The following is a 57,671-nucleotide window of genomic DNA, read 5'->3' as shown; positions in this document are numbered from 1 at the left end:
TCTTTATGTAGAGATTGTATTGTATCGCGTCCAAGGGATCGTCCTCGGGCATTTTCTCTCCAAACAACTTAGAAACCAAAGCATCCAACCAACGAATAAAGAAAAAGTGATGTTTCCCCTTTGCCTCCGGTTTTTGGAAACCCGTATCCAGAGTGTGCTTCAGCAACTCGAGCGTCATCGAAGGCGTCAAGTGGAACATTTTGCAACAGGTAGTCACCTTGCCGTCGTACCCGTAATCGGGTAGTTTGCCCTCGACCAGAGGTTCTCCGTGATCAATACAGCAGGCGTTCGACGTATCGGGGTCCACTGGGTTCTTGGCAAGGAGCGCCTTGTACCACAATTCCCGGGACTTGTCGGTCAGGTCACCGCGAAAAGCCATAGTCTGGTCGCATGGGAAAAACGTGGAATAGCACTTGGGGCATATCCGTAAATCCAGGTGGTGGATTTTTATCTCGGCAACTTCGGACTTGCAAAAAGGACATATACTCATGATGGGGAATATAGTAATTTCGCTAGCAACTACCAACTGCACCAAAGGTGTGTGCAACTATTAACTAAATTTAACGCATGGCTAAAGTTGTACAGATCACCTCCGAAAATTTCCAATCCGAAGTCATTGAGGCTTCCGAGTCCCGCGCCGTCGCAGTTCTTTTCTCCTCTGCCGAATACCCGGACTGCGCCGGCTACTCCCAACTGTTGGGCAGCCTCTCTACCAGTTTAGACTTCACCTTGGGAGTCGTGAGCTGCGACGAGCGCGAGAACATGCGGCTTATCCAGGCTTTCCGCGTACAGAGCGTCCCCGAAGTTCACGTGGTAAGCAAAGGCGAAATCGCCGACGTCATCCAGGGGGTGCTCCCCGAAGCCGACCTCAAAAAACGCCTGGAAAAGTTCTATGTGAGTGACGAGGCCCGCCAGGCGAACGCCCTCGAAGAGGCCATCGCGAACAAGGACTTCGAAAGCGCCCTCCCCATGCTGGACGAGGCACTGAAAATGGCTCCCGACGACAAAAAACTGTTGCTCCTTTGGGCGAAGGCGAACATCGGCATGGGCGACACCGCCAAGGCAAAAGAAATCCTCCAAAAGTTCACCGAGGCCGACGACCAGTACCGCGAAGCAAAATCGCTTTTGGAGCTTTTGGACTTCCACGCCGAGGCCGCCAAAAAGGACGTGCAGGGCAAGGAGGCCATCGTATACCACGAGGCGTGCAAACTCGCCTGCGCCGAAGATTTCGAAGCCGCCCTCCAGGCATTCCTTAACTTGTTCGTAGAGGCTCCCGAATGGAACGACGGCGCCGCCAAAAAGGCGATGCTCACGCTGTTCGGCGTCCTCGGCTCCAAGCACGAACTCACGTGGAAGTACCGCGCCAAGCTCAACACGATGATGTTCATTTAGGGGCTTTGTGGCGCTGCTGTTCTTTATCCTCTTTTTTTCGTGGTTCGTGAGCGCCGTCATTCGCGGCAATTTTTCGTACAGCAACGCCGACTATAGTTTCAAGGAGCACCCCGTCCAGTACGTCATCGTGTGCGTTTTCCTTTTAGCGGTCTCGGCGTTCTGCATGTGGCGCTGGCTTATTGACATGGAATTCATTTGATGAGCAAAAAGGCAGTTTGACGTTGAAAAACGTCTTTTTGCATCTTTCATAGCCCTCCAACTGCCACCTTCCGTCTTCCGTCTTCCACCTAAAATCCTATATTTACGCCCGTATTTTATTGTACAGTAAAACAAGGGATTTATCCCACAAGGAAACACTATGAAAAAGATCAAGTTCCAGGATACCTCGTTCCGCGATGGTTTCCAGTCTATTTTCGGTGCCCGTGTCTTCGCGAAGGACTTCATGCCCGCCGTCGAAGCTGCCTGCAAGGCCGGCATCACCCACTTTGAAGCTGGTGGTGGCGCCCGTTTCCAGGCCCTTTACCAGAACTGCGGCGAAGACGCCTTCGACATGATGGACGAATTCCGTCGCGTCGTGGGCCCGAACGTCCGCCTGCAGACCCTCGCCCGCGGTATCAACGTGGTGGCCCTCGCCCCGCAGCCGCGCGACATGATCAAGCTCCATGCCGACATGTTCAAGAAGCACGGCATGACCCGCATCCGTAACTTTGACGCCCTCAACGACGTGAACAACCTGATCTACTCCGGCAAGTGCATCACCGACGCCGGTCTGGAACACGAAGTCGTCGTGACCATGATGGAACTGCCTCCGGGATGCGACCTCAACGCCGCCCACAACCCGGAATTCTACGAACGCATCCTCCGCAACATTTTGGACGCCGGTGTTCCGTTCGCTTCCGTGTGCTTCAAGGACGCTTCCGGTACGACGAACCCGACCAAGGTGTACGAGACCTTCAAGCGCGCTCGTAAGCTCCTCGGCGACAAGGTGGAACTCCGCATCCACAGCCATGACACCTGCGGTACCGGTGTGGCCCAGTACAAGGCCGCTATCGAAGGTGGCGCCGATGGTGTTGACCTCGGCCGCAAGCCGCTCTCCGGCGGTACAGCTCAGCCCGACCTGTTCTCCATGTTCCACGCCCTCAAGGGTACGGAATACAAACTCGCCCTCGGTGAAGACAGCATCGTCGACGATCACATTCCGGAACTCATGGAAGCGAACAACGTCGCCGTTGAATGCCTCAAGGACTATAACTTCCCGCCTGAAGCCCGTCAGATTACGACCGACGTGATCTTCAGCCCCATGCCGGGTGGCGCTCTTACCGCCAACACCCTCATGATGCGCGAAACCAAGACCTTCCACCTGTTCCCGAAGGTTATCGAGAACATGAGTGAATGCGTGCGCCGCGGTGGCTTTGCCTCTTCTGTGACGCCGGTTTCCCAGTTCTACTTCCAGCAGGCCTACATGAACACCCTGAACCAGGCCGCAGGCCGCGGTACGTGGTTCAAGATGACGGAAGGCTACGGCAAGATGCTCCTCGGTTACCAGGGCAAGACCCCGTGCGAACCGGATCCGGAGCTCGTGAAGATTGCCGCCGACCAGTTCAACATGAAGCCGTTCAAGGAAGCCTATCCGGGCATCCAGTGCGCCGAAGAAATCCTCGAACCGGGCATCCCGGCTGCGAAGAAGCTCCTCGAAGAAAATGGCCTGCCGGTTACCGACGAGACCATCTTCATCACGGGCTGCCTCCAGACGAAGGCCGGCAACAAGGGTATCGAATTCCTCAAGGGCAACCGCCACATTGGCGTGCCGAAGAAGGACCCGAACGCCGCTCCGGCCGTGGACACCAAGAACATGAAGGCCGGCGCCGCAAGCACCTACCGCATTGCCCTTGGCAACCAGAGCTGGGACGTGCAGGTCAGCACGCTCAGCAAGTAAGTTTACCGCGCCCGCAAGGGTGTCGGCAATAGCGAACTTAAAAAGCCTCGGACATCCGTCCGGGGCCTTTTTGTACAAATTAAAATAAGAGAACGTGAGACATGGACGAGGCCAACCTTGGGGGTATACAAAAAAAACTCGCTTTTCAGCGAGAGCTTTTTGTACCTGTTTGGGTTGGGCCTCGCCGCTTCGCGCCAAGGCCAACCTAAAAAAAGAGGTTCAACCGAATGGTTGATTTTTTATACTTTGGGGGTTTGGCCTCGCCGCTTCGCGCCAAGGCCATCCACAAAATAAAAGAACCATTCTTTCGAATGGTTCTTTTATACCCCCAAGCGGGTTTGAACCGCTGTTGCGGGAATGAAAATCCCGAGTCCTAGGCCACTAGACGATAGGGGCGTCTTATGTAGGGCCAAATATAGTTAATAGGGCAATTTTGTAAAGGGGGCCCGACGTTTTTTTTTAAATTTTCCCTGTGAATCTCAAAAAATGGTTGAAAAAATCCCTTTTGCACGGGATTTTGCGCTATTTGCCCTTGGCTCTTGTGGCAAGCCTCGCCGATGCCGCCGTGCTGTGGGGAATTCGTGCCTTCATGCAGTTGCTCTCGGGCGATTGCCCGTTTGAACTATGGGAATGGATCCTTTTCATGGTCCTCCTCACCCTGTTGAGATTCCTCTGCCTGTTTTGGAAAACGAAGTCTTCCGAATCATTCTTGTACAATACGAGCGCCCAGATTACAATCTGGTTTATGCGCACGCTCCGCAATCTCTCTCCTCGCCTGTTCCACAACAGCGAGGGAGACGCCCTGGTTGAGACCGCCTACGAATCGACTCAGGTGTTGCAGAACAACGGGAGCGTATTCTTCTTCGCCTTGCAGGCGACCCTCCAGCTCGCCATATTCTTCCCGGTGCTGCTATACATTTCGTGGCCGCTCACCTTGTTCCTGTTCGTCATCGTCGTCCCGTTGGTCGCCTTCATGCAACGCAGGCTCCATGCCCTAGGTCCCGAAGAGGAGTCTCTCCTGTACACGCGTTCCAAGTTCCGCACAGACCTGAATTTGGCGCGCAGGCTCTACCGCAAGTGGAGTTGCAACTTCGAGAGGAACATGGTTACTGAACAGTTGCAAAGAAACCTGGGGGAGCTCACCAACCGGGCCCGTAAATCGAGCATCAAAAAGAACGCCCTCTCGCTTGCGACCGAGACGATTTCCGTTCTCGCGATGATCCTGGTCCTCGCCTTCTGCGCCATCTTGATTTCCAAGGGCCTCATGGACAACGAAGGGCTGGTCCTGTTCTGCTCGGCGGTCCTTTTGAGCTACAAGCCCATCAAAGAGGGAACACGGGTCATGCCGCAGCTCCGATCCGCCATGAGCGCGTTCCGCATTCTGCTCAAGTTCGGGGAACTCCCCAAAAAGGAAGCCGCACAGGCGACCACCGCCCTCGCCGCGGGGGGCTCGGACCTCAAAATCAAGGCTGGGACCTTCGGTTACTCCGGCGCCGAGACCAAGGTTTACTCCGACCTCAGCATTTGTTTCAACGAAGGCAAGCCCGTTCTTTTGCGGGGGCGCAACGGCACCGGGAAATCGACACTTCTCCGCCTTATCGCCGGGCTCGAGGAATGGGAATCCGGATCCATGGAGCTCCTCGCCAAGTCCCGCAAGGCAGGCATATTCTTTGTGGCGCAGGACCTGGAACTGCCCCCACGCGAGCTGCTCCTCGCCCAGTTGGAGCGCAACCGCAACGAGCAAGTCGAAAAATTCATTGAAACTGCAAAGGCGCAACGCCTGCTCGGCAAGGAAGGGCTCTCGGGAGGCGAGCGAGCCAAAGTCGCCCTCACCTGGGCGCTAGCCAGCAAGTCTTCAGTCCTTTTGCTGGACGAGCCGTTCGCCGCGGTCGCCCTCGCCGAACGCGAACCGCTATTGAACACCTTCCTCGACTGCGCCCAGGCTCTCGACAAGTGGGTTATGATCGCAAGCCATGACGTGATGAGCGATTCCCTCATCGAAAGGTTCAACGTGATGGAGATGGAACGTGTCTAAGGTCGACGGCATTTCGAAGGCGCTCTACCGTTTTCGCGGCTACATCCTTGGCCTGTTGGCCCTAACACTCCTGCTCTTGCCGCCCACCCCGCCCTCTCTGCCTGCTTGCATTGCGGCACTCCTTTTTGTGTCGGCAGGAGCCCTACTGCGGATTCGAACCCGACAATATATAGGGAACCACACACGGGGCTCCAGGCACGAGGCGCAAACCCTTGTCACCAGTGGCCCGTACGCCTACACCAGGCACCCTCTATACCTTTCCAACACAATTGTCGCCCTAGGTTTCATCTTGTTCCATGCGGGCTTGACCCCATGCACCATGGCATACGCCTGCGCCGTGGTCGCTTTCGAAATTACGCTCGCCCGTATTGAAGACCGATTTTTGGAAGACAAGTTTGGGGACCAATGGAGAAGCTGGGCCAAGGGAAACAAGCCCAAATCGGTCCAAAAACCGGAGCGTTCCTTTTTAAAAGCCTTTTGCGCCGACGCCTCTACTTGGATGTGGCTCATATTTTATAATTTGATATTGGTACTAGTGAAATTTTATTGACCGAAGGAATCGCCATGCTTAACGTTTTTGACATCGCCCGACTCGCCATTGGCACCGCCGCCAAGGTCGCCGCCAAGGTTCCAGCCGTAGACAACCGCTTCCACATCAACGACCGTTTTGACGGTCCGTGGCCCGAGGGACCGTTCCTCTGGCTGCACGGAGCAAGCCTCGGCGAATGCAAGATGCTCCTGAACCTCTCCAAGTTCCTGCAAGAGGACTTGGAGAACTGCCCCAAGATTCTCATCACCACCCAAAAGGTGGAAGTGCTCAAGTTCCTCAAGGAATCGGATGCCGGTATTGAAGCGGCAATCGCCCCGGCCGATTCCCCGATAGCCCTCAAAAAATTCATCTCGCAGGTGAAGCCCCTGGGTCTCATCCTCGGCGAAAACGAACTGTGGCCTGGCTACCTTTCCTCGATGCGCAGGATTTCGGCCAAGCCCTCCATCGCCATTGTCTCCGGGCGCTACCGCGCCTCCCTCCCGGGCATAGACTTCTCGGGAGTCGGCTTTGCCAGTATGCAAACAGGAGGAGACCTCTCCCGCTTCTTGAACGTCGCCGCCAAATCGAACATCGGCAAAATGATGATCGGCGGCGACTGGAAGCTGCTTCCGTGGGTCCGCAAGGGCGAGGACGTCAAGGCGCCCGAGAACCCGACCGTCGACACGGTTTTCGTTTCGATGCACATGACCGAATGGGCAAGCCTCTGCCGCATGGTCGTCTCCTCAATCAAGCGCCAGGAATCCGTGGTCCTCATCCCAAGACGCCTCACCGAGGTCAACGCCTTCCGCAAGGCGCTCAGCGACCAGGAACTCACCGTGGTGGAATGGCCGCTCGTGCAAAAGGGGGCGGTTTCCCTCGTGAGCAAGTACGGACAGACCAAGGAAGTGCTCGCCACCGCCAAAACGGCAGTCGTCGGCGGGTCATTTAGCCGTGGCATCGGCGTCCACGACTTTTGGGAACCTTTGCAGGCCGGTGTCGCCACCTGCGTCGGCCCCTTCGCCACCGGTCAAAAAGAAGCCGTGGCCAGCCTTGTCAACGCAGGCGTCATCGCCCAGTTGCAGTCCACCGCAGGCTTTGCCAAGAGGAACATCCCCGACGCCCGCGTGGTAAGTACCTACCTCACCAACGAACGTACCAAGATCCAGGACTCGTACGAACAGCTCGTCGAGTTCCTCGGCGATTTATACAAGTAAGGTTCAAAAACAGCCATGAAGAAACTCGTTCTTGCCACCCCCCGCGGATTCTGCGCCGGTGTGGACCGCGCCATCCACGTGGTGGAGAAGGCCATCGAAAAATTCGGGACCCCCATTTACGTGCGCCACGAGATTGTGCACAACAAGTTCGTGGTCGAGACCCTCAAGGCGAAGGGCGTCATCTTTGTAGACGAAGTAAGCGAAATCCCCGAAGGGTCCGTCGTCATATTCTCGGCCCATGGTGTTGCCGAGCAAATCTACTCTGACGCCGAGGCTCGCCACCTGCGGGTGCTCGACGCCAGTTGCCCGCTGGTGCTCAAGGTTCACTTTAGTGCCAAACGCCACTACGACGCCGGTCGCCACATCATCCTGATTGGCCATGCCGGTCACGCCGAGGTCGTCGGCACCCTGGGCCAGCTGCCCGAAGGCGCCATCTCCCTCATCGGGAACGAAGCCGACGTCGACACCGTCCAAGTCCCCGAGAGCAAGGAACTCGCCTACATTACGCAGACCACCCTATCGGTGGCCGAAACCCGCAAAATCATCGAAGCCCTCAAAAAACGCTTCCCAAACATCATCGGTCCCGACGCCGGGGACCTCTGCTACGCGACGGGCAACCGCCAGGCCGCCGTCCTGGAGCTCTGCCAACACGTGGAGATGCTTTTGGTCGTGGGCGCCAAGAACTCCTCCAACTCCTCCCGACTCATGGAACTCGGGCTCGAGCAGGGCATCCCGAGCCACCTCATCGCCGACGTGCACGACCTGGACCCGACCTGGTTCGAGGGAGTCAATACCGTCGGACTCTCGAGCGGGGCTAGCGCACCCGAGGTCCTGGTCCAGGGCGTCGTAGAGTTCCTGAAGGAAAAAAATAAAGGGCTAGAAGTCGAAAATCTTGTAAAATTGGTCGAAAACACGAAATTTAAGCTGCCAGGATCCCTACAAGACTAAACTTTAGCCTTGACAAGCGGGCATTTTTTAGTTAAAATTGGTGTCCGTAAAAAACAACGGAGTTTATTATGAGCCGCATTTGTGAAGTTACCGGCAAGGCCGGCCTCGTGGGCAACATGGTTTCCCACTCTAACCGTAAGAAGTTGATGAAGCAGCTTCCGAACCTCCAGAAGAAGCGTTTCTACATCCCCGAAGAAGATCGCTGGGTCACCCTCCGCGTTAGTGCTGCTGGTCTGCGCACCATCAACAAGCTCGGCATCCAAGCCGTCGCTCAGGAACTCGGCATCTAATTCTCCTCTAAGGAATTAACGCAAAACCGCTAGGCTTCCGCCCCGGCGGTATTTTGTGTTTTATGAGAATCCCCTTTTTGGGGGCTCAATCAAAAAAAAAGCCCGCAGCCAAAAGCTACGGGTTGTTTTTAAATGTGCAGGTCGGGGACGTTCGCTACTTGTTGATGAACTGCGGGACACCCTTGTACTTCGCCATGGCGGCCATGATGTTCCCCATCTCCCAGTCCTTCTCCTTGAGCCTACGGCGGAGGAGCGCCACGAACACTTCCATGAGCATTTCGCAGTCGTAGACGGCGCGGTGCATTTTTTCGGGATCGATCTTCATGGCGAACTCGCGGCGCCTCATGAACTGTTCCGCCATGTAACCGAGCTTGTGGTTGGGAAGCTCAGGCAAAATCGCCTTGCTGATGGCGAGGCTGTCGACCACCGGGTTCCCGGGCACGAGCTGCGGGTTCTTGGCGTAGGCCACCCTCAAAAAGCTCGCGTCGAAATTCGCGTTGTGGGCAAGCAGGATGGTCCCCTGGCCGCAGAACGCCGTGAATTTCCTTAGGCAATCGGCAATGGGAGGCGCGTTCTCGACCATGTCGTTGGTAATGTGGTTCACATTGCTGGCCTCGGCCGGAATCAGCATGTTCGGCTTCACCAGGGTGTTGAACTCGCCCAGGTTCTTGGGCACCACGCGTCCCTTTTCGTCTGTAACTACGGTGAACTTCACCGCACCTATTTCAATGATCTCGTCCTTTTGATTAATAAGACCAGTCGTTTCCAAGTCGAATGCGACAAATTTTGGAGGTAATGCTATCACGGCTGTATTTCCCTATCTTGTGGTTTGTTCGTTGGCTCCTAAATAATACTTAATTTCAACTTCAATTGTTGTCAGAGGCAGCGGAACAATAAAATTATCCCATCCCCCAAGCCTAAAATGCCTGCCGTACCGCACGTGCACAAGCCACAGGGGACAACCGGCGGATTCGGCAAGCCAGAGCGATCCCGGCTTGACTTCGTGTGCCGGACCGCGGGGGCCGTCGAGCGCCATTCCCACAAAGCCGTTCTCCCTCAATGTTTTAAGCAAATACCGCACATTCAGCGCCCCGTGCGTATCGGAACCGCGGGTCACACGGTACCCCAAGCGCTCCGTAACGCGGGCAAAAAGTTCGCCGTCGTTTGACTCCGAAACAAAGGCGTGCACGTTTTTGTCCTTAAAGGCGGCGGCGCAGGCCAGCAGATCCTGATGCCAGACCCCGATAACGCCCGACCTGTAGTCCTTGGGGGCGGTTGTTCGCACCCGGAGGCTTCTAATCCAAAGGGTGCCCAGAAAAGCGGCCAATTTCAACTTAAATGAGCCAAACATGCCCCAAATTTAGCTTTTTTGCCACCTTGCCCTTGGCAAAACGACCATCATTACCTATATTGTGCTCCACAAATGGCGACGTACCCAAGTTGGTAAGGGGCGGCTCTGCAAAAGCCTTATTCATCAGTTCGAGTCTGATCGTTGCCTCTAAAAGACCTCCCCAAGGGGAGGTCTTTTTGATTTTCACGCCGATTTTATAAAAAAAAACGCTTGTCAAGTCTTTTTTTGCACTTTTTTTGCAAAAAAATCGCCCCCACTAGAAATTTTTTTTAAAAAAGTGCTTGTCAAGACCTAGAAATTATTTGTGTTCTGGACTATTTTTGTTCACATAATGTTAAGGTTTACTCAAGAAATTCTGCTCGCACTCCGCGCAATTTCCAATGAAGAAGAATCACACGAGATGTCCAAGAAGGCTCGTGAGCAGTTTGACTTCCTGGGAATAAGGCTCGTGCCGCGTCGCGAAGTTACCTACCCCATCTTTGACAAGTACCCGCCCAAGGACGATGCCGAGTTAGTCGCCCGCGTAGAGGACATGTGGTCGCAACCTTACCGCGAAATACAGTACGCCGCCTGCGATTACCTGTTCCGCCACAAAGATATGCTCGGTGGGCAGCACCTCAATTTCTTAAAAAAGCTCATCAAGACCCGCGCCTGGCGCGATACCGTCGACACGCTCGCCGCCTGCATCCTGGGCGACCTCGCCTGGAGACTCCCCGCCCTGCGCAGCAAGATTGCCGCTTGGATCCGCGACCCCAACATCTGGGTGCGCCGCAGCGCCATCATTTTCCAGATTCAATACAAGGACCGCACTGACTGGCCGCTGCTCCGCCAGTTCTGCCTGACCTGCGCCAAGGACGACGACTACTACATCCGTAACGGCATCGGCCGCGCGCTCTCCGAGTACGCCCGCATCAACCCGACGGAAGTCCGCCGCTTTGTGCAAGACAACACCTTCGCCGAGCAGACCACGCAAGAAATCCTGCGTCTCATTTAACGGCGACAGCGGTACTATTATAACAAAAAGGGAGGCTCACGCCTCCTTTTTTTATTTTGCCTTCTTTTTGGCGGGGGGATAGTCTTCCTTCAGAGGGAATGAAAAACGCCCCTCCAAGACGCAGCCCTTGGCGCCGGGGTTGCACTCCTGTTTACGTTTATTGCAATACGTCTCTTGTAAAAAACGGCATTCCCAACTCATAAAAAGCAATATATATTATTTTAGGGTGTGAGGTGTGAGAGATTCATGTGTAGTGCGAAATTACCCATCATTCATTATTAATTGTTCATTTATTATATTTAAGCCATGCGTTACGGTGATATTTCAACATTCCAAAGCGGCGTAGCCGTCCCCCTCTTTAGTCTGCACAGCAAAACGAGCATCGGCATCGGCGAATTCCTCGACCTCATCCCCTTTGCCCGCTGGTGCGAGCTCTGCAACTTCAATATTATCCAGCTTTTGCCAGTCAACGACACCGGTTCCGAATCCAGCCCCTACAGCGCAAGGAGCGCCTTCGCCCTGAACCCGGTGTTCATCAACATCCAGGCCGTGGTCGGTTCCAGCGAATTCGAAGACGAAATTGAAAACGCCAAAGAAAAATTCGACGCGCTCGAAAAAATCGACTATTACAAGATTTCGACTTGGAAGCGCTTCATTCTCCGCAAGATCTTTGACAACCGCTACGACCAGCTCAAAAAAGACAAGACCCTGGCCGCCTGGATTGACAAGAACACCTGGGCAAAGCCCTATTGCGTCTACTGCACCTTAAAAGAGCAAAACAACGAAGCCAGCTGGAAGGACTGGAAGCACTACCAGAACCCGACCGAAAAAGACATCGAGAAACTTTGGAACAAGTACCTCAAGGACTGCCTGTTCCAAGCCTGGATCCAGGGCGTCGCCGAGATGCAGTTCACGACGGCCGTCGCCGAAGTCTCCAAGATGAACGTCCGCATCAAGGGCGACATCCCCATCCTCATCAACGAAGACAGTGCCGACGCCTGGGCCAACCGCAACTACTTCTCCATGGAAGACCGCGCCGGCGCCCCTCCCGACATGTTCAGCTACAGCGGGCAGAACTGGGGATTCCCCACCTACCGCTGGGACAACCTGGAACGCGACGGCTTTAGCTGGTGGAAAGAACGCCTGCACCAGGCGAGCAAGTTCTACCATGCCTACCGCATTGACCACGTGCTCGGATTCTTCCGCATCTGGAGCATCCCGCAAACCGAAGTCACCGGCATTCTCGGGCGTTTTAACCCGTGCATTCCCTTGACCTGGAGTGTATTGAACAACGGTGGTTTTTGCCGTGAGACGCTCGAATACCTGCGCCGCCCCAACTACTCTGTAGACCAGCTCCGCGAATTCCTCGGCGAAGAAACCGACAGGCTGATTTCCCTCTACTTCGAGAATTTGCCGAACGAGCAGAGCCGTTTTGTGTTCAAGCCCGAATTCTACAGCGAAAAGTCTATCACGACCCTCGACGAGCCGCAGAACGTCAAGGACGTACTGCTCAAGGTCTACTGGAACCGCGTTTTCATCCCCGCCGGGGACGAGAACACCTTCTACCCGTTCTGGTATTGGTACAACCAGCCGGTGCTCTTTACGCTCCCCGAGAATGAACAGCAAAAACTGCGCGAGCTCATCAACCAGAACGAGAAATCCCAGGAACTCCTGTGGGAACAGAATGCCACCAAGCTGCTCTCCGTACTCGCCAAGGAGACCGACATGCTGGTCTGTGCCGAAGACCTCGGCGCCGTGCCGCGTTGCGTGCCCAAGGTCCTCAAGAGTCTCAACATCCTTTCGCTGCGCATTGAACGCTGGGCAAGAAACTGGGACGCCCCGTATTCCCCGTACTACGACATGGCCGAATACCCGCGTCTCTCGGTTTGCACCACCAGCTGCCATGACACTTCGACCCTCCGCGGTCTGTGGCAGGAACCGGACTTTGACAAGAACTTGTACTGGAGTCACGCGCACCTGTCGGGCCAAGCCCCCGAGGAGCTCACCCCGCCTACCGTACGCAATATTTTGGCGCATGTCTTTAGCAGCAACAGCCTTTTCTGCATCTTGCCCGTCCAAGACTACTTCGCGCTGTCGTCGACTTTGTCCGAAGTCCCCGCCGACAAGGAACGCGTGAACATCCCGGGCACCGTCGGGGGCGCCAACTGGAGTTACCGCATGCCCTGCTCCGTCGAGGAACTCCTTGACAACGCGAGCCTCGCCTCTGAGATTCGCAAGCTGGTCGACGTGCGCAAACGCCGCCCTATGTGGAAGATTTAGTTCAATGTGAAATGTAGGATGTGAAATGAGTAATGAACATTTTTTCACCTCACACTACACATCACATATGAACGCCCCCGACTGGGTTAAAGACGCCATCTTCTACCAGATATTCCCCGACCGGTTCTGCCGTTCGGAGCGTTACCATGCCGTGGGCAAGTTCGTGCCGTGGGAAACCAAGCCCACCCGCGAGAACATGTTCGGCGGGAATCTCGCGGGCATTACAGATAAATTAAAATATATCAAGAACCTCGGGGCAAATGCCCTTTACCTATGCCCGATTTTCAAGAGCAATTCGAACCACCGCTACCACACGGTGGATTACTTCGAAATCGACCCCGTGTTGGGGACGCTCGAGGATTTTGACAAACTGGTCCAAAAGGCCCACGAACTGGGGCTCCGCATTATATTGGACGGCGTGTTCAACCACTGCTCCCGCGGGTTCTTCCAGTTCAACAGCCTCATGGAACTGGGCGAGAATTCTCCCTACGTGGACTGGTTTCACGTTCACAGCTGGCCCATCCACGCCTACTCGGGCAAACCCAATTACGAATGCTGGTGGGGGTTCCCCGCCCTCCCCAAGTTCAACACAAGTAACCCCGACGTGAGGGCGTTCCTCTTTAGCGTGGCAGAGTACTGGATGCGCCGCGGTATCGACGGTTGGCGACTCGACGTCCCCAACGAAATCAACGACGACAGCTTTTGGCAAGAGTTCCGCCGCCGCGTCAAAAAAATCAACAAGGACGCCTACATCGTGGGCGAAATCTGGGACGAGCCCGGCCGCTGGCTGCAGGGAGACCAGTTCGACGGGGTCATGAACTACCCGTTCCGCAAGGCCGTGACCGCCTACCTCTTTGACGAGCACCCCATCTCCATCGGAGAGTTTGCGGAGCGGCTCCAAAAGGCGTTCCCGGCGGATCAATTCGGCGTGCCCATGAACCTGCTGGGGAGCCATGACGTCACCCGCCTTGCAAGCCTTCCCAAGAGCAGCGTGAGCCGGGTCAAGCTAGCCCTCGCCCTCCTCTTCTTCCTCCCGGGGGCAGTCAGCCTCTATTACGGGGACGAAATCTTCATGAAAGGGGGCAAAGACCCCGACAACCGCCGCACCTTCCCGTGGGACGCCCTCCCCGAAGCCAAGAAACACCCCATTTTTGCCCATTTAAGGGCTCTTGTAGGGCTCCGGAACAAGGAACCCGCCCTCAGGAGGGGCTCCCTCCAAATCAGCCTCGAGGGTCGTCAATTGTCCATAATCCGCTCATTCAAGGGCAGTTCGCTCAAGCTTTCCATTTTTGACGGAAATGCCGACCAGCAAACAGGTTACACCATTACAAAGGGCTAGAATTTTTCTAGATTTGCGCGCGCAAGTGTATTTTACAAAAATGCGCTTTACTTAGCGTTTAATGCCTTTTAAGGGATTACAAATGAACAAAAACAAATTCGGCATGCGAGAATTCATCATTCTCCTCGTCATTGCTCTCTCGGCCTACACTGTATGGCCCTCTATCCAGGTTCACACCAAAAAGGGTGAAGAAAAGCAAGCCTTCCTCAAGGAAAATCCGAAGGTGGCCAACAAGTCCATCAACTTCGGCTTGGACCTTGCCGGTGGTACGAGCATCACCCTCGAAATCGACAAGTCCGGCCTCGGTCCCAAGGACGACATCAAGGACATCCAAGAACAGTCCCTGGAAATCGTCCGTAACCGTGTTGACCAGTACGGCCTTTCTGAACCGCAAATCTCCCCGTCCGGTGACGACCGCATTGTGGTTGAACTGGCCGGCGTAGACGACTCTACCGCCAAGGCCCTCGTGGGTTCCACTGCCAAGCTTGAATTCAAGATCCTTGCGGAATCCGACAAGTTCACCCAGGTCGTGACACTCATTGACCAGTACTTGACCCGCCAGACCACCGACGTCACCGCCGATTCCACGGCAGCCGCCGACTCCACGGTCAAGGACAGCGCCGCCACCAAGGATAGCGCCGTCGCTTCCGCCAAGGACACCACGAAGCAGCTCTCCGACGAAGAACTTCTCGGTGGCAAGGCTCCTGCAACCGAAGTGGCCCAGGCCGCCGACAGCGCCAAGGATCCTTCGACCGAAACCAAGCCCGAGGAAGCCGCACCGGCAGCCGAGGTTGGAATGGCCCTCAGCGCCTACTACCTCTCCTTTGGCAACGGCGGCTTCATCTCCGAAGACAATGTTGAAAAGGTCAAGAAGCTCCTCGCCCTCGAAGAAGTGCAAAAGCTCATCCCGCGCGACGTCGCCTTCGCCTTTGGCAGCGGCCTCGAAAAGATGCAGCGCGACTCCCAAATCAAGGCCAAGCGCCTCTACCTCCTCCGCCGCCGCGCCGAAATGGGCGGTGACGACATCACCGACGCCCGTCCGTACCGCGTTAGCGATGGTACCAACGCCGGCGAAGTGGCCGTGAGCCTCAAGTTCGGTGGCATCGGTCCCAAAAAGTTCTCTGCCGTGACTGCAGCCAACATCGGCAAGCAGATGGCTATCGTGCTCGACAACCAAGTGATTAGTGCCCCGGTCATCCGTGACCGCATCCCGAACGGCGAAGCCCAGATCACCGGCCTGGACGACATGGCCGAGGCCAACCGCCTCGCCGTCGTGCTCCGTGCCGGCGCCCTCAAAGCCCCGATGAACATCATCGAAAGCCGCAGCGTGGGTGCCACCCTCGGTGAAGAAAACATTGTGCAGGGCTTCGGCTCCGGTGCCGTGGGCCTCTTCATCAGCATCCTCTTCCTCATCGGCTACTACCGTCTCGGTGGCTTCATTGCCGGTGTGGGCGTCGTCATCAACGCCCTCGTGACGGCTGCCGTCATGAGCGTGTTCAACGCGACCCTCACCCTCCCCGGTATTGCGGGCTTCATCCTCGTTATCGGTATGTCAACTGACGCCAACGTGATTATTTACGAACGTATCCGCGAAGAACTCAAGAACGGCCTTACCGCCCGCGCGGCAGTCGCCAAGGGTTACGAACGCGCCTTCAGCGCCATCTTGGACTCCAACTTGACGACCGTTCTTACCGGCCTTATCCTTTACAAGATTGGTACCGGCTCCGTGAAGGGTTTCGGTCTTACTCTTACCATCGGTATCCTCACTTCTCTCTTCTGCGCCATCACCGTCACCCGCGCCATCATCGACTGGCGTCTGTTCAAGGCCGACCGCACCACGCTCAGCCTCGGTAACGGTTTCAAAGCCATCAACGAAGCCAAGCTCACGATTGTTGAGAACAGCCGCAAGTTCGGTTTCTTTTCCTGCATTCTCATTGTGGCAAGCATCGCCTGCATCGCCGTCAAGGGATTCGACTTCAGCATCGACTTCACGGGTGGCCAGGTCTACACCGTGCAGTACCAGGATAGCGAAAAGCACGAGCTTGACCTCTCCAAGGCACTCTCGGCTGCCGGCATCAGTGGCGCCAAAGTCCGCACACTCGGCGGTACTTCGGCCAACTCCTACCAGATCAGTGTCAAATCCTCCGACAACGTGGCCCAGTTTGAAGCCTCCATGGCACAGGCCTTCGAAAAGGCAAACCAGAAGGTCGAAATCGTCGCCAAGGACAGCGTGGGTCCGACCATCGGTAAGGAACTCCGCTTCAACGCTATTTTGTCTGTGATTCTCGCCTGGATCGGCATCGCTCTCTACGTGTGGTTCCGATTCGGCAAGCTCGGTCTTGGCTTCGGCGTGTCCGCCGTGCTCGGGCTTATTCACGATACCATCATCACGCTCGGCTTCATTTCCGCCTTCGGTCTTTCGTTCGACGGCGCCTTGATTGCTTCGCTCCTTACAATGATCGGTTACTCTGTGAACGACACCATCGTGAACTTTGACCGCATTCGTGAAAACACCAACCTGTTCGGTTCGGCGAACTTTGGCCAGACCATCAACACCGCCTTGAACCAGTGCTTCAGCCGTACGATCATCACTTCGGCGACGACCCTCTTCGTCTGTATCATCCTCTCTGTCATGGGCGGTTCCTCCATCCGTGACTTCGGCTTGGTGCAGTGCTTCGGCATCCTTATCGGTACTTACTCCTCTGTGTGTGTCTGTTCTCCGATCGTCCTCTGGTGGAGCAAGAAGTTCAAGAAGGGTGTGTAATCCTACTTAACGCTAAGAATTTTACAAGAGCCTAGATTTTTCTAGGCTCTTTTTTATTTCTGACAGAATTTATTTCTATCTTTGTCCCCAGTTCGATCAAAGGGGGCTCGCATGCTCAAGTATTACAAAATCGAATCCGGTCGTCTCGCAGTGGCTCCGAACGAAGAAGCTGCGGACATCGTCATGATGGGTTCCCTCAGTCAGGAACAGCGCAGCGTCCTGGTCAAGGAATACGAAATCACAGAACACACCATTGCTTCCGCATTCGACTCCGACGAACTTTCCCGTATTGAATACGACGACGACTTCACAACCATCGTGTTCAAAAAGCCCAAGAACTATTCCGCCGAAGACAATTTCCAGTTCCGCGTCGAATCCTTCGGCATCTTCATTTTCAAGGACTGGGTCCTGCTCCTTACCGACAGCGACATCCCCGTCCAAGACGAAAAGCGTTTTTCTAAAATCGACAGCCTGAACACCTTCGTGCTTAAGGTCTTGAGCTTCGCTATCAACCACTTCAACGAGCACTTGAAAATCATCAACCGCATCAACGACGACTTGGAACAGCGGTTGAACACCTCCATGGAGAACAAGTACCTTTTGAGCATGTTCAGCTTGAACAAGGGCTTGATTTACTACGTGAGTGCCCTCAACAGCAACGACACGCTGCTCAAAAAACTGCAGATGGGCCGCAGCCTCAATTGGACGGAGGCCGAACGCGAACTGCTAGAAGACCTCCAAATTGAGAACGGGCAGAGCCTGCAACAGGCCAACATTTACGCCAACATTTTGACATCCATGATGGACGCCCGCGCAAGCGTCATCAACAACAACGTGAACCAGCTCATGAAGAACCTCACCATCGTGACGATTTCCATATCGCTCCCGACGTTCTTCGCGAGTTTGTTCGGCATGAACGTGAAGCTTCCCTTTGGCATGAACGGCGACGCGCTCACCGGCTCGGGCATGGCCTTCTGGGGCATCATCGCGGTGTGTATCTTGTCGGTGGTGGCATTCCTGAGCATCTGGATGCGGAGGAAGTGACGCGAAGGATCCAGTTCAGTTTCCGCGTTCGCTCATCGAGGCGAACATGGCGATGATTTCTTCGGTAAAATTGTTCCTGGGGAACTTTTCGGCTATCTGCAAAGCCTTTTCCAGATGGTCCTGGGCTTCGGCCTTCGCCTTGTCAAACGACTTTTTCTCGTTCAGCTTGGCAAGGATCTTTTCAGCGACGCCGTCTTCTTGCGCTGACTTGATGAGGGTCTCCATCTCGGAACGTTCCTCGGCAGAGCAGTCCTCAAAGTAATACAGCAACGGGAGCGTAATGAGACCGTTGGAGAGGTCCGTGAACTTCGCCTTGTCAAGGTTCTTGGAACCGTAGCCGTAATCCAACAGGTCGTCAATAATCTGGAAGGCAATGCCAAAATGGGCGCCCATCTTGGCACAGTCATCTACAAGCGGCTGGTCAAAGCACGCCATGATGCCGCCAATGCGGGCAGCAGCCTCGATAAGGGCGGCCGTCTTTCCGTCAATAATTTCGTTATACGTGGCCCTGGAGAGCGTCATTTCGCCCGTGTGGTCCAGTTCCATGATTTCGCCCACAATGAGTTTATCCGCCGCATCCGAAATAATGACCGGCACGTCGTGAACTTCCTCGTCAATTACGCAGCGCATGGATTGCGAAAGCACGTAGTCCCCAATAAGCACGGCCACCTGGGTACCCCATTCCTTGTGGGCGGTAATCTGGCCGCGGCGGAGTTCCGTGCCGTCAATAATGTCGTCGTGCACCAGGCTCGCCAAGTGCAGCAGTTCTACGCTGGCGCACGCCTGCGCCACTCGGTTAGAGTCAGGGGGCAGCTTTCCGCAATTTGAAATCAGGCAAAGGAGCGTCGAACGGATGCGCTTTCCCTTGCGACCAAACAGGGAAACCAGACGATCGCTAATACCAGCCGGAGCGGCTTCGGCCACTTGCAAAATGACCTTCTCGGCCATGGCGAGTTGGTCCTGGACAAGCGCCCTGGCTTGTCCCAAAACCACCTGGAAGTCAGCTTTCGTCGAAGACATCGTTAAATATCCAAGTCGCCCAGAACCTTGTACGCGTTCGTCTCAATGAACTTGCGGCGCGGTTCCACATCTTCGCCCATGAGCATGCTGAAAACCTGGTCGGCAAGCACGGCGTCTTCCACATAGCACTGTTTGAGGAAACGGCTCTGCGGGCTCATGGTTGTGTCGTTCAGCTGTTCCGGCGACATTTCGCCCAAACCTTTGAATCGAGTAATGTTCACATTCTTCTTGTCTTCGATTTCCGCCATGGCCTTGTCCTTGGCGTCTTCGTCAAACAAGTAGGTTTCCTTCTGCCCGACCTTGAGCTTGTACAGAGGAGGCATGGCGAGGAAGATGTGTCCCGTATCAATGAGCGGGCGCATATAGCGGAAGAAGAACGTGAGGAGGAGCGTCTGGATGTGGGAGCCGTCGACATCAGCATCGGTCATAATGATGATCTTGTCGTAACGGAGTTTCTCGATCTTGAACTCTGTACCGATGCCCGTACCGATGGCGTTCACCAGGTTCTGGATTTCTTCGGTGTCGAGCACGCGATGGAGGCTCGCCTTCTCGACATTCAAAATCTTACCGCGGAGCGGGAGAATGGCCTGGAACTCGCGATTACGGCCCATTTTTGCGGAACCTCCTGCAGAGTCACCTTCCACAATGAACATTTCGCATTCCTTGGGGTCGCGGCTACTGCAGTCGGCGAGCTTGCCCGGGAGACCGCCGCTCTCCAACACGTTTTTGCGGCGGGCGAGATTGCGGGCGCGGTGCGCGGCCTCGCGGGCCACAGCGGCGTTGTACACCTTGTCCAAAATCACCTTGATGGCGTTCGGGTTCTCTTGGAAGAATTCCTCGAGTTTCGCACCAAAGGCGCTGTTCACATAACTGGCAATTTCAGAGTTGCCGAGTTTCCTCTTGGTCTGCCCTTCGAACTGCGGCTGGCTCACCTTGATGGCGATGACGGCAGTGAGACCTTCGCGAATGTCGTCGCTTGTGATCTGGGCTTCCTTTTTGCCCTTGGGCATATCCTGGGCGAATTTGCCAATCACGCGGGTAAGGGCAGTTTTGAAGCCCGTCACGTGCGTACCACCATCGTAGGTGTTCACGTTGTTCACAAAACTAAAGAAGTTCTCCTGGTAGCCGTCGTTGTACCACATAGCCACTTCGAGCGGGTACTGACCATCGGAGAGCACTAGGTGGATCGGGTCCTGGAAAAGCGGCGTGCGGTGTTCATCCACGTAGCGCACGAATTCCGAGACCCCGCCCGGGAAACAGAACGTATCGGACTGGATGTTCTCGGGGTCGCGCTCGTCGGTCAGCGTCAAACGGAGCCCGCTCATAAGGAAGGCGAGTTCGCGGAAACGCGTAGCGAGCGTATCGTACACATAAACGGTTTCGGAGAAGATGGTGTCGTCGGGGTAGAACTCGACGCTCGTACCGGTAGTGCCATCACTCGGTCCCACTTCCACCTGCGGGCCACACGGGACGCCCTTCGAGAATTCCTGTTTGACCACCTTGCCATTACGGCGCACCGTCACAATGAGCTTGTTCGAGAGTGCGTTCACGCAGCTCACGCCCACACCGTGCAAACCGGCAGAGACCTTGTAAGAGTTGCTGTCGAACTTGCCACCGGCATGGAGCTTGGTCATCACCACCTCTATGGTGCCCACGTGTTCCTTGGGGTGGATGTCCGTCGGGATGCCGCGCCCGTTGTCGGTTACGCGAATGCCGTTGCCCGGCAAAATCGAAATTTCAATGTGATTGCAGAACCCGGCAAGGGCTTCGTCCACGGAGTTGTCCACGACTTCCCACACCAGGTGGTGCAGGCCTCGTATGTCGGTAGAACCGATGTACATTGCGGGGCGAACACGGACCGCTTCAAGGCCTTCGAGCACGGTAATGCTACTGCCGCTGTAATCCTCTTCGGCCTTCTTCAGTTCTTCGCTTTCTTCTGCCATATTTCCTCTTACATTCCTTCTTAAAATATCTATAAAAACGCCCTTTAAAAGCCCCTGCTAAACGAACCGAATCGCTTGAACAAAGGGCTTCCCGAGCACGCTATTGCACTTGGTAATAATAGCATTTTTTTGCAAAAACAATTCCTGTTTCCAAGCCGAAGTAGCGGCCTTGAGCACCAATGTGCGGCCCTCGATTTTCACGAGTTTTACGTGGGGTAGCACCGTCTCTCCAACCACCTCCGAAAAGCGTTCCGACAACACCTGGAAGTTCATGTCTTGGGAGATGTTGTTCTTGTCGAGAACGCGTTCCAAAAGCACGCTGATGTCCATAACGCGCCCGCCAGTCGTTCCGTTCACACCCGACTTTCTCTTTGTTTCAAAAGCCATCCGAGTTACACCAGCAAAAGCTTGGAGAGCGTGAATCCGCCAATCAAAATGCTCGTCATACCGGCCACCACGGTGGCCTTGGTGCTCTTGCCCACGCCCTCGGCGCCACTGTGGGTGGTAAAGCCAAAGAAGCAGGCATAGCTCGCAATAAAGTAGCCGTAAAGCGTCGCCTTGATAAGGCCCACCACCAGGTCCCAGTCATGGTAAAACATGCGGACACCGTAAAAGAACACCGAGAACGAGACTTCCTTGTAAAGGTGAGCCACCTCGTAGCCGCCCACAATGCCAATGAAGATACTCAATACAGTAAGCACCGGGAGCATGATCACCGTCGCAATAAGGCGTGGCGCCAGCAAAAACTTGTAGGGGTTCAACCCCAGGACCTTGTAGGCGTCCAGCTGTTCGGTCACGGCCATAGTACCGAGTTCCGAGCACATGGAGGCGCCAATACGCCCGGCAAGCACCATGGCGGTCAAAATCGGGCAAAGTTCCACCATCACCGACTTGCCTACCGCCATGCCGAGGAACATCATGGGAATCATGTCGCCGAACTGGTAGGCCAGCTGCCACGACATCACTGCACCCGTAGCGAGCGAAGCCGCGATCACCACGGGGATGCTCGAAATGCCGACCACCTGCATTTGTCCCACTGTCGTGTGGAAGTTCGTAAAGGCGCCCGGCACATTCTTAAAGAGTTCGCACACAAACAACAGGTAGTTCACCACCGTGCGCAAAAACCTCCGGACAAACCGTCCGAGAGCTTCTGCCATGCTGTTGAGAATCAAAATCAATGGGACCTGCTACTTTTTGGCCTTGTCGCTTTTCTTGGCCTTGTCGTTCTTTTTGGCGGCCTTTTTATCGGGAGCGCTAATCGCCTTCTTGTAGAGGTTCATGTCGCTCAGGTACTTGATGGCTTCCTTCAGTTGCTCGTCGCGCTTGAGGGAGAACGCCGTGCTCACAGAATCGTTCACCATGGCGGTCAAGAGTTCGCGCTTGATGCCGTCCTTGATGTACTCCTTGTTCTCGTCGAACTGGGCGTCGCGATTGGCTTCCAAGGCCTTGCGCATTTCGGAGATGCGCGTTGCCAAAACAGAGTCCGACACCGTCTTGGAGCTGTCGCCCATATAGTTCTGTTCGCGGATAATGCTCTTTTCGAGCTGGTCCACGCCCACAAGAGCGTTGCTCTTGACCTTCATAAAGTTCGTGTCCTTCATGCAGTATTCCTTGAACTGCTTGTAGAGGGAATCGGGCACGTTCCAGTTGGCGTCAATCTTCACGCCACTCGCATCCAGGCCCGGACGCGCCTTCACGGCAAACTTGAAGTACATGGCCATGCGTTCCTGAACCTGCATCACCCAGGGCATCGGGGAGAGTTCCACGTCCACGTCGGGCGTAATGCCGCCGCCGCCAAACATCATGCGGCCATTGTTGGTATAGAACGTATCGCGCTTCGCGGTATCGGCCTTGGCCGTATCCTTGACCTCGGCCCCTTCTTCTTCGGCCTCTTCCTCGTCTTGCAGGGAAAGTCCCTTGATGCCGTTCTCGGGCTTGTTGATGCAGCGACCGAACGGGAGGTAGTAGAAGGCGGTCGTCAACTTGAGGGCGTTACCCTGGTTGTCGAGCGGGAAAATCGTCTGCACCGAGCCCTTACCAAAGGAGGTCTTGCCCACAATGAGGGCGCGGTCCCAATCCTGCAAGGCACCCGACACAATCTCGGCAGCACTCGCAGACCCCTGGTTCACAAGCACGACCATCGGCATGTCCGCCTTGACCATGCCATCACGACGGGCGCGGCTTTCGGTGCGCTGCGTGCGACCGCGGGTACTCACAATCACGTTGCCCTTCTTGAGGAAGAGTTCGCTAATCTCGATGGCCTGGTTCAAAAGGCCACCCGGGTTGTAGCGCATGTCGAGGATAATCTTCTTCATCCCCTGCTTTTGCAGGTTCTTGATGGCGTTTTCCACATCGCTCGTCGTCTTGTCGCTAAAGGTCGCCAGCTTGATGTAGCCAATGTCGCTTGTGACCATGCCGTAGTAGGGCACCGCGTGAACAATGATCTCGGCACGGGTAATGGTGAAGTCCATGAGGTCGGGCACGCCCTCGCGTTCAATGGAAACCGTCACGTCGGTGCCGATCTTACCGCGAAGCTTGCTCACGGCGTCGTCCAGGGAGAGTCCCTTGGTGTCCTTGCCGTCAATTTTGCGGATGCGGTCGCCGGCACGGATGCCTAGCCTAAAGGCGGGCGTTCCCGAAAGCGGGGAAATCACCGTCAAAATGTTGTCGCGAAGGCTAATGGTAATGCCCACGCCACCGAACTTGCCCTCCATGGAGACCTTGAGGCCTTCGTAGTCCTTGGGGGTAAACACCGTGGTATGCGGGTCCAAAATGTTGCGGATGCCGTTCAGCGCGGCATCGGTCAGTTCCGTGGGGTTCACGTCCTCAACGTACTTGCGGTTCACCTCGGAGAGGACTTTGTTGAGTCGGGAGACTTCGTCGTAAAAATCACCGGGAGGGGTCTGCTTGTCGGTTGCGGCATTGGCAAGGCACAAGGCAGAAAGGGAGGCAACAAAAAAGTTGCGGAAATTCAGTATACCAAAATTCATAGCAAAAAAATACAATTTCCAACGCTCCGCGGGGGAGAAAAACGGAAAAAACCGGTCTAAAAGACCGGTTTTTAAAGGAAAGAGAGAGAATAAGAGAAAAGTTAGGCGGCTTCATTCAGCAAACGTTCAATCTGGTCGTTGCGGAGCTTTGCCAAAGCGGTTTCCTTGAGCTGGCGCACGCGTTCCTTGGAGAGTCCCACCATCGGGGCAATTTCCTTGAGATTCAAGTCGGCATCCATGTTGAAACCAAAGTAAAGCTTGATTATGTCCTTCTCTTGGGCGGAAAGGTTCTGCGACATCACCTTTTCAAAGACTTCGCTACGGTCGATCTTCTCGGCAACCTCGTCAGAGCGCACGTCCTCGGCAGCGAGGCATTCGCCCAAGGTGGAGTCGCCGTCTTCGCCAACCGGGGCTTCGAGGGAAGCGGTGCGGCAACCCATCATCAAAATCTTCTCGATGGAGTCGGCCTTGTACTTGGAAACGCCCACGAGGCTGTCGGGATCCAGCACGTAGCCGCCACCCACGACCTGGCGGAGCTTGCCGCCCTTTTTGCTAAAGCGGCGGAGCACCAGTTCCTTTTCGGCGCTAATGCGGACCATGCGTCCCTTCTCGGCAATGGCGCGGGTGATGTTCTGGCGAACCCACCAGACGGCGTAGCTAATAAACTTGATTTTTTGGTTCGGGTCAAAACGGCGGGCGGCTTCAATAAGGCCCATATTGCCTTCGCTAATGAGTTCGCCCACTTCGAGGCCCTGGCCCTTGTAAAGGTTGGCAATATTCACCACAAAACGCAGGTTGGACTTGACGAGCAAATCCAGGGCGGCGCGGCTGCCTTCCTTGATTTTTTTGAGGAGAACCTTTTCCTGTTCCTTGGTAAGCAGAGGATACTTGGAAATCTCGCTCAAGTACTGAAAGTAAATATCCCTTTCATCTCTTGTACGTGCATTCGAATTCATAGTGACCTCTGTAGTTTAAGTTGTTTACAGGTAGAAATTTACCTCCGCAACCAAATGACAGTGTCACTATCGGGAATGCCGTTCGCAAAAGTTAAATTGTTTTTTTGTCTTGAAAAATGGTGTTTTCGTCACGAAAATGTCATTTTGGGGGTGCAAAAAGCGAATTTTTGACCTAATTTTACCATTATGAGTGAAAAACAACCCAAAAATGTCATTACGCACTTCTTCGAGAACCAGCGAGGCATATTCCAAAACCTCCAGGACCTAGACCTGGAACGCAACGAAAAACGCCTCCGCAAAGTACTGGAAGACGAAAATGTCAGCCTCAAATACCCCGTTCCGCCATTTGTGGCGAACTTCTTATTATGGGCGTTCTTTTTGCTGTTCCCGATCGTTCTTTTGCTGGACCCGAACTATTACACCCAAAGTTCCATCAATCCCCGTAACTTTGTCGCCTACTACACTCCGCTCATCATGACGGTCGTGATTTTCTCGGCAAACCAAAAATTCCTTGTGCCCCGCTGCATTTTCAAAAAGCACTACTTATCTTACTTTGTATACAATTCTCTATTAATCTTTCTTGCCCTGTTCCTGCGCGAAATTGTATTCTTTTTACTAGACCGTACTCCAGGCGAAGGCGTCGGGTACTTTTTCAGTACGTACTGTTTCTCGTTTGTCAAGGGGCATCTAAGCGTCTGGACTATCATCTCGTTCATTTTACTTGTCGTTCTCGTGTGTGTCATCTCCGTATTTTACAACCTCATTGTCAGGCAGGTCGTGCAACTCTTTTTTGCCCGCGAGCAAAAGCGTTCGGAACTCCAGTACGAGCTGGACTTTTTAAAGAACCAACTCAGCCCGCACTTTTTGTTCAACACGCTGAACAACATCTCGGCGCTCATCCAAATTGACCCCAAGCGGGCCGAGAACTCCATGGCAAAACTCTCCAAGCTTTTGCGCGTGATGCTCTACCAGACCTCCGACAAGACCATCGCCCTCAAAGACGATGTCGACATATTAGAAAAGTATGCCGAACTCGAAAAATTGAGGCTTGACGAATCGTTCGATTTCAAGTTCGAGACCAAGCTTGAAGACCCGAACATCCAAGTCGCCCCGCTCGTAGCCATGCCGCTCATGGAAAACGCCATGAAGCACAGCAGCAGCACCGAGGGAAACAACTTTGCCCACATCTCCATAGTACAAAGCGGCAACACCTTGCAGTTTACCGCCGAGAATTCAAACCGTCCGCGAAAATCGAATTCCAAATCGAGCGGCCTTGGACTCACCACCTTCAAAAAAAGACTGGAACTCCTTTACCCCGACAAATACGAATACAAGGCAGAGGTCGTCGGCGACACCTACTGCACATACCTCAAATTACTACTAGATTCTAGTAGTAACTAAAGGCTGTCTACAGTTGTTTGCAAAATAATCAAAATTGCGCCCACCCCCTTTACGGCGCAATTTCTTTTTTTATAATTCCCGGCAAGATTCGCCAAAGAATCTTTTTGCACGGCTAAAGCAGCCGTCCTTGATATATCCCAACATTTTGGAGGACACCTATGAAAAGTAGGTTGTTCAAATCAATAGCCTTGGCAGGCGTTGTCCTTGCCACGGTCAATCATGCGCAGGTTTGCGAAGAGACAATCCTGTACAACGGCAACAATACCCCCGGCCACATGGAACAAGCCGGGGCGACCTTCCCCGAATTCCCCGAATGGAATGCCAACTGGGGCGACTTCGAGAACATGAAATTCCCCTACATCCGCCTTTCGGGCCAAAATAGCGAAACTGCCGACTGGAAAGGGGCTCTCGTGTTTAACGCCATGCCCGTAAAAGTCAACGGAGGGACGCTCTCCCTAAAGGCGCGCGCCACACAAAACGTCAAATTCGGCGTGTGGATAGAGGGCGACTTTGGAACCGGCCAAGTGCATTTTGCAGACCTTGCCGCCAACAAGACGAGCTCCTTGAAAATCTCCGTAACAGAACTTGCCGCAGGCAGCAAGCTCGAACTGCAAAAAATATGGATTGGACTCTTTAACGTGAAAGGCTACCAGTACACAACCCTTTTTGTAGACGACATTGTTTTAAGTTGCACTCAAAGGGGGGCGCCCTCGGGAACAAAGGCTACCTTCACAATTCAGGACTCCAAAGAAAACACTTACCCGTTTGCAAATGTGGACCCCAGTTCGACTGTGCGCGCAGACCTGTGGGGCGACGAGCCCATCCCAGCCACATCGGCTCACTACGACGTCCAGAAACGCGCAGCATGGCAAGCGCAAACCGCCTCCAGCTTTGTGCTCTCCGAGGGAGAACACCGGCAAATTTCAAGGTTCTTGAAAAGCGACAGCCTCAGCCCCAAGGAATCGCGTGACGGGTGGTACAAGAGTCTCTACCTTGTCGACCGCAACCGAATTAGGGACAGCGTCATTGCAAATCCCAAGCAGCTTTACCTGGACGCGGGCAGCACCGCAGCCGCCTACGAAATGAAAACCATCCCCTTGCTGGTCGCGAGCCTAGACTATAGTTACGCCACTTGCCAAGATACGCTTTGCAACAGCACCAAGCTCAACGATTACCACTTGCTCGTGGCGGGCATCCCGACATCGTACACCGGCACGTCAAAAGTCACCTTCGTTTACGACCCGTCCTTTGTGATTTCTACAAGCGGGAAAATGCCAGAGGCAGAAATCTGCACCTCGGCAAAATGCGAAGTCCTCGCCCCCATGAACCAGGTCAACTTGGAGTTCCCTTCGGCGGGCGTTCAACAAATCCGCATCAAATTGAATGACGGCGTAACGGTCTCTCAACAAAAATTTTCCCTGGAGGTAAAGTAATGAAATTTACCATAAAAACAATGGCATTGCTGCTTGCGCTCGTGGGCCTCCCATTTGCCAAAAGTACGGACCTTTATTTTTTTGAACTCAGCAACGGGGTTTCCCCCTGCCTTGCAAAACAGTTCATGCGCTGCGCCAGCGACACCGCAGCGACTTCTTTAAAAAGTTTCTTCAATAGTTACATTCACAAAGTACGCATCCGTATTATTGACGCCCCCGAAAGCGACGCCGGCGAATTCGGGATATACCTGGAACGCCCGTTTTTGATTATCGACGGGATCCACTTGAGCACCGACGAACAGAGAACACTCGACCAATTCGAGCAGGACACCCGCGAATTCGGCATCCCGGCGATGCTCAAGTCCCTGGGATACACGCCTGTTCTAGTGCAGTTTTCGCAAACGGTGCGAAGGTCGCTCACAAGCAACGCAGAATCCCTGGTCAACCTGATGCACTACCTGAATTCCAACAGTCAGCTTCCCTTCCCCAACAGGGCAGAAGACGGCTTTATTGCACTCGGCATTAGCCAGGGAGGCATCATCGGGCGCTATGCCGCCTACCGCTACGATATAACGCGCAGCAAAACCGAAGCCCCCATCCGCCTCTACGCATCGTTGGATTCGCCGCACCAGGGAGCAGTCATGCCGCGAGGGCTGATTTCGACTATCGACTTCTGGGCGACCGAGGGCGGTGTCGCCTCGGCGGAAGCGTTCAACGACCTCATCAAGGGACCTGGCGCACGCGACCTACTGCTATATCAAACCGATACCGAAAGGCATGACTCCAGTACCGCCGAAAGTCGGTTTTTATTTGGCGAATACCGTAAAGCGGCCAATTACAAGGGGTTCCCCGCCGTGCTGGTGGCGCAGGGGCAACTCAAAGGCAAAGATCCTAGCCATGCCAACACCTACTACGACCTGAACCGTTTCGCCAGCTTGGCGGGCAAGGTCCTGGGGAGGGCGAGCAGCCACTTTGGGTACTCTTTAACACCTCTGACAACGTTCGCCTACAATCGCAAGTACAGGACCGCATCCGAAGACGAGAGCAAAACGGCTTACGGAATTTCGAGGCTCGATTTTGTGCAGGGCAGCACCTACCCCTTCCCCCAAACCATGTACGAAAGTTTGCGCGAAGGCATGATGGAGGCCATTCCCGGCACCATGTATTACAGAGTCGGCTTCGACTCCTTTGGCATCGACGTGGAACTCAATACCGAGTGGGAAACAGACAAGTTAAACCAAGCCGTCAGCACATTCATCCCGACGGCTAGTGCCTTGGACCTCAAGTGCAACGGCGAGCTCTCAATGCGTTCGGATTGCGCCCATACTATTACCGATAAGGACATAAAATTCGAAAATCCCGAAGGTCGTTCCACAGCGAAGGCGGCTTACGGGATCGACCCCACGCACCCGAGATACGGCGAAGCCATAAGCGGCAGGCATATTGAATCGCCCGTCAAGGACGGCACTATAGACCCGCAGGTTCTCGCTGGCATGCAGACCGACATTTGGAGGGTCCTTTGCGAGGTCGCCAAGCAGGACTACGATTACGACGCCAAGACGTTCAGGAACCCCATGCTCAACGGATTCTTTGCGCCAAGCGCCAGCTGCATGGACCAAACCGCCATGCCCGACATCATCAAAAACGGCGGTGTCTTACAAACACAAGACCTCGCTTACGCACGCTACGACTATAACAAAGGCGCCAGCGAATCCGAGAACACCGTAGAATTCCAACTGCCCGCCGGTTGGCAAAAAGTGGCCACATTCCAAAGTGCCACCGTTCCTCCTTCGGGGAGTTCTTTTGAAATCAAGATCAAGGTGGATTCGCCCAAAAGCAACTGGATGAAGGCGGAACTTTTGCTCACCTATGTCAAAAATGGCGGAGGGCAAGTCCAGCTCACAGAGCAAAACGTGACCCAAGACGGATCCGAGCACACCCTCCGCTGGCAACTGCCCGCCAACACGGAAGCATTGGAAAAGCATCGCTGGTTCCGCTTGATCCTGAATTCCAATGGAGCCAAGGTCACGCTCTCAGAGCCACGCATCATCACGAATACACGAGCCTTGGAGCCAGCACCAAGCGCAGTCACCAGCGACAAAATCTACCCGAACAGCGAATACGCCATCACCCCCTGGTCCAACACCGTTCAAATTGCGGAATCGCAGTTCAACGGAAAAAACGTCCTCGACATCGCCTTTGGCAACCGCTACGACGGCGTACACATCAGCCTAGGCGAAATACGGTCCATGGACAAATTCAAAAGCCTCTTCGTGGAATTCGTCCCCGGGACCTGCGAGAACACAACCGTCTATTTTGACACAAAACCCGTAGGATCCGCCAATTTAGGCAACAATCGTTTGCAAAATGACTTCGTGTCTAAAATTTTACCTTTGTCTGAAATCGTCAACACCCTGGTAACGCCAAACGGCTCGCTTTCCGCTTCCCGCTTGACATTGCAGTCGTTGCACTCAAATGAAAAGTGCTCCATAAAGTCCATTTCTTTGCTATAGAGCGGGGTTTTAAATTTGTACAAAATATCGTATATTCTTTTTGTTGTATGTGGTTTATTTGGAGAAAAAAAATGAAAAGATCTATTCTTTCCGTATTAACTTGCGGTTCCTGCATCGCCCTTAGCGGTTGCGTCAGCACATCTTTCCGATCCATGGGAAGCCTGCCGACACCCATCGTCCACCAAGCCAGATCGGCACCCGATTCCAAGCAAGCCGAATTTCAGCTTTCTGTAGACGGCGTCGGTCTGTTACACGAGTCCTGGTTCAACACCGACCAGATATACGGTGGCGGCGGCATTGTGGGAGGCTCGTTCCATTTCGGCGGAATCGCGTCCCCCCTGTTCATCAGCACCCACGTTGGCGGGTTTGGCGGCAAGCTGAACTTCGCCTGCGACAAAAAAGAGAACTGCGCCGACAATTACAGTTACTGGCTCAGCAATGGCGGCGACGAGAAAAGCCACAGCTTTTGGGCATTACAGGAACAGCTGACGGTCGGCGCCGAGTTCCATCCGTTCAACGTATTCTTAGGCTTTGGCGGAGGCATGAGGGCCTTCCAGGGTGGCGGCGATTTTGACGACCGGAGAAGCGAACTCGAGGACAACCAAATGCACGTCAAGAACTACGACGACGGTTACGGGTTCTCCCCCGTCGTGTCGCTTTGGCTGGGCAGCTACATTGGGCAAAACGGGAAATACGGCGGGCTTTCGTTCCAGTTCGACTGGACCAAGGAGGACATCAACGACGAAGCCAACACCACGTACATTCCCATTACGTTCTCGTACTTCCACCCCACCGGTTTCCGTGGCGGCGTGACGCTCGCCTCGCTCAAAGGGGCGGAGGTCTTCATAGGCAAGACATTCTCCTTCTAAAAAGAAAAAGCAAGCCTTCATGGCTTGCTTTTTTCAACTACAGGCTTTCGGGCTAGATTTTCTTGAGCACGAACATATGGCCAGGGGCCCTTGCCGGGTCCAGGCGCACAAAGTTCTTGCTGCCGCGCCACACAAAGCTGTCGTCGGTGATAACATCCTTCAAAAAGTAGAAGGCGTCCTCGGCAAGGCCGAGCTTTGACATGTTGATTTCGACAAAGCCCTCCTGCACGTTGTCCATGTCCATGTTGCACACGCAAAGGATAATGTCCTCGCCCGACTTTTTGGAGTAGACCATCAGCTGATCGTTTTGCGCGTAGTGGAATTCGAGGTTGTCGTATTCCTGCATGGCGACATGTTCCTGGCGGGCTGTATTCACACGGCGCACGAAGTCCTGGATGCCGGGGCCCGTCCAATTATGGACCTTGTACTGGTACTTTTCGCTATCGGCAAGTTCTTCCTTGACTGGGCTCGGGATGTTCTCGCACAGTTCAAAGCCGTTGTACATGCCGGTGAGGCTCGAGAGCGTCGCCGCAAGGAAGTAACGCTGCTTGAAGGCGTTCGGTCCCTTGTAGGCCAGGTACTTGGGGAAAATGTCGGGTGTCGTCGGGAAGAAGATGCCGCGCATGTATTCCTTGGCATCGCTCTGCGTGAGTTCCTTGAGGTACTGCTCGAATTCCCACTTGGCGCTACGCCAGGCAAAGTACGTGTAGCTCATGTCGAAACCGCTCTTGGCCAAACGGTGCATCATCTTCGGGCGAGTGAACGCCTCGGCGAGGAACACGAGTTCCGGGCGCTTTTCCTTCACGTCGGCGATGAGCCATTCCCAGAACGGGAAAGGCTTGGTGTGCGGGTTGTCGATACGGAAGATTTCAATTCCCTTGTCGGCCCAGAACAAAATAATGTTCTCGATTTCCTGCCAAAGAGCCTTGTAGTTGTCGTTGTAGTAGTCGAACGGGTAGATGTCCTCGTACTTCTTCGGCGGGTTCTCGGCGAACTTGATGCTGCCATCGGGTTCGTGGTAGAACCATTCCGGGTGCGACTTCACATACGGGTGGTCCGGGCTGCAGTTGAGGGCGATGTCCAAAGCCAGGCGGAGTCCCTTGGCACGGGCCGTCTTGGCAAAATGTTCAAAGTCCTTCATGGTCCCGAGTTCGGGGTCCACGTCGTAGTGGCCGCCGTTCTTGTTACCCACGGCATAGGGGCAACCCGGTTCCAACGGCTTGCCCTTCTTGTCGGTCTTGGCGTGCAGGGCGTTGTTTGCACCCTTGCGGTTGGTAACACCAATCGGGTGGATGGGCACCAGGTACACGGTATCGAATCCGAGGTCGGCGATGTAGTCGAGCTGACGTTCGCAATCCTTCCAGGTGGCGCTCTTCTTGGGGTCGGTCCCCTGGCTCTTGGGCCACATCTCGTACCAGGTGCCCACGCGGCTGTATACAGGGTCCACACGGAGGCGCATCACCGGGCTCTCCGTCGGCACATCCTTGGGCTCCTTGGTCCAGGCGCAAATCTTGTATTCGTAATAGCCAATGTTGCCCACGGTGAACGAGCCTTCCCAAAGGTCGTTATCCACAAAGTGCATGGGAGCCTTCTCCCACTTCTTTTTGGAGACGTGCCTGTAGAAAATGGCGGCATCGTACTTTTCGTGGCTGTGGCGGAAAATGTCGGCCTGGAGCGTCACGGTGTCGCCAGGCTCGCGCTTGATCATGAATCGGCCGCCCTCGATGTTCGGGCGAATGTTCTCGATAACGAGATTTTCTTTAAGAGTTGGAATAATAGCCATACGGTATAAAAATTAGAAAGAAAAACCGCCGGTGGAAACCGGCGGCATTCAAAGTCGTTAGTGTCGGCACTAATCGCGGTCGGCGCGCTTGCGGGCCTTCTCTCGTTCACGACGGCGCTTTTCGGTATCGTCCGGGAAGAATTCAGGCAGGGAATAACCGATGGTCACGCCAAAGACAATACCCGTCTTGCTCATGCCGTCCTTGTTCTCGACTCGGGACGCATAGACCTTTTCTTGAGAGGTCCTGGAGTCTTCCGTTTCAGCATAGTCGGGACGGGCATCCTCGGACTTGCCCAAATCGGGAGCATAGTACATACCCACGGAGAACTGCAGATAATACCACTCGTTGGTCATGTAGGCAATGAGGAGGTCGAACTGGAAGCCATTCACGATGATAATCTTACGAAGACCGTCGTTATCAGGAGTAATGTCGTGATCGAAGTAGACTGTACCGTAGGAGGCGGAGAAGCCCAAGTGCATGGGGTTCTTGGGGAACAGGTAATAGTTGATACCGACCTTGTAGCCCGTACCGCCCTCCAAGTCCCAGTATTCAAATTCCGTATCGGTGCCCTTGGGGAGGAATCCGAATGAACCGAACAAGCCCACATGCCAGCGGGTAATGTACTCGGCACCGGCGCCAAAGCCCATGCCCATACCCGTCTCGCCCATGAACGGCATACGGGAGCCGAGACCGATTTCGAGAATCAAGCGGTCCTTGAGCCAGTCACGACGGCGTTCCGAGTTCGCGTATTCATCGGCACGCTGTTCTTCTTCAAACTTTTTACGGCTAAGCATGTCCTCTTTTTGAGCGCGGGTCATGCCAGCATCTTCGGCATCGGCAAACTCATCAGCGTCGTCAGCGGTCGCCATCGAAGCACCACTGGAGCCTTCATCATCGGATTCCTGGGCAGCCGGAGCAGAATTGGCATCCACAAAGCCGCTTTCATCAAACTCATCGTCGTCTTGAGCCCAAGCGAGGAACGCCGACATGCAAAGAACCAAACACAGTTTTTTAAACATTAAAAGCCTCTAATTATATAGTCGTTTAGGAATATAACTTATTATCCGGTTTTTATCCAAAATTTGTGATGTAAAAGTTGATTTATCTAGCCTAAAAACCGCCATTTTTGGGAAAAAGCAACCTTTTTCGCCCGTTATTCCACCTTCACCAACTTGGCCTTGATGGAGCCCAGGGCTATCTCGCACTGCATGAGGACCGGGATCCGTTTGTCGTCATCGGTGAACCAGATAAAGATCCTGCCCTTGGAGTTGAAGATTCCGTCGCCGTCGAGCACTGGTTCCACCTTGACCGTATTGAACGAACCGAGGGCGGTCTTCATCTTTTCGCGACCGTGGACCAGCACCTTTAGTTCGTATCTTTTTTTGCCGCTGACCGCTGAGAAACGGGAAGTGTCACCCACGGTGAGCGGCATGGTCCTGACCAGGTAGAACGCCGACATGATACTGTGCTCCAGTCCCTGGATGGCGACCGCCGTATCGGCGGAACGCTTAACGATATGTTTCACCGGGTCCTTGAAGACCGTGTCGGAGAGCCACGCCTTTTCGCCCTTGCGGTCGAAACGGATAATCGACTTGTTATGGAAGCTCCCCTCATGGAGCGACTTGCGGAACACCTCGGTCATAAGACCCTTGTTGCGCACACGGGTGTAGATGGTGTCGTTGACCGGATAGATTTTGTTGATGGTCTTGTTACCGGTCGCAAACGTCAAAAATTCCGTCTTGCCGTCCTTGGCGGGTTTGACCTCGAGCGAAGCGGATCCCGCAGTAATCGGGCCCCAGCACAAGTCAAATTCCAGGCGTTCGCCCTTCATCCACGGGGCTTGGACTTCCGGCAAGTTCGGTTCACCGGCATAGGCGAAAGACAGCGCAAGGAGCAGCGCGGAAAAAAGACGAAAGAGCACCGCTATCCCTCAATATCCCCGAGGCCCTTGCGGTAGGCGACGAGCTTCTCGCGGACGCTTGCATCAGAGAGGGCGACGATGTGGGCGGCGAGGTAACCGGCATTCTTGCCGTTGCCGATGCCGACCGTGGCCACCGGGATTCCCGGGGGCATCTGCACGATGGAGTGCAGGGCATCGACGCCGTTGAGCGGGCCGCCGGCGCAGGGCAGGCCGATAACGGGAAGGATGGTGTGCCCTGCGAGCACGCCCGGGAGGGCTGCAGCGAGGCCTGCGACACCGATGAGGACCTGGAGGCCTCGCCCGGCGGCTTCGCGAGCATACTTCGCGGTGGCGTTCGGGGTGCGGTGTGCGGAAAGGATGTTGTATTCCCACACGATGCCAAAACTGTCGAGCACCGCGGTGATCTTGTCTACAGTTTCCTGGTCGGACTTGCTACCCGCAACGATACCGACCTTTGCATTTTCTTTCAAATCCATTTTATTACCTCTTATTTACCCATCTTAGCGAGACGGGCCAAACCCTTCTTGCCGATGTCCTTGCGGTAGAACTTGCCTTCGAACTGGACCTTCTCGCAAGCGGCATACGCCATGTTCAAAGCGGACTGGAGCGTTTCGCCATGGCCCACCACACCGAACACGCGGCCACCGTTCGTGACCAGCTTGCCGTCGGCCATCTTGGTACCGGCGTGGAGCACCTGGGCGCCGTTCTTTTCGGCTTCTTCAATGCCCGTGACAACTTTCCCCTTTTCGTAATGGCCGGGATAACCCTTGCTCGCAAGCACGACAATGGCTGCAGAGCCCTTCGGAGCCTTCGGGGCACCGAGCTTTGCGAGTTCGCCCTTTTCGGCAGCATCGAACAACGCGAGCACATCGCCGTCGTAGAGCGGGAGCACAATCTGGCATTCGGGGTCGCCCAAGCGGCAGTTGTATTCCACGACCTTCGGACCCTTTGCCGTCACCATGATGCCCACGTAGAGCACGCCCGTGTAGGGCTTGCCTTCGGCGGCCATGCCCTTGAGGGTCGGTTCGATAATCGTCTTCTTCACTTCGTCGAGGAGTGCGTCGGTCACCACCGGAGCCGGGCTGTAGGCGCCCATGCCACCCGTGTTCGGGCCCTTGTCGTCATCAAAGACGCGCTTGTGGTCCTGAGCAGAAGAGAGAATCACATAGTCCTTGCCGTCGCAAACCACGAAGATGGAGGCTTCTTCACCGTCCATGAATTCTTCAATCACGACCGTCTTGCCGGATTCGCCGAACACGGCCTTGTCGCCGAGCATTTCCTCGACAGCGTCGTTCGCTTCTTTGTCGGTCATGCAGACGATGGCGCCCTTGCCCGCAGCGAGGCCCGATGCCTTCACCACGATCGGAGCCGGGTGTTCGGCGAGGAACTTCTTGGCGGCGGCGAGATCGGTGAAGGTCTCGAAGGCGGCCGTCGGCACGTTGTACTTCTTCATGATATCCTTGCTGAAGGCCTTGGAGCCTTCGAGCGCGGCAGCAGCCGCAGTCGGGCCGAAAGCACGCAGCCCGCGACGACGGAATTCGTCCACCACGCCCGCGACCAGCGGAATTTCGGGGCCGATGACCGCGAGGTCAATCTTTTCGGCAACCGCGAGGTCAGCGATCGCCTTCGGGTCGGCCACGTCGACCGGCACGCACTTGCCGAGGTTAGCCATGCCCGGGTTGCCCGGAGCGCACACGAGAGTGTCGCACAGCGGCGACTTCTTGACTGCAAGAGCGATGGCATGTTCGCGACCACCGCTACCAACGACGAGAATATTCATAAGCGAGTCCTTATACTTGTACGGGGGATAATTTAGAAAAAAGCCTCATCCAAAATTTGGGGTTCCAGCTCTTTTCCACAAATATCCACGAGGCTGCGTTTTCGAAATACCTAGTTTAGCAGTCAACATTCTATATTTGACGCGAACTTTCAACCCCGAGACACGTATGGAAGAGACTTTCAAGACTAAAGGCGTTTGCGCTACGACGATCCAGTTTACGCGCGATGGCGACAAGATACGCAACATCCGCTTTACGGGCGGATGCAACGGGAACTTGAAGGCGATTGCAAAGCTCTGCGAAGGCATGAGCGCCGAAGATATCGCGGCAAAGCTCTTGGGCAACACCTGTGGCGGGAAGCCGACTTCGTGCGCCGACCAGCTCGCCCGCGCCGTCCTCGGGAAAGAAGCGTAATGTCTTAAACATTACCGTTTCTTGAATATGACGATTTCAGCGCCAGCGCTTGAGCGTCGGGAAGTACTTGCGAAGCTCCGCCTTGTATTCTTCGCGGGTCAGGCTTTTGCCTGTATTCTTGTTGAATTCATCGACGAACTGCGAGCAGAATTCGACCATCTGTTCCATGTTGAAGTCGCCGGTGAAGGCGCCGTCTTTATAGCAGTAGATGCAATATTCCTCGTTCTTGCTGCCGTCGGCGTTTGTGCCCAATATTTCCGGCGTGAGCGGCATTCCGCAGCTCTGACAAAATTTCATTTCCATAGGTTCTCCTTTATTTAATACATACACAAATGTACACCATTCTAGCGACTCTGTCAAGCCCAAACTGTTTTTTTACAGCGCCTTCACAATCGGTTTCAGGGTATCAAAATTCACGAAGTCCACTTGCTTGCCATAGGTGGCGATGAGGGTATTTAAAAAACTAAATTTACGCCCGTTTTCAAGGTAATACATGGGCGTTTCAAAGACAAACATCGATATGCTGAACGGGCCCCTCGGGAGAAAAATCCTGAGGTTTGCCATCCCTATTGCCTTGAGCAGCATTTTCCAGCAGATGTTCAACCTGGCGGACGTCGCCGTGGTGGGGCAGTTCGCGGGCGACAAGGCGTTGGCAGCCGTGGGAGCGAACACGTTCGTCATCAACATGCTCATCAACCTGTTCGTCGGAATTTCCGTGGGTGCGAACGTGGTGGTGGCCAATTCCATCGGCGCGCGCAGCTACCGCTCCGTGACCCGCAGCGTCCACACGTCGGTGATGGTGGCGTTCTTCAGCGGGATATTCCTCTCGTTCGTGGGAATCTTTTTTGCAAGGCCGATTCTTGAACTGATTTCAACGCCCGAAGATGTTTTGGACATGGCGGTACTTTACCTGCAAATCTACTTTGCCGGCATGCCCTTCGTGATGATTTACAACTTCATCGCCGCCATCCTGCGCAGCAAGGGCGATACAAAGCGGCCGCTTTATGTGCTCATGGTGGCGGGAGCCGTCAATGTGGCATTGAACCTGATTCTTGTAGCGGGCTTTGGCATGGGTGTATCGGGCGTTGCGATTGCGACGGTCATCGCCAACGTCATCAGCGGGATTATCTTGTTCTACATGCTCCTGCACGAGGTGGGGCCTTTCAAACTAGAGTTCTGGAAATTGCGCGTGACGCCCTTCTTCTTGAGCCGCATCTTGCGCGTGGGGCTGCCGACGGGGCTTCGCGGCGTCGTATTCTCGTTCAGCAACGTGTGCCTGCAATCGGCCATCAACAGCCTCGGTTCTGCGACAGTGGCGGCCTCGTCCATCGCGCTCAACTACGAATTCGTGGTGTATTACTGGCTGAGTTCGTTCTCGCAGGCCTGCGTGACCTTCGTGGGACAAAACTTCGGCGCAAAGAACATGGAACGCTGCCGCCGCACGGTCCGCTGGACACTCCTGCTCGGCTGCTCCACCACCATCGTATTGAGCGCTCTCTGCTGCATTTTCGCAAGGCCCATGCTGAGCGTGTTCACGTCCAATACCGAGATCATCGAAATCGCATCCATCCGTATGTACGTGGTGGTGGGGCTCTTGGCCATCAACGTCTTCTTGGACGTATTTTCGGGCGCGCTTTCGGGAATGGGCAAGTCCCTACCGCCGGCGCTCACCTGCATGGTTGGCGTCTGCGGCATCCGCATCCTCTGGGTAATTTTCGTATTCCCCAAGTACAACTCGTTCGCCTCGCTGATGGTCGTCTACCCCGTCAGCTGGGTCATCACGATTGCAGTCATCGTGGGGATATATTTCTACAACATTAAACGGCTAAAATAGATCCTTCGCACGCTACGCGTGCTCAGGATGACAACTTCGTTGTCATTTCAAGAACAGCGAAAGCTTGCCAAAATCAAGAATCGTGATGAACACGAAGAAACTGATGAAGAACGCCGACGCCACGTTCTGGATAATCGACTGCGTCTTTATGCTCAAGGGCTTGCCGCGCAACTTCTCGATTCCGAGGAACATGAGCAGGCCACCGTCGGTAATCGCGAGCGGAAGCAGGTTCATTACGCCCAGGTTGATGCTGATGAGCGCAAGGAGCATCAGGAAATCCTGGAAGCCGCTCATCCACACATTCCCCATTACGGCGACGATGGAAACCGGACCGCTAAAGGCGTCAACCTTCACGTGCCCTTGGAACATGCGTTTGAAATAGCGGAAAATACTCGTGGTCATCTTTAGGCTGGTGGAGCACGTTTTTTCGAGCGCCTCCACAAAACTGCGCTTGACCAGGTGCGTTTCGCGGAACAGCACGTAGCCCATCTGGATGCCAATCATGTAGCGCTTGTACTCTTCATTGTAAGAGGGGGTCAGGCCCATGGAGAGCGTATCGCCACCGCGAATCACGGTCACCTTCACCTCAGCCCCTTCGGAACCGTCAATTTGCCGCACCACCTCTTCGTAGCGGGAGATGTGTTCACCGTTGATCTCGAAAATGGTGTCGCCCTCGGCAATGCCCGCCGCAGCAGCCGCAGAGCCTTCCACCGGAGACTGACGCACAATCACGCGGTTACGTGGGTAAATACCGATATCGCCAATGCCCATCTTGATGGGGTTGCCACTGGAATCCTGCGCCGGCACCACCAGCTCTTGCGGGACTACCGTAATGGAGATCGGTTCGCCGCCGCGATGGACTTCGAGCACGACCTCGGCTCCCAGACTCACGCCAATCTTTTCGCGGAAATCGTCCCAGCCCTGCGTCGGCTCTCCGTTCATGGCGGTAATGGTATCGCCCGGTAAAATGCCTGCGACCTCAGCAGAGGATTCACTCGCCACAAAGCCGACAATCAAATTCTTTGTCGAGGGCTCCTGCACCCCGACCATGTACAAGACAACCAGTAGTACAAACGCGAAGGCGATATTTACAAACGGGCCCGCAAATGCAATCGCCGCCCGGGCGCCAACGGACTTGCCCACAAAATCGCGGTCCGACGGCAGTTCCCCCTCTTCGATAGTGTCGGGGTTCTCGCCCGCCATCGCCACGTAGCCACCAAACGGGATTGCAGAGATACAATACTCTGTTTCGCCCTTCCTAAAGCGGAACAGTTTTTTACCAAAGCCAATGCTGAAGGTGTTCACCTTGACGTTATTCCACTTGGCGACCAGGAAGTGACCAAGTTCATGGATAGTCACCAAAAAGCTGAGCGCCAAGAGGCCGAGAATGAACATCAAAGCATTGTCCAAAATAGTTTCCATCGTATTGGCAAATTAGAAAAATGATTGACCGTTATGCCTCGGGGGGTTGTGTAGGCATGAAGTTAAAACCCAATGGGCCTGAGTGACCAGGGGTACTACTTGCCTGGAGCAGGTTCGCATGGTGGCGGAGTTTCACGGATTCCATACGCGGAGCGGTGTACTTTTTCTTGTCCATATTCTTGTCCTTTTTATTTGATAATGACTCTTTGGCCGTCGTGGTAGTAGACGCCCTTGGCAGAAGGCTTGGTAGTGCCAAGCAGGCGACCGTCAACGCTATACCACTTGCCGTTAGCAAACCTGCCAATGGAACCGGTGCGGGTATCAAGCGTGCCAATGACCATCGTACTCCCGTCACCGTCCAAAATGCGGACCACGATGCGTTCTGGGAGAGTTCCATCCACGGAGTTCGCTGGGGCAGGGCGTGCCGACGCACGAGCGGGAGCCTGAATGCGTTCCAAGTACGCTCGCATCGGGGCTATCGAGGCGCCGGCTTCGACCCGCACAAACTGCCCTGCCTTGACACCGGGTGCTGGCGACGCCGCAAATCCGTATGTCAAGCCCAAGCCAGCATCGTCATCCTGCCAATCCCGGAAACCATAAGTGCCAATAAAGTTCCAGCCATCCGAAGCAAAGCCATACGTCGATTCCGTGTTGGGGACAAGGCTCGAGACATTTGCAAAGGCAAGCTGACCGTCAGCGGCAGGGTTCAGCAAATATGGCGTGTTCGCAGCAATCATGTCGCCAGCAGCAAGGGGCAACATATCTGCCTCCCAAACGCCGGTCGTGGCATTGCGGCTGACGCCGCGGAAGCGGTAGAACGCCGCACCAGAAACATCGCCAACCTTCACGCTAAACGGGAATATGGCCGTGGCAAACACTTTCGCAGAGAACTCACGGTTAAACGAGACCGAGCTCACAGGAATTTCGGTCGGGATAATCACCGAGGAGGAGCCGCCATCAAGCGTGGCGGCAGAGCCATTGAGGGCGAGTCCGCTAACCGGGTACAACGCGCCCGTGCCAATAGCCGTAATATCGGAACTATTCAAAGTTCCCGAATAGATTTTGCCTTGGGAATACAGTTGCTTTCCAGGAGCGACTCTCACCACGGTATTGTCGTCCATATCGTAGTCGGAGAGGTGGAGCACATCGCTTGCAAGGGTCCAGTCAAGCTTTACGGAAGGAACCGCAATAAGATTCACAGCGATGTTTTGACTGCTAAAATTATTTTCGCTGATCAAGTTACCCGCATCCTTTCCATTGACCTGGACCGGAACGGAACCAAGGTCCACGGCGGTCTGCGCGTAAACATCCCTTGTACACGATTTATCGGTGCGCAGAGTCATTTTTAAAACGAAGCGGTACTCGGTAGACAAAGTGAATTCCAGGTCGGCCAGGTCCGCGTACGGCGGAATGTCGTCAAAATAGGACGTGTAGGTGGCATTGTCGCGCACCGCGCGAACAGAGACCGCGACGCATGGCGACGGAGCGGCGAGCGTAACGTCGGAAAAACCGGCATCTGCAAAGACTCCATCAACAACCACGCGGATGGTAGGATCGTTCAAAAGGGTATCCACAGAAACAAGTCGGTACGACGCAGTACCGTTGGCAGCAACAATAATGCGGTTCCAATGCGGCACATAGTGGTACACAGTATCTGTAGCCTCAAAAACGGGCTCTACCGGCATGGAACCGGGCTGGACGTGTTGTACATTGATAACGGAGTTGTCGGCATCGAGGAACGTAACTTGATACCCCACCCCAACATTCACAGTCACATTATTGGCGACGCCGTTCACAATCGCATCCTCTGCAAAAGCGCCATTAACGTAAACTGGGAAGGGAAGCCCGGACCGGGACGTTCTCGCATAAATGTCATCTGTGCAAGCAGCATTATCGTCATCTACAGAAACACGCAGTGTAACCTGGTAGTTGCGGGCATGTAAAAAAGCAAAATTTGTAAAGTCGTCGTAGTCCGTCGAGGCAAAGAGATCCTTTATGTGGACAACCGTTGCCGACACGCACGGAGAGGGCGTGGTAATCATCAACGAGGAGACGCCCATATCTTCGGCTCCGTCTAAAACCCCAACGTCAAGATACTGAACCAAAGTGTCAATGGACGCAATGCGGTACGTCGGATTGCCTATCGCAGCAACAATCTCGTTATCCCAGTGATTTACGTAACGGTACATGGAATTGTCGGGAATAATTACGGGGTCCGTCGGCACTGTGCCACCAGGAATTCTTTGTTCTTCAATCAGGTTGCCTTCGTGGTCAAGGAACGTCACCACGCTGGTAGTTGCAAAATGAACTTTCAACTCAGCAGGACGCGCGCCCAACATTACGGCGTAGGCGGGATTACCGTTAAAAAACACAGGGGTCTCCAGGCCGTACTTGGCAGCGAGAACATACAGGTCTTGCGCACAGGAGGAGTTCGCCGTGTCCACAGAGACGTCCAACGTCGCCCAGTAGGTATGCCCTCCTTGGAACACGAAGTCGACTAAATCGTCCTCGGTATACTCCACGTTCGGCACAAAAGAGTCGTCAACAATATGCTTGAATATTGCATTCACACAGGGAGAAGGTGCACCAACCGACGTTGAGGCGGCAATGCCCTCCAGGTCGCTTGGCAGGGTAATATTTACCTCGCGAGCGACCTCAATTGCTTCAGTAGCCTTATAAGTTTTGTTCGCCACTACAGGAACCAAGGGATTATTCCACTCATATACGTACCGGCGCCCATTCTCTTCTTTCACAGGTGCTTTAGGCGTGACTCCTGTAGGATAATACCAATCACTCGCGTTGTAAGGGAGTAATGATGTAACGCCATTCGTATCTAAAAATTTAACCTGATAGATTAGTTCATATGATCTTGGAACATCGGTATAATAAAAATCCAACCTTCTTGTGGCATTCACTGCAATCGAAAACAAGGTATCGGTTGATTTTTCATAGTTGCATTTGTTGGATCCATCGCAAACCAAGACCGAGTCAAAGCGACAAGAACTTGTATCAACAAGCATTGGCAACGCCTTCACAGTCGACCCGTGGGGTACATATACCTGTTGGTATTTTTTAGTAACGAGGTACTGGACCCCTTGGGAATCTTCTATACGAGCGCCTCCTACAAAACCTTCAACCATGTTGGAGTAACCATAACGATTAATCAAATGCTGCCCCATTAAAGAAATACTTGCATTCTTCAGTAGCACAATCTCACCTATGTCCAAAGAATCTTTCGTTTTTGAGCGTACAAGCCAAGCCTTATAGCGGTTTACCCGACCCGGGCGGGGAGCGGCAACAGAAGCACTTATTATGGCATCTGGTTTTATAGTCACAGTTTTTGAAAGACTCCATGCACCTTCATCACTTTGCACATACAGCTTGACCTTGCACGATGTGTTACTGGCAGTACCACAACCGGCAGCGACAGTATCTCCATAATTACCTCCACCAAGATGCAGATATGGAGCAGTATCACCCTCATTATATTCTAGGAGGCCCGGCAAATTAGTAGTAGAGGAATCGTACGTTGTAGTTGTTTCGCCGTGAGTGAATTTGTGAACATACAAGTACGCATTGTAATTATTGTTCACCTTTGTAAAATAAGGTATTCTGTCTATACTTATATCCTTCAGCGAACTTGAAAAACGCGACAGATAATACGTCGCATTATTCGACAAGCAATTACCTGTCGAGATAGATTTCCAGCAATCAAGCTTCATTCCCGGAGGAACAATGGCCAGCGCAGATATTTGTTTATTTACGTCGGGCAGTACCACCGCCGCAGGCATTCCATTAAGCGTCCTTGAAGTTCCAAATACAACATCCCCATAGGTAAGCAACACATTATTAGGCACCGCGATTCGGTAGAGAACAGGGCGTTTGTCATAATTAATGTACCGTATATCGTTTGTCCCGTATTTTAAGGAGAGACGCAACTGGGCGGAATCTGAACCAACAAAGTCATCAACTATTATTTTGACATCGTTTTGCATGGCAGTCATTTGCCGATACGCGCTCCAACTTGACCAGCCTCCCCCTATTGTATGCGAACGACGTTCCAGGATTACATCGTTCGGATTGCCTGCAAAATCGACATGGAGTGTAATGGAGTCCCCTGTTATAAAGTTTTGCAGCCCCAAGGTAGTTGCTGTATCATTTACTCCAAATTCTGCCGATATAACAAAAGGGAACTCGATATCAAAATAATTATTGTAGAGGATATTCCGCTTGCAGTAATTTGTTTCTGCAGTTTCAACATTGGGATGAGTTTGATTATCCGCCCTATAATCCAAGAGAGCCAAACGGACTTTTTTAAATCCTGCATCACGAGCCGCCTCATACCATTCCTTGAGCAGGGCCGACATATCTACTCTTTTTAATGGTTCGCCAACGACTCTAAAGTCAATTGTAGACTCCATCAACTTGGTCGACTCACTGTGTGTCCCCTCAGTTTTTTTAAAATGCCCGTAATCATTCGTTTCGCAACCATTCAAGGGGTAACCGAATGGCGTCGTCATAGCCTTACTATAAAAAGTGGTGGTCTCGTCCACCCCATAAAGGTCATAAACCAATTGGAATAATATGCCGCGGGAGTCGTTAGTATACATCGCCAAAGTTTTCGGGGGGTAAAAGTTCAGGTTGAACGCGCCTCCGTCAAAAAGAACATCCTTTGGCGACACGCACTCGCCGTCAACACAAACGGAATTGTTTTCTTTTTTATACGTATAGTATACACCATCCGACTCAATAGTGTACTGTTCGGCAAAAACGCTAGTGGCAAGCGTCGTCACCCAAAGGCAGCATTTAAGGATCTTTGCCATTGAAAAAGACATAGACTTCTCCTTCCGAAAAAAGTCTTTGTAAATATATATTACCGCCAGCAACGCTGTCAATACGGGATACAATCCCCAAAACGCTCCACCAGCCTAACGAGGCCCAGCACAGGGAGTTTTCGCAAAAAAAACGATTTCGGCTTACTTCAAAAAGCCTTCCGTCATACGGCGGGCTTCGGCGTCGGCTTCGAGAACCTGATCAAGCGTCAAGCGGCCCGTCACAGTCGGGGCCTTCTGCATGACCATCTCCACATACTTGGGGATGTCGGTGAACTTGAGGTTCCCCTTGAGAAAGCGGTCCACGAGCACCTCGTTCGCGGCGTTCATCATGGAAGGCACGATACCGCCACGGCGACCCGCCTCAAAGGCAAGCGCAAGGCAGCGGAACTTGTTAAAGTCCGGTTCAAAGAACGTGAGCTTTGCAAGCGTCGGGAGGTCGAGGCGCTTGGTCTCGAGCGGCAGTCGGTCGGGCCACGTGAGCGCCACCTGGATGGGGATGCGCATATCGGGCGCGCCGAGTTGTGCCATGAGGGAACCATCGCGGAACTGCACCAACGAATGCACCATCGACTGCGGGTGCACGACAACCTTAATTTGTTCATAGGGAATGTGGAACAGGAAGTGAGCTTCCAAAACCTCAAGACCCTTGTTCATCATGGACGCGGAATCGATCGTAATCTTCTTGCCCATGCTCCACACCGGGTGATTCAGGGCGTCGGCAACGGTAATGCCCTCGAATTTTTCGATGGGCCATTCGCGGAAGGGGCCTCCAGAAGCGGTGATTTCCAAAAATTCAACTTCGCTTTCGCGCTTGCCGCCTTCGAGGCACTGGAAGATGGCGCTGTGTTCGGAATCGATTGGCGTAATGAACGACTTCGGGTTTTCTGCAAGCTTGTCCCAAATGACGGGACCCGCCATGACCATCGTCTCTTTGTTCGCGAGGGCCACGTGCTTGCCGTGTTCAATGGCGGTAATGGTCGGGAGGCAGCCCACCGCACCCATGAGCGCGTTGATGATGATATCGGCCTTCGGGTCGGCGGCGAGTTCGCACAGGCCTTCCATGCCGGCGAGGACCTTCATGCCGAGAATCCCTTCAAGTTCCTTCGCGGCGTTCGGGTCGAACATGCACACGCGTTCCACCTTGTACTTGCGCACGATTTCGGCAACCTTCTGCACGCTACTGTTCGCGGCGACCGCATACAAGTTAAAAATGTCGGAATGTTGCAGGATGACATCGACGCTGGACGTACCGATGGAGCCTGTGGCACCGAGAAGGACGACGTTTTTCATAAAATGCCTCTTTTGTTTTTTCAAAAAATAGAAATTAATATTTGGGCTTTCCACGTGGATTCGGCAATTGTCCACACATCTACTAAAATTTACAGACGCATTCGACATTTTTAGATTATTTTAAAAACGGGTAATGGTTATGGACTCGAAGGAGGTGCGCTATGCGCATGCGCTTTTCGGGTGTTTTAGCGGCGTCGATAATCGCCGCTGGGGTGTTCTGGAGCTGCTCGGAATCTTCCGACGGCGTTTCTGTTCCAGAGGGTGAACTCTCTTCCAATTCATTTGCAGGCGATACAGGCAGTAATCCGGGAGACGAACTGTCCTCGGGAGGGATGCCCGCAGTTTCTTCGGGAGAACTGCCCGCGACCTCATCGGGCGCGGAGCCGACAAGCGCAGGCTCGGCGCCCAGCTCGAGCACGAACATTGCAGGCTCGAGCGGGAACGTTCCCGGCAGTTCGGGCGGTTTCGGGCCCGGCAGTTCAAGCAGCACCGGCGCGGGTTCTGAATTTACCTACGTTGCACCGGCCACCTTCTCCGACACCGTAAACGGCGCGGTATTCAGCATGGTGTATGTCACGGGCGGCACGTACACGCGCGGATGCGACAACTGCCCCGATCAAGACAGGATTTACGAGGCTCCTTCGCACAAAGTAACCGTAGATGCCTACCACATTGCGAATACCGAGGTCACCATCGCGCAATGGAACGCGGTAATGGGCGGCAAGAAGAACGCCTGGGAATCGGACAAGGCTCCCAAAATCGGCGTGAGCTGGTTCGACGCAAACAGTTTCGCCTGCAAGCTGGGGCAACTGACCGGCCACCAGTACCGACTTTTGACCGATGCCGAATGGGAATTCGCGGCACGCGGCGGCAAAGACGGCGTTGCCGACAATTTCAAGTTCTCCGGCAGCAACAGCGTCGATGACGTGGCATGGTATTCCGAGAACAGCGGCGGCAAGGCGCACGACGTAGCGACCAAGAAGCCGAACAAACTCGGGCTCTACGACATGAGCGGCAACTCGTGGGAATGGGTCTACGACTGGCTCGTAGGCTATACCGCGGGCGAAAAGGTGAATCCGGTGCAACTCACGGGTAGCGGGAACAAGACGCGCCGCGGCGGGAGTTACGGCGAACCGGCGGAATTCGCGCGGGTGAGCCGTCGCGCCATCCGCAGCCGCGATGGCGCCGCCGATATGGGATTCCGTCTAGGCGCATCAACAGAACTCCCGCCGGGAATGCTCAGCCCCTGCGAAGCAGCGAACCCCTCGGCAGCCGCCTGCGAGGGCGACAAGAATCGCGACTGCCGCCTGATTACCGCAGCCGACGAGGCCTGGATAAGCGATGACTATACCGTCGTCATCGGTGAAGACGGCAACGCTGCAGTATCGGGATTCCCGAACGTGTCGGGGCAGTGGTACACGCTCAACAACCGCAGTTTCAATGTCGTTACCAAAACAGGCACCAAGACATACGCCTACTACATATTCAGCCAAGACGAAATGACCATGATCAGCGACGACGGCATTCCGTACCGCCTGTACCGCCGCTCCATGAGCGAGGCGAAAAACAAGGTCACGCTCACGTCCGTAAGTAACCCGAAAACGCTGGCCGAATTGATCGCCGCGGTAGAACCCGAACGCCTCGTAACCGACGAGCAGCTCGCCCACCCCGACACGAGCGTACGCGACCCGCGCATCGCCGCCGCTAGCGGATACACCTGGTTTTTTGACGGCCGCTGCTGCGGGGGCAACCACAAGTACCGTTTCCACTTGGACAAGAGCGGTGACGCCGAATTCGTGGTGATGGACTACGACGACACGCATCACGAGAACATACTCGCGAAGGGCCGCTGGTTCACCGTCGGGAACATCGGGCTCCACATCGTACTGAACGGCAAATATTTCAATTACCTCTACACCGCGGGCGAACGCACCATGAGCTACAGCGAGTACATGCCGGCAGGGCCCATCTTCTGCCACATCTCGTTCCAGAGTTACGAACGCGGCGACTTCCGCATTTTCAACAAGACCGTATTCGATGACAATATCAAGCGCCCACGCGGATTCAACGGAGAAAACCCGGTGTACGAAGCGGGCGAATACCAGTGGGGTTCATGATGCGAGCCTCCACTCTTGCCATCTTCACTGCAGGCGCACTCATCGCCTGCAACGATTCGGGCTCGTCGTCTACCGATGTTATACAAGCCGAAATTGAATCAAGCGCAGCCGACCTTGACATTTCTGACTCCGATAAATTGTTTGGGGGGTCATCTGCGCAAGATTCACCGGAAGGGTCGTCGGCCGCCATGTCGTCTTCCTCCCTTCCGGTTTCTTCTTCCAGCGGGCATTCCTCTCCCGCTTATTCTTCGTATTCTGACCCGGTGGCAGAATCCTCTTCATCGGAGGAGCTCCTTCCGGAATCCTCGAGTTTCGCAGGTTCTTCGAGTTCCGCGCCACACGTAGCCGCAGAAATCCCGCTCGACAAGGACGGCTTCGCGACGGTCGCTGACGTTTACAAGAGCCTCGCTCCCGACGAAAAAGCCGTGTTCGTCATACGTCACTCCGAACGCGAAGACGCCGTGACCATTGAGACGGAACTCACCGCAAATGGCGTGAAGATGGCGCAAGACTTGGGCGCAACGCTCAAGAGCGACGAGGAATTCAGCTACATCACCTCGGGATTCGTGCGCACGAACGAGACCGCGAACAACATATCGAAAGGGCGCGGCGAAGCGAGCCTCCCGAAGCTCATCACAAACTACGACATCACCGGCAACTGGTTCCTGAAAATCTCTGCAGACGAACTGGCACAGTACGCGACAAATCTTGGCATGCAGGGAAGTTCCGTAGAACTCATGGCCCATTGGGCGTACGGCGATCCCTACCCCGACGCACTTTACGAACTTGAGCCACGCGCGCAGGAGTTCATGCAGTCCGTAATTCTCAAGAACCTGCCCAAGTGGAAACGCGTGAGCATCATGGTGTCGCACGATATTTTCGTGATGCCCTTGGCCGTGTTCGGTTCCGAAGGCAAGGTCGCGCTCAAGTACTACGAGGACTATCACTGGATCAACTATATCGCAGGGCTCGCCGTCATCATTGACGGTCAAAACAACCTGCGGTACGTTCCTGTAAAAGGCGCGGATTCAGGAGTTATCGACTATCTCGCCATCTACATGGCGGAACACGGTTACGGCGGTTACAAGAAATAAGCAGTCGCGTTATGCGATCTGTTTGAGGAAATCGAGCACCAGGTAGAGTGCGGGAGCCGCGAGGTAGAAGGAATCGCAGCGGTCAAGCACGCCTCCGTGACCCACGAACAAGTTACCGGAATCCTTCGTGCCGCTCCAACGCTTAAGGGCGCTCATCAAAAGGTCGCCCGCCTGGCCCGCGACAGTGAGCAGCACGCCGATTGCAATGGCTACACCCCAGTTGAAATTGATATTGAAGCTGGAGAGAGCCGCACTGCACTTGACCCAGTAGGCCACCCACGCGATAGTCGCGATGGAACCCGCGATGCTGCCTTCCCAAGTCTTCTTGGGGCTGATGCTCGGGGCAAACGGGTGCCTCCCGAAGGGGCCCTTGCCTGCCGCAAACTTTCCGAAGAAATACGCCACCGTGTCACAGAGCCACATGGATGTCATCACGAGGATAAACGGATAGCAGTGTTCAAAACCCTGGCCGTTGCCCATCATGAGCACGTTCATGCCACCCCAGAGCCCGATATAGAGCGGGGCACCAAGCTGCATCACGAGCCACGGGAACAAGTGGTCAATTTCCACCTTCTTGTAGGCCGCAGCGATATAGACTGCAAAAATCACGAGGAACGTCATGCCCACCACATACGGCACCGCGGGCAGCTCGAAGTAGCCGCCCTTCGAAAGAGTCCACGCAAGCGTGAGTGCAAAAGCGGAGGCAAACGAAAGGAACCGCACGTCAGGGCCCTTGTACATCTTGGAAGCCATCTTGGCCCATTCCCAGGCAGCAACGCCCGCAAGAAAGCACATGAGGCCAATACGGCTGTAGTCGCAGAACCAAAGCAGGAAAAATACCAGCGGAATCGCGATCACCGCGGTCAAAATGCGTTGCGTCAAATTATTCATCGAGCACCTTCCCAAAACGGCGTTGACGAGTCTTGTAGAACTCCACCGCCTTCATAAATTCTTCCTTGGTAAAGTCGGGCCACAGCGTATCGGTCACATAGAACTCGCTGTAGGCAGCCTGCCACAGCAGGTAGTTCGAGAGTCTGAATTCGCCGCCCGTGCGAATGATGAGATCCGGATCAGGCGCTCCCTTGAGGTAGAGGTTCCTCGCGAACACATTCTCGTCAATGTCGTCCACCTTGATTTTGCCCGCGGCCACATCGGCGGCAATGGCCTTGACTGCATGGACAATCTCTTGACGCGCGCCATACGAAATGGCTAGGTTCAACTGCATACCGGTATTGTTCGCCGTAACGTCGATGGCCTCCTGGAGCTTGGCGCGGGGCTTCTCGGGAATGCGATTCATGTCGCCAATCACGATGAGCTTCACGTTCTTTTCCATGAGGTCCGGGATTTCCTTGATGACCATCTCGATGAGAAGGCCCATGAGGTAGTCCACTTCCTTGGAGGGGCGGCCCCAGTTCTCGGAACTGAACACATAGAGCGTCATGTGTTCAAGCTTGAGGTTCACCCCCACCTCGACGGCATCGATGGTCGCCTGGGTCCCCTTGCGGTGACCCAAAAAGCGCTCCAGGCCGCGGTTCCTGGCCCAGCGCCCGTTGCCGTCCATAATGATGGCGATGTGTCGCAGCTGATTTGCCATGGTCAAGCTGAACTAGACTTTGAGGAGGTCCGCTTCCTTCTCGGCGAGGAGGGCGTCAATCTTCGCGATGTACTTGTCGGTCGTCTTCTGGATTTCGTCCTGCTGTTTTTTGACTTCGTCTTCGGGCAGGTCCTTGTTCTTCTTGAGGGCGTCGTTCGCGTCGCGACGGATGTTGCGGATAGCCACACGGCCTTCTTCGGCATGCTTGCGCACGACCTTGGCAAGTTCCTGGCGGCGTTCCTGCGTAAGGATCGGGAGCGTCACGCGGATGCAGTTGCCGTCCTTCATGGGGGTCACGCCGATGTTCGCGGCGAGGATGGCCTTGTCAATCGGGTCCACCAAGGTCTTTTCCCACGGGGAGACCAGCAGCATGCGCGGTTCCGGGACCGAGATCTTCGCCACCTGCGAAATCGGGGTCGGGGTGCCGTAGTAATCCACGCGCACATCGTTCAAAATAGCGGGGCTAGCCTGCCCTGCGCGAATCTTGGAGAATTCACGTTCGGTGGCCTCGATAGCCTTGTCCATTTTCTGTTCGTATTCTGCAGCCATAATAAACCTATAACTAAGTGTGTACCAATGTTCCTAAATTACCTTCAACGGCAGCCTTCGTCAAGTTGCCCTTTTCCATCTTGAACACGAAAATGGGCATATTGTTTTCCATGCAGAGGGCAACCGCCGCGGTGTCCATCACCTTGAGCCCGCGACTGATGACTTCCTGGTAGCTGATGTCGTCAAAACGTGTGGCGCTCGGATCCTTAACCGGGTCGGCGGTGTAGATGCCGTCCACCTTGGTGGCCTTCATAATGACGTTGCATTCGCTTTCGATGGCGCGCAGCGCCGCGCAGCTATCGGTCGTAAAGAACGGGTTGCCGGTGCCGGCGGAGAAAATCACCACAGAGCCGGCCGAGAGCAGCTTGAGCGCCTTGCGACGGTCAAAGAACTCGCAGACGGGTTCCATGCGGATGGCGCTCATCACCACGCTGTCGATTCCCTGCTTGTCGAGGGCGTCCTGCATAGCCAGTCCATTCATCACGGTCCCGAGCATCCCCATGGCATCGCCCTGGGCGCGGTTCATGCCGCCCGCCGACGCCGAAATGCCGCGAACCAGGTTACCACCGCCAATGACCAAGGCGACCTGGACACCCTGGCGGACAATGGAGGCAATCTCACCCGCCATGTCGCTCAAAATAACGTTATCGATTCCATGCCCCGCGGCGCCGGCCAAGGCCTCGCCACTGAGCTTGAGCAAAATTCTCTTAAACTTTGCCATATGTAAACTCCGTGTTTCATCTTAATATAGAAAAAACAACAAAAAAAGTCGCCCCTCACGGGACGACCTTTTTAATTCTTGCGTTTAGACAAAAATTACTTGCCGCGTTCAAAGCGGACGAAGTTCACGACCTTCAAGCTGGAGAGGCCAAGCTGCTTTGCCACGACTTCCTGGAGGTAGTCCTTGACAGAGAGCTTCTTCGGGTTCTTTTCAGCCATGAAGAATTCCTGATCTTCGAGCACGATTTCCTTGAGGACCTTCGCGACACGGCCATCGATCTGGCGCTGCACGAATTCCGGCTTGGTAACCTTGCCGGATTCCTTGGCGGCGTTCTCGATCTGGGCCTTGGCGATTTCCTTTTCCTTTTCGATGGTCTCGGCAGGAACGGAAGCGTCATTCAGGGCGACCGGAGCAAAAGCGGCGGCCTGCATGGCGATGTCCTTGGCGGCAGCCTTGAGAGCGGCCTCGTCGGCGGAGCCTTCGAAGGCGAGTTCGGTAATCACGCCGATCTTGCCCTTCATGTGGCTGTAGATGCCGAACACGGAATTCGGAGCCTTCTTGATTTCGGCGAACTTGCGGAAGTCAATGTTCTCCTGAATCTTCACGAGCACGTCAGCGAGACGGTCGGCAATCTTCACGCCGTCGACGACAGCGTTCTTGAGGGCGTCGACAGAAGAGATGTCCTGGGTTTCAACGGCCTTGACGGCGAGATTCGCGAGAGCCACGAAGTCGTCGTTGTTGGACACCGGTTCGGTCTCGCAAGAGAGTTCGAACGCGGCAGCCCTGTCGGCGGTCTCGACCAGGTAAATGCGGCCTTCGGCAGCGGCCTTGTCGGCACGCTTGGCGGCGACGGCGGCACCCTGCTTGCGGAGGAGTTCCACAGCTTTGTCCATGTCGCCATCGGTTTCGACGAGGACCTTCTTGCACTGCATCATGCCCACGCCGGTCTTTTGGCGAAGTTCGTTAACGAGAGAAGCGGTTATCTGCATATTACTTTTCTTCCTCGCCGTTGTCGAACTTCTTCGGTTCTTCCTTGGATTCCTTCTTGTCAACAGTACGGGACTTGACGTTGGCGGCAATGTAGTCCACAATGAGCTTGAGGGACTTCACGGCGTCATCGTTGGCCGGAATCGGGTAATCCACGAGAGTCGGGTCGACGTTCGTGTCGCAAATGCCAATGATAGGAATGTGCAGGCGACGGGCTTCGGCGACGGCGATCTTTTCGTGGGCGAGGTCGGTCACGACCAAAAGACCCGGGAGGTTCACCATTTCGCGAATGCCACCGAACACGTCAAGGAGCTTGGCGCGTTCGCGGTTCTTGTCGAGCACTTCCTTCTTGGAAAGAGCCTGGAAAGTACCATCCTGTTCCATGGTGTCGATCTTGTCGATCTTCTTGATGGACTTGCGGACGGTCTGGAAGTTCGTGAGCATGCCACCGAGCCAGCGGTTGGTCACGGAGAACTGGTTGCAAGCAGCGGCTGCATCCAGGACGCACTGACGGGCGGTCGGCTTGGTACCGACGAAGAGCACGGTCTTGCCAGATTCGGAGATCTTGGCAGCGGCCTTGGCGGCTTCTTCGAGGAGGTCACGAGTCTTGGAGAGGTTGAGAACGTAGATACCGTTCTTCTCGGCCAAGATGTAGGGTTTCATTTTCGGGTTCCAGCGCTGGGTCTGGTGGCCAAAGTGGGAGCCTGCAGCAAGCAGGTCTTCAACAGAAGGCAAATTAGCCATTGTGTTTTCCTTTTTTATCGGTTAGTACTACCCGGCAAGCAAATAAGCCGCAGAGCGAAGTTCAAATCCAGGCGAACCTGGGGTCTTGGACCGCGCCACCGAAGCGACCCTCGCATACCGGTGATTGAATTGCCCAGATTGCTCCGAGCGGGCGAAAATATAGAAATAAGAGCCATAAAAACAACCCCCCAGAGGCTTCCAAGGGGTTGTTTTCTGGCATTGCACCGGGCTTTTTTATATATTCCCGCCCATGCAACACCTGAACATCTTTTTTGACTGGCTCGCCGCACAGCACGCCGTCGTGCAGCGGCTTTTCGCCATTTTTGCCATCATCGCCATAACCTTCGGGCTCCTGCGGCTGCTCAAGTTCACCCTGAACCATGTCGTAAAGAAGGGCATGGACGAATCGGCGAAGCCGCTCGTCTATTCGCTTTTCTCGTACGCCCTCTACGTCGTCGCGCTCCTCGCCATACTGAAGGCGCTCGACGTCAACACCGCAGGGATCGTCACCATGGTAGGCGCAGCAAGCCTTGCCGTGGGCCTTGCCATCAAGGACATGCTCAGCAACATCGCGGCAGGCATTCTGCTTTTGCTCCTCAAGCCCTTCAAGGCGAAGGACTACATCGAGTGCGGCAAAATCAAGGGGATCATCCTGGGCGTGGGGCTGTTCAACACCACGCTCAAAACCATCGACGGGCTTTTTGTCTCGGCGCCCAACAGCAAGCTCTGGGAGGAGCCCATCGTGAACTTCAGCCGCAACCATTTGCGCAGGCTCGAAATCACCACCGGGATCGACTACGCCGACTCCGCCGACAAGGCAATCGCCATACTGCAGGACCTCGTCAAGGGCGACCCGCTGTTCTTCAAGGAACCTGAACCGCAGTTCTTTGTGTCGAGTCTCCAGGACAGTTCTGTGAACGTGACTTTCCGCGCCTGGATAAAGACCAACGACTACTGGGACGCCAAGTGGAAATACACGGCGCTCGTCAAGGAACGTTTTACCGCCGCGGGAATCGGCATCCCCTTCCCCCAAAGGACCGTGCACATCGTTCACGAGACCATCAAGGGAGCCCCGAGCGACACGGCGAACTATACCAGGGAGGCCTCGGGTATGTCGACGCCCTCCGAACAAGGCCAACCGAATTTTTGATCGAGCAGTTCAAAGAAAAACCCCGGCGCGGAGCCAGGGTTTTTTTGTAATAGCAATTTCGCAGATTAGCGCTTGCTGAACTGGAAGTGCTTACGAGCCTTCTTGCGGCCGAACTTCTTACGTTCAACGGCACGAGAGTCGCGAGTCATGAGGCCTTCCTTCTTGAGGGCGGGCTTGACTTCGGCGTCGTTTGCAACCAGTGCGCGGGAAATGCCGAGACGGACGGCGCCCATCTGGCCGGCGATGCCACCGCCACGAGCGGTAACTTCGACGTCCCATTCTTCGGCGTTGCCAAGGATGGCGAACGGAAGATTGGCAATCATGTTCTGCACTTCAGAGTGGAAGTAATCTTTAAAATCACGACCATTGATAGTGCGCTTGCCGGAACCCGGCTTCAGGATTACGGCGGCGATGGCGTTCTTGCGACGACCAGTGCCGCGGTAGATCTTCTTATTTTTTGCGGTAGCCATGGATTATATCTCCGTTCTAAATTAAAGGTCTACGACTTCGGGATTCTGAGCCGCGTACGGATGTTCCGCGCCGGCAAAGATTTTGAGTTTCTTGACCATCTTGTGGCCGAGAGCGCTGTGCGGGAGCATGCCCCAGATAGCGGCAGTCAGCGGAGCCGTCGGGTCCTTAGCCTTGAGATCGGCAAAGTTGATCCAGCGTTCGCCAGCGATGTGGCCAGTGTGGTGGAAGTACTGCTTCTGCAGTTCCTTGTTGCCGGTAACGACAACCTTGTCGGCGTTGATCACGACAACGAAGTCACCCGTGTCCACGTTGGGAGAGAAGATAGCCTTGTGCTTGCCCATGAGGAGGCGAGCAACTTCACTTGCAACGCGACCCATCGGCTTGTCGGCTGCGTCCACAAGCTTCCACTTGCGGGAGACAGTCTTGGGGTTTACTGTAATGGTTCTCATGTAAATCCTTTAGATTTGTTCCGGGGCAAACCCGCCCCGTGAAGTGGGAACAAATATAGACGGTTTTCCGGGAACCTGCAAGGATAAAAAATCGATTTTTTATAAAAAAGTCCTAAAAATAAAGGATTTAGACTCTATCAATTGTATTAATTAATAGAATTACATCACCAAAAATTAAGTACGTAGCTATCATTTGGCCTTGAATCAGTCTTCGCGACGTCCATAACTTGCCCCGTAAGCCACGCATTGACCCTAAAATTGCGCCCACTCATGTTGCTAAATCTCAACAGGAACCTTTTTCCACGATCAAAATCAAACGAAACCTCCGAATACCAATCCCTCAAAGGGAAATTCCTTCCTTCAAAAGCAACATAACCCGACAGAGCCAATCCATCTACAGCAGACACTCCAAGGCTCAACATAGCAGGCGTCCAATTTTCCGGAAAACCAACTATTTCTATCCATACGTCGTTATCTGCCTCCACACTTTTTGACTCATTCACATGCAGCACTAAAGGCTTCAAAGCCTCACATCCTTCATCATCAGGACATTCTGGGCTCCAATTTTTTATCGGATTTTCGGAAACATCTCCCGAAAACCTAAGATTATCTATCCAAAGGGAATCAGCCGTATTTAAAAGTATCTGAAATTGAACATCTGAATGTGACTCCTCAAGAATCTGTTTCACGGAATTTGGAACACTAAATTCATATGTTGACCATCCTCCCAAATACGATTGAATCTGTTGTCCCGAGCCAAGTTGAATTCTTTTATTTATAGAAGGCACAGAAACCCATATTTCAACATTTCCAATCCAATATGGATTTTGCGTAGTAATAGGAACAAAAATATCTAATCCCATTTTATTCCCTACAAGTTCAAAGTCTGTTGTAGAAATAGATCTACTTTCTATAATTTTCCACCCTGCTGGAGTAACCAAACTTTTTCGTCCTTCCTTCTTTCGTTTCGTATCCAAAGAAATGAACGTGTATTCAGAATGCCAATCTGAATCACTCTCAAACCGACCAACAGCAAACTCGCCATTATTTTTTTCAAGCAACAATAAGCTATACTCCGTACCATAACCACCTTTACCAACAACAGACACAATGTATCCGGGCAACGAAAATTCCGCCGCAAGAGGCAATAAAACATAATTGAGTCCCACAACAGGATCTATGAATTTGTCCCTTTTTTAGTTGAAAATCCAGGTCTCCAACTGGTGTAAATCTAGGCTATTAGCGCTTCATTGTCAAGTAGTTTCATGCTCTTTTC

General features: G+C 54.2%; 49 protein-coding genes and 2 tRNA genes (1 of these 51 running past the window's edge). 23 read left to right on the top strand and 28 right to left on the bottom strand.

The annotated features are described in order from the left end of the window. Positions 1–490 carry the 5' portion of a hypothetical protein gene (locus BUB55_RS07175; RefSeq protein ID WP_073189507.1) on the bottom strand. 14 nt of this gene lie to the left of the window's left edge, so the window shows 490 of its 504 coding nt (coding positions 1–490); the start codon lies at positions 488–490; the stop codon falls past the left edge of the window. 77 nt (positions 491–567) lie between these two features. On the opposite strand from BUB55_RS07175, the gene BUB55_RS07170 reads away from it, so the two are divergent. From BUB55_RS07170 to BUB55_RS07160, 3 genes are all read left to right on the top strand, one after another. Next, a complete protein-coding gene (locus tag BUB55_RS07170; protein ID WP_073189505.1) occupies positions 568–1,392 on the top strand; it encodes a tetratricopeptide repeat protein in 825 nt (274 codons plus the stop codon). A 7-nt stretch (positions 1,393–1,399) separates the two neighbouring features. Continuing rightward, positions 1,400–1,591 carry a hypothetical protein gene (locus tag BUB55_RS07165; protein WP_073189503.1) on the top strand — a complete coding sequence of 64 codons (192 nt, stop codon included), beginning with the start codon at positions 1,400–1,402 and terminating at the stop codon, positions 1,589–1,591. Between the two features lie 159 nt (positions 1,592–1,750). Beyond that, the gene (locus tag BUB55_RS07160; RefSeq protein ID WP_073189502.1) at positions 1,751–3,328 is read left to right on the top strand and encodes a biotin attachment protein; all 1,578 of its coding nucleotides are present in this window, start codon (positions 1,751–1,753) and stop codon (positions 3,326–3,328) included. Between the two features lie 323 nt (positions 3,329–3,651). On the opposite strand, the gene BUB55_RS07155 is transcribed toward BUB55_RS07160, so the two are convergent. Then, positions 3,652–3,724: transfer RNA gene (locus tag BUB55_RS07155), tRNA-Glu, on the bottom strand. A 76-nt stretch (positions 3,725–3,800) separates the two neighbouring features. Here BUB55_RS07155 and BUB55_RS07150 point away from each other — a divergent pair. The 5 genes from BUB55_RS07150 (at position 3,801) to rpmB (ending at position 8,344) form a co-directional block, all read left to right on the top strand. Next, positions 3,801–5,363 (top strand): ATP-binding cassette domain-containing protein, encoded by a 1,563-nt coding sequence (locus BUB55_RS07150; RefSeq protein WP_234971840.1) that lies wholly within the window; start codon positions 3,801–3,803, stop codon positions 5,361–5,363. After that, positions 5,356–5,913, top strand: coding sequence for a methyltransferase family protein (locus BUB55_RS07145; protein ID WP_073189500.1), 558 nt, complete (start codon positions 5,356–5,358; stop codon positions 5,911–5,913). The genes BUB55_RS07150 and BUB55_RS07145 overlap by 8 nt, the downstream gene beginning before the upstream one ends. Before the next feature lie 14 nt (positions 5,914–5,927). Further along, entirely contained in the window at positions 5,928–7,106 is a 1,179-nt protein-coding gene (locus BUB55_RS07140; protein ID WP_073189558.1) for a glycosyltransferase N-terminal domain-containing protein, read from the top strand. Between the two features lie 15 nt (positions 7,107–7,121). Further along, positions 7,122–8,054, top strand: coding sequence for a 4-hydroxy-3-methylbut-2-enyl diphosphate reductase (ispH, locus tag BUB55_RS07135; RefSeq protein WP_073189499.1), 933 nt, complete (start codon positions 7,122–7,124; stop codon positions 8,052–8,054). Between the two features lie 68 nt (positions 8,055–8,122). Continuing rightward, positions 8,123–8,344, top strand: coding sequence for a 50S ribosomal protein L28 (gene rpmB, locus BUB55_RS07130; RefSeq protein ID WP_014546602.1), 222 nt, complete (start codon positions 8,123–8,125; stop codon positions 8,342–8,344). A 154-nt stretch (positions 8,345–8,498) separates the two neighbouring features. On the opposite strand, the gene BUB55_RS07125 is transcribed toward rpmB, so the two are convergent. Both BUB55_RS07125 and BUB55_RS07120 read right to left on the bottom strand, forming a co-directional pair. After that, the gene (locus tag BUB55_RS07125; protein ID WP_073189497.1) at positions 8,499–9,149 is read right to left on the bottom strand and encodes a 3'-5' exonuclease; all 651 of its coding nucleotides are present in this window, start codon (positions 9,147–9,149) and stop codon (positions 8,499–8,501) included. Between the two features lie 12 nt (positions 9,150–9,161). Further along, complete coding sequence (locus BUB55_RS07120; protein ID WP_234971838.1) at positions 9,162–9,695, bottom strand: lysophospholipid acyltransferase family protein; 534 nt, start codon at positions 9,693–9,695, stop codon at positions 9,162–9,164. A 74-nt stretch (positions 9,696–9,769) separates the two neighbouring features. Between BUB55_RS07120 and BUB55_RS07115 the strand changes: the two genes are divergently transcribed. The 6 genes from BUB55_RS07115 to BUB55_RS07090 all read left to right on the top strand — a co-directional run bounded on the left by BUB55_RS07115 (position 9,770) and on the right by BUB55_RS07090 (position 18,116). Then, positions 9,770–9,842: transfer RNA gene (locus tag BUB55_RS07115), tRNA-Cys, on the top strand. A gap of 184 nt (positions 9,843–10,026) precedes the next feature. Further along, positions 10,027–10,689: a DNA alkylation repair protein gene (locus BUB55_RS07110; RefSeq protein WP_073189496.1), complete on the top strand. Its 663-nt coding sequence runs from the start codon at positions 10,027–10,029 to the stop codon at positions 10,687–10,689. Between the two features lie 306 nt (positions 10,690–10,995). Further along, complete coding sequence (locus BUB55_RS07105) at positions 10,996–12,969, top strand: 4-alpha-glucanotransferase (protein WP_073189494.1); 1,974 nt, start codon at positions 10,996–10,998, stop codon at positions 12,967–12,969. Positions 12,970–12,994: 25 nt separating this feature from the next. After that, positions 12,995–14,308, top strand: coding sequence for a glycoside hydrolase family 13 protein (locus tag BUB55_RS07100; protein ID WP_234971837.1), 1,314 nt, complete (start codon positions 12,995–12,997; stop codon positions 14,306–14,308). Positions 14,309–14,390: 82 nt separating this feature from the next. Continuing rightward, a complete protein-coding gene (locus tag BUB55_RS07095) occupies positions 14,391–17,072 on the top strand; it encodes a protein translocase subunit SecDF (protein WP_073189554.1) in 2,682 nt (893 codons plus the stop codon). Positions 17,073–17,183: 111 nt separating this feature from the next. Next, positions 17,184–18,116 (top strand): magnesium transporter CorA family protein, encoded by a 933-nt coding sequence (locus BUB55_RS07090; RefSeq protein ID WP_073189491.1) that lies wholly within the window; start codon positions 17,184–17,186, stop codon positions 18,114–18,116. A gap of 15 nt (positions 18,117–18,131) precedes the next feature. On the opposite strand, the gene BUB55_RS07085 is transcribed toward BUB55_RS07090, so the two are convergent. The 6 genes from BUB55_RS07085 to BUB55_RS07060 all read right to left on the bottom strand — a co-directional run bounded on the left by BUB55_RS07085 (position 18,132) and on the right by BUB55_RS07060 (position 25,025). Continuing rightward, positions 18,132–19,136 (bottom strand): polyprenyl synthetase family protein, encoded by a 1,005-nt coding sequence (locus tag BUB55_RS07085; RefSeq protein ID WP_073189489.1) that lies wholly within the window; start codon positions 19,134–19,136, stop codon positions 18,132–18,134. Positions 19,137–19,138: 2 nt separating this feature from the next. Further along, the gene (gene gyrB, locus BUB55_RS07080; RefSeq protein ID WP_073189487.1) at positions 19,139–21,079 is read right to left on the bottom strand and encodes a DNA topoisomerase (ATP-hydrolyzing) subunit B; all 1,941 of its coding nucleotides are present in this window, start codon (positions 21,077–21,079) and stop codon (positions 19,139–19,141) included. Between the two features lie 57 nt (positions 21,080–21,136). Next, positions 21,137–21,466 (bottom strand): DciA family protein, encoded by a 330-nt coding sequence (locus BUB55_RS07075; protein WP_073189485.1) that lies wholly within the window; start codon positions 21,464–21,466, stop codon positions 21,137–21,139. Positions 21,467–21,471: 5 nt separating this feature from the next. Continuing rightward, positions 21,472–22,236 (bottom strand): MlaE family ABC transporter permease, encoded by a 765-nt coding sequence (locus tag BUB55_RS07070; protein ID WP_234971836.1) that lies wholly within the window; start codon positions 22,234–22,236, stop codon positions 21,472–21,474. Between the two features lie 30 nt (positions 22,237–22,266). Next, a complete protein-coding gene (locus BUB55_RS07065; RefSeq protein WP_073189552.1) occupies positions 22,267–24,069 on the bottom strand; it encodes a S41 family peptidase in 1,803 nt (600 codons plus the stop codon). A gap of 101 nt (positions 24,070–24,170) precedes the next feature. Continuing rightward, on the bottom strand, positions 24,171–25,025 hold the full coding sequence (locus tag BUB55_RS07060; protein ID WP_073189481.1) for a sigma-70 family RNA polymerase sigma factor: 855 nt from the start codon (positions 25,023–25,025) through the stop codon (positions 24,171–24,173). Between the two features lie 186 nt (positions 25,026–25,211). Here BUB55_RS07060 and BUB55_RS07055 point away from each other — a divergent pair, with 186 nt between their 5' ends. The 4 genes from BUB55_RS07055 to BUB55_RS07040 all read left to right on the top strand — a co-directional run bounded on the left by BUB55_RS07055 (position 25,212) and on the right by BUB55_RS07040 (position 31,241). After that, positions 25,212–26,426, top strand: a complete 1,215-nt coding sequence (locus BUB55_RS07055; protein ID WP_073189480.1) for a sensor histidine kinase — start codon at positions 25,212–25,214, stop codon at positions 26,424–26,426. Positions 26,427–26,584: 158 nt separating this feature from the next. Further along, positions 26,585–27,859 (top strand): hypothetical protein, encoded by a 1,275-nt coding sequence (locus BUB55_RS07050; protein ID WP_143152955.1) that lies wholly within the window; start codon positions 26,585–26,587, stop codon positions 27,857–27,859. Next, complete coding sequence (locus tag BUB55_RS07045) at positions 27,859–30,372, top strand: alpha/beta hydrolase family protein (RefSeq protein ID WP_073189470.1); 2,514 nt, start codon at positions 27,859–27,861, stop codon at positions 30,370–30,372. Before BUB55_RS07050 ends, BUB55_RS07045 begins: the two co-directional genes overlap by 1 nt. Before the next feature lie 71 nt (positions 30,373–30,443). Beyond that, positions 30,444–31,241, top strand: a complete 798-nt coding sequence (locus BUB55_RS07040) for a hypothetical protein (RefSeq protein ID WP_143152954.1) — start codon at positions 30,444–30,446, stop codon at positions 31,239–31,241. 52 nt (positions 31,242–31,293) lie between these two features. Here the strand turns inward: BUB55_RS07040 and BUB55_RS07035 are convergent, their stop codons facing one another. The 5 genes from BUB55_RS07035 to purD form a co-directional block, all read right to left on the bottom strand. Beyond that, positions 31,294–33,024 carry a maltotransferase domain-containing protein gene (locus BUB55_RS07035; protein ID WP_073189466.1) on the bottom strand — a complete coding sequence of 577 codons (1,731 nt, stop codon included), beginning with the start codon at positions 33,022–33,024 and terminating at the stop codon, positions 31,294–31,296. Between the two features lie 69 nt (positions 33,025–33,093). After that, on the bottom strand, positions 33,094–34,044 hold the full coding sequence (locus tag BUB55_RS07030) for a hypothetical protein (RefSeq protein WP_073189465.1): 951 nt from the start codon (positions 34,042–34,044) through the stop codon (positions 33,094–33,096). A gap of 134 nt (positions 34,045–34,178) precedes the next feature. Beyond that, a complete protein-coding gene (locus tag BUB55_RS07025; RefSeq protein ID WP_234971835.1) occupies positions 34,179–34,946 on the bottom strand; it encodes a DUF3108 domain-containing protein in 768 nt (255 codons plus the stop codon). A 2-nt stretch (positions 34,947–34,948) separates the two neighbouring features. Continuing rightward, positions 34,949–35,422, bottom strand: a complete 474-nt coding sequence (purE, locus tag BUB55_RS07020) for a 5-(carboxyamino)imidazole ribonucleotide mutase (RefSeq protein WP_073189463.1) — start codon at positions 35,420–35,422, stop codon at positions 34,949–34,951. An 11-nt stretch (positions 35,423–35,433) separates the two neighbouring features. Then, positions 35,434–36,726, bottom strand: coding sequence for a phosphoribosylamine--glycine ligase (gene purD, locus BUB55_RS07015; protein ID WP_073189461.1), 1,293 nt, complete (start codon positions 36,724–36,726; stop codon positions 35,434–35,436). Positions 36,727–36,892: 166 nt separating this feature from the next. On the opposite strand from purD, the gene BUB55_RS07010 reads away from it, so the two are divergent. Continuing rightward, positions 36,893–37,138, top strand: coding sequence for a TIGR03905 family TSCPD domain-containing protein (locus tag BUB55_RS07010; RefSeq protein ID WP_073189459.1), 246 nt, complete (start codon positions 36,893–36,895; stop codon positions 37,136–37,138). Between the two features lie 36 nt (positions 37,139–37,174). Here the strand turns inward: BUB55_RS07010 and BUB55_RS07005 are convergent, their stop codons facing one another. Further along, positions 37,175–37,441, bottom strand: coding sequence for a zinc ribbon domain-containing protein (locus BUB55_RS07005; RefSeq protein WP_073189458.1), 267 nt, complete (start codon positions 37,439–37,441; stop codon positions 37,175–37,177). Between the two features lie 190 nt (positions 37,442–37,631). Here BUB55_RS07005 and BUB55_RS07000 point away from each other — a divergent pair, with 190 nt between their 5' ends. Continuing rightward, complete coding sequence (locus BUB55_RS07000; RefSeq protein ID WP_073189456.1) at positions 37,632–38,972, top strand: MATE family efflux transporter; 1,341 nt, start codon at positions 37,632–37,634, stop codon at positions 38,970–38,972. Between the two features lie 42 nt (positions 38,973–39,014). Here the strand turns inward: BUB55_RS07000 and rseP are convergent, their stop codons facing one another. The 3 genes from rseP to dxr form a co-directional block, all read right to left on the bottom strand. Next, the gene (rseP, locus tag BUB55_RS06995) at positions 39,015–40,394 is read right to left on the bottom strand and encodes an RIP metalloprotease RseP (RefSeq protein ID WP_073189454.1); all 1,380 of its coding nucleotides are present in this window, start codon (positions 40,392–40,394) and stop codon (positions 39,015–39,017) included. 188 nt (positions 40,395–40,582) lie between these two features. Continuing rightward, the gene (locus BUB55_RS13990) at positions 40,583–42,964 is read right to left on the bottom strand and encodes a hypothetical protein (protein ID WP_143152953.1); all 2,382 of its coding nucleotides are present in this window, start codon (positions 42,962–42,964) and stop codon (positions 40,583–40,585) included. Between the two features lie 2,406 nt (positions 42,965–45,370). Beyond that, a complete protein-coding gene (gene dxr, locus BUB55_RS06985; RefSeq protein WP_073189450.1) occupies positions 45,371–46,519 on the bottom strand; it encodes a 1-deoxy-D-xylulose-5-phosphate reductoisomerase in 1,149 nt (382 codons plus the stop codon). Between the two features lie 161 nt (positions 46,520–46,680). Between dxr and BUB55_RS06980 the strand changes: the two genes are divergently transcribed. Together BUB55_RS06980 and BUB55_RS06975 are read left to right on the top strand one after the other, a co-directional pair. Further along, on the top strand, positions 46,681–48,636 hold the full coding sequence (locus tag BUB55_RS06980) for a formylglycine-generating enzyme family protein (protein WP_073189449.1): 1,956 nt from the start codon (positions 46,681–46,683) through the stop codon (positions 48,634–48,636). Further along, positions 48,633–49,730, top strand: coding sequence for a histidine phosphatase family protein (locus BUB55_RS06975; protein WP_073189447.1), 1,098 nt, complete (start codon positions 48,633–48,635; stop codon positions 49,728–49,730). The genes BUB55_RS06980 and BUB55_RS06975 overlap by 4 nt, the downstream gene beginning before the upstream one ends. A 9-nt stretch (positions 49,731–49,739) precedes the next feature. On the opposite strand, the gene BUB55_RS06970 is transcribed toward BUB55_RS06975, so the two are convergent. The 6 genes from BUB55_RS06970 to rpsB all read right to left on the bottom strand — a co-directional run bounded on the left by BUB55_RS06970 (position 49,740) and on the right by rpsB (position 54,325). After that, positions 49,740–50,621 carry a phosphatidate cytidylyltransferase gene (locus BUB55_RS06970; RefSeq protein ID WP_073189446.1) on the bottom strand — a complete coding sequence of 294 codons (882 nt, stop codon included), beginning with the start codon at positions 50,619–50,621 and terminating at the stop codon, positions 49,740–49,742. After that, positions 50,614–51,324 (bottom strand): isoprenyl transferase, encoded by a 711-nt coding sequence (locus BUB55_RS06965; protein ID WP_073189444.1) that lies wholly within the window; start codon positions 51,322–51,324, stop codon positions 50,614–50,616. Before BUB55_RS06965 ends, BUB55_RS06970 begins: the two co-directional genes overlap by 8 nt. A gap of 12 nt (positions 51,325–51,336) precedes the next feature. Next, positions 51,337–51,873, bottom strand: a complete 537-nt coding sequence (gene frr, locus BUB55_RS06960) for a ribosome recycling factor (RefSeq protein ID WP_073189442.1) — start codon at positions 51,871–51,873, stop codon at positions 51,337–51,339. A 13-nt stretch (positions 51,874–51,886) separates the two neighbouring features. After that, positions 51,887–52,594 (bottom strand): UMP kinase, encoded by a 708-nt coding sequence (gene pyrH / locus BUB55_RS06955; RefSeq protein WP_073189440.1) that lies wholly within the window; start codon positions 52,592–52,594, stop codon positions 51,887–51,889. A gap of 95 nt (positions 52,595–52,689) precedes the next feature. Continuing rightward, on the bottom strand, positions 52,690–53,583 hold the full coding sequence (gene tsf, locus BUB55_RS06950; protein ID WP_073189439.1) for a translation elongation factor Ts: 894 nt from the start codon (positions 53,581–53,583) through the stop codon (positions 52,690–52,692). Position 53,584: 1 nt separating this feature from the next. Continuing rightward, positions 53,585–54,325, bottom strand: a complete 741-nt coding sequence (gene rpsB, locus BUB55_RS06945) for a 30S ribosomal protein S2 (RefSeq protein ID WP_073189437.1) — start codon at positions 54,323–54,325, stop codon at positions 53,585–53,587. A 250-nt stretch (positions 54,326–54,575) separates the two neighbouring features. On the opposite strand from rpsB, the gene BUB55_RS06935 reads away from it, so the two are divergent. Beyond that, positions 54,576–55,475, top strand: a complete 900-nt coding sequence (locus BUB55_RS06935; protein ID WP_073189433.1) for a mechanosensitive ion channel family protein — start codon at positions 54,576–54,578, stop codon at positions 55,473–55,475. Positions 55,476–55,540: 65 nt separating this feature from the next. Here BUB55_RS06935 and rpsI read toward each other — a convergent pair whose 3' ends face one another. The 3 genes from rpsI to BUB55_RS06920 form a co-directional block, all read right to left on the bottom strand. After that, complete coding sequence (gene rpsI, locus BUB55_RS06930) at positions 55,541–55,945, bottom strand: 30S ribosomal protein S9 (protein ID WP_073189431.1); 405 nt, start codon at positions 55,943–55,945, stop codon at positions 55,541–55,543. A gap of 21 nt (positions 55,946–55,966) precedes the next feature. Then, positions 55,967–56,395: a 50S ribosomal protein L13 gene (gene rplM / locus BUB55_RS06925; RefSeq protein ID WP_073189429.1), complete on the bottom strand. Its 429-nt coding sequence runs from the start codon at positions 56,393–56,395 to the stop codon at positions 55,967–55,969. Positions 56,396–56,559: 164 nt separating this feature from the next. Beyond that, positions 56,560–57,564, bottom strand: coding sequence for a hypothetical protein (locus BUB55_RS06920; RefSeq protein ID WP_073189427.1), 1,005 nt, complete (start codon positions 57,562–57,564; stop codon positions 56,560–56,562). Positions 57,565–57,671 lie beyond the last annotated feature (107 nt).

Source organism: Fibrobacter sp. UWP2 (genome assembly GCF_900141705.1).
Taxonomy (GTDB): domain Bacteria; phylum Fibrobacterota; class Fibrobacteria; order Fibrobacterales; family Fibrobacteraceae; genus Fibrobacter.
The sequence above is the reverse complement of the archived record's forward strand: the minus strand, read 5'-3'. Positions and strand labels throughout refer to the sequence as shown.

Bases quoted from the DNA above. Each gene is read 5' to 3' on its own strand.
- BUB55_RS07170 (WP_073189505.1), top strand. From the start codon at position 568: ATGGCTAAAGTTGTACAGATCACCTCCGAAAATTTCCAATCCGAAGTC.
- BUB55_RS07160 (WP_073189502.1), top strand. From the start codon at position 1,751: ATGAAAAAGATCAAGTTCCAGGATACCTCGTTCCGCGATGGTTTCCAG.
- BUB55_RS07140 (WP_073189558.1), top strand. From the start codon at position 5,928: ATGCTTAACGTTTTTGACATCGCCCGACTCGCCATTGGCACCGCCGCC.
- ispH (WP_073189499.1), top strand. From the start codon at position 7,122: ATGAAGAAACTCGTTCTTGCCACCCCCCGCGGATTCTGCGCCGGTGTG.
- rpmB (WP_014546602.1), top strand. From the start codon at position 8,123: ATGAGCCGCATTTGTGAAGTTACCGGCAAGGCCGGCCTCGTGGGCAAC.
- BUB55_RS07120 (WP_234971838.1), bottom strand. From the start codon at position 9,695: ATGTTTGGCTCATTTAAGTTGAAATTGGCCGCTTTTCTGGGCACCCTT.
- BUB55_RS07110 (WP_073189496.1), top strand. From the start codon at position 10,027: ATGTTAAGGTTTACTCAAGAAATTCTGCTCGCACTCCGCGCAATTTCC.
- BUB55_RS07105 (WP_073189494.1), top strand. From the start codon at position 10,996: ATGCGTTACGGTGATATTTCAACATTCCAAAGCGGCGTAGCCGTCCCC.
- BUB55_RS07100 (WP_234971837.1), top strand. From the start codon at position 12,995: ATGAGTAATGAACATTTTTTCACCTCACACTACACATCACATATGAAC.
- BUB55_RS07095 (WP_073189554.1), top strand. From the start codon at position 14,391: ATGAACAAAAACAAATTCGGCATGCGAGAATTCATCATTCTCCTCGTC.
- BUB55_RS07090 (WP_073189491.1), top strand. From the start codon at position 17,184: ATGCTCAAGTATTACAAAATCGAATCCGGTCGTCTCGCAGTGGCTCCG.
- BUB55_RS07085 (WP_073189489.1), bottom strand. From the start codon at position 19,136: ATGTCTTCGACGAAAGCTGACTTCCAGGTGGTTTTGGGACAAGCCAGG.
- gyrB (WP_073189487.1), bottom strand. From the start codon at position 21,079: ATGGCAGAAGAAAGCGAAGAACTGAAGAAGGCCGAAGAGGATTACAGC.
- BUB55_RS07075 (WP_073189485.1), bottom strand. From the start codon at position 21,466: ATGGCTTTTGAAACAAAGAGAAAGTCGGGTGTGAACGGAACGACTGGC.
- BUB55_RS07070 (WP_234971836.1), bottom strand. From the start codon at position 22,236: ATGGCAGAAGCTCTCGGACGGTTTGTCCGGAGGTTTTTGCGCACGGTG.
- BUB55_RS07065 (WP_073189552.1), bottom strand. From the start codon at position 24,069: ATGAATTTTGGTATACTGAATTTCCGCAACTTTTTTGTTGCCTCCCTT.
- BUB55_RS07060 (WP_073189481.1), bottom strand. From the start codon at position 25,025: ATGAATTCGAATGCACGTACAAGAGATGAAAGGGATATTTACTTTCAG.
- BUB55_RS07055 (WP_073189480.1), top strand. From the start codon at position 25,212: ATGAGTGAAAAACAACCCAAAAATGTCATTACGCACTTCTTCGAGAAC.
- BUB55_RS07050 (WP_143152955.1), top strand. From the start codon at position 26,585: ATGAAAAGTAGGTTGTTCAAATCAATAGCCTTGGCAGGCGTTGTCCTT.
- BUB55_RS07045 (WP_073189470.1), top strand. From the start codon at position 27,859: ATGAAATTTACCATAAAAACAATGGCATTGCTGCTTGCGCTCGTGGGC.
- BUB55_RS07040 (WP_143152954.1), top strand. From the start codon at position 30,444: ATGAAAAGATCTATTCTTTCCGTATTAACTTGCGGTTCCTGCATCGCC.
- BUB55_RS07035 (WP_073189466.1), bottom strand. From the start codon at position 33,024: ATGGCTATTATTCCAACTCTTAAAGAAAATCTCGTTATCGAGAACATT.
- BUB55_RS07030 (WP_073189465.1), bottom strand. From the start codon at position 34,044: ATGTTTAAAAAACTGTGTTTGGTTCTTTGCATGTCGGCGTTCCTCGCT.
- purE (WP_073189463.1), bottom strand. From the start codon at position 35,422: ATGGATTTGAAAGAAAATGCAAAGGTCGGTATCGTTGCGGGTAGCAAG.
- purD (WP_073189461.1), bottom strand. From the start codon at position 36,726: ATGAATATTCTCGTCGTTGGTAGCGGTGGTCGCGAACATGCCATCGCT.
- BUB55_RS07010 (WP_073189459.1), top strand. From the start codon at position 36,893: ATGGAAGAGACTTTCAAGACTAAAGGCGTTTGCGCTACGACGATCCAG.
- BUB55_RS07005 (WP_073189458.1), bottom strand. From the start codon at position 37,441: ATGGAAATGAAATTTTGTCAGAGCTGCGGAATGCCGCTCACGCCGGAA.
- BUB55_RS07000 (WP_073189456.1), top strand. From the start codon at position 37,632: ATGGGCGTTTCAAAGACAAACATCGATATGCTGAACGGGCCCCTCGGG.
- rseP (WP_073189454.1), bottom strand. From the start codon at position 40,394: ATGGAAACTATTTTGGACAATGCTTTGATGTTCATTCTCGGCCTCTTG.
- dxr (WP_073189450.1), bottom strand. From the start codon at position 46,519: ATGAAAAACGTCGTCCTTCTCGGTGCCACAGGCTCCATCGGTACGTCC.
- BUB55_RS06980 (WP_073189449.1), top strand. From the start codon at position 46,681: ATGCGCATGCGCTTTTCGGGTGTTTTAGCGGCGTCGATAATCGCCGCT.
- BUB55_RS06975 (WP_073189447.1), top strand. From the start codon at position 48,633: ATGATGCGAGCCTCCACTCTTGCCATCTTCACTGCAGGCGCACTCATC.
- BUB55_RS06970 (WP_073189446.1), bottom strand. From the start codon at position 50,621: ATGAATAATTTGACGCAACGCATTTTGACCGCGGTGATCGCGATTCCG.
- BUB55_RS06965 (WP_073189444.1), bottom strand. From the start codon at position 51,324: ATGGCAAATCAGCTGCGACACATCGCCATCATTATGGACGGCAACGGG.
- frr (WP_073189442.1), bottom strand. From the start codon at position 51,873: ATGGCTGCAGAATACGAACAGAAAATGGACAAGGCTATCGAGGCCACC.
- pyrH (WP_073189440.1), bottom strand. From the start codon at position 52,594: ATGGCAAAGTTTAAGAGAATTTTGCTCAAGCTCAGTGGCGAGGCCTTG.
- tsf (WP_073189439.1), bottom strand. From the start codon at position 53,583: ATGCAGATAACCGCTTCTCTCGTTAACGAACTTCGCCAAAAGACCGGC.
- rpsB (WP_073189437.1), bottom strand. From the start codon at position 54,325: ATGGCTAATTTGCCTTCTGTTGAAGACCTGCTTGCTGCAGGCTCCCAC.
- BUB55_RS06935 (WP_073189433.1), top strand. From the start codon at position 54,576: ATGCAACACCTGAACATCTTTTTTGACTGGCTCGCCGCACAGCACGCC.
- rpsI (WP_073189431.1), bottom strand. From the start codon at position 55,945: ATGGCTACCGCAAAAAATAAGAAGATCTACCGCGGCACTGGTCGTCGC.
- rplM (WP_073189429.1), bottom strand. From the start codon at position 56,395: ATGAGAACCATTACAGTAAACCCCAAGACTGTCTCCCGCAAGTGGAAG.